This window comes from Oleiphilus sp. HI0066, from assembly GCF_001635725.1.
The window spans coordinates 1-57,671 of sequence record NZ_LWFH01000224.1; the positions used below are offsets into that span (position 1 = coordinate 1).

Here is a 57,671-nt window from a genome sequence, read left to right on the forward strand (position 1 = left end):
TTAATACCAGCATCCCGATGCTGCCAATTAATGCCGCAAAGATAAGTGCAGATGCACTATCTACTTTCCCCTGCACGATCGGGCGTTTCTTGGTACGCGACATGTGCACGTCAATGCGTTGATCAACGACATGATTGATTGCCGCAGCGGATCCCGCCATCAACGCAATCCCTAGATTACCCAATATAAGAGCTTCCCACGATGGCAAGCTATATGTCGCTAGGAGCATACCCACGACGCTAGTTAGCAGCATGAGGGCAACCACTTTAGGTTTGCAGAGTTCTAGATAGTCTTTCCAAGAAGCACTCGCTGAACTCGTGCTTACTGACACTGTTGTTTTCATTACGTCCTCCCGCCTTATTATTTTTGTAGGCGATATATCTGATAATTGAGGTTCATCATGCTTAACAACAACAAAGCACCTACAGCATTATGCGCAACTGCAATAGCCAATGGAACCAATAAGATCACATTACTTAAACCTAAACCAAACTGCACGACGAGCACTGCAGACATCAGCAATAAGGCATTACGAATGGAAGATGCGTGATTCTGGCGCCAAAGCACAAACACCATCCATATCAAATACACTGACAAGACAATCGCCCCAACACGATGTGTAACCTGTATCGCGACACGACTCTCATTGTCCATCGTTCCTCCCAAATAATTGGGGCCGACTTCTTGCGTTAAATCAAAGCCTTTCCCGAAATCCATATCCGGCCAAAAACTACCCTGACATGTCGGTAGTTCATCCCCACACGCGAGCGCGGCGTAATTCGATGCGGTCCACGCACCTAAAAATATTTGTATAACGACCAGTATTAGCCCTATAAGTGCAGCTTTCTTCCCAACAGAAGTTCCTTTTTTCTTTAGCTCAGTATCCGAGTCACCGCGCTCACGCCTCGTTCTCAACACCAATAAAAAGAGCAGTGATAGGGTCGCAAACCCTCCTAATAAATGCGCACTTACAACTTGCGGCCATAACTTTAGTGTGACCGTCCACATACCAAACATGCCCTGGCAGATGACGAGCGCTAGCAAACCAAAAATATGCCCATATGGTAAAGCCTCTTCTTTCGCCGTTCCTGAAATTTTGGCGCGCACACTAATAGCGTACACAGACAAACATAGAAGGACGAACCCCAAGAGACTCGCAAAATAACGATGAATCATTTCAGGCCAGCCTTTATCGACCTCTACTGGCGCATCAGGAAAGCGCATTTCGGCGATCGCAATTTTTTCAGGCGTCTCTGGCACAGTAAGAAAACCATAACAACCCGGCCAGTCTGGGCAACCAAGACCTGCATCAACCAGACGAGTCCAAGCGCCCAGCATAACCACAACACTAGCTAAAAACGTCGCGCCAATAGCAACTCTATTAATGACTCTGCGGTACATCATCTCTCTCCCATTAACCAATGTTTGAGAGTTTCAATAACTTCTTCAAATCGTCTTTGAGATCGTAGCCACTATTAGTTGAGTCGTAGCGAAGAATGACATTACCCAGCGGATCACTCACCCATAAGTTCCACGTTTTGCTTGTGTCTGCCTGTTTATAGAGCTCAATTAGCGCTGACTCATCAACACTCTTCACTGACAACTGTGGATAATCTGCCGCGAGTAAGTCTTGCGTTTGCTCTGCTTGGGTGGATAACAACACTCGTGCCACACGCTCTTGTTCGCGCGCCATCAATATATTCACTTGTCTTGCGGTATGCGCAAGATCCTGACACTCCAAAGTGCACTCTCCCGAGCCTGTTTGTACGATCAACCACTTACCATCTGTTTCGGGATAAAACCCTTTGGCATTTTGTTGATATCCAAAGCTATTGAGATTTAAGGTCGGGGTTAATAATTGGCCTTTATTTGTTTTGCCTGTCGGAATAGCGACACTGCCAAAATACATGAGCATTGCGAGCATGACTGGCACTCCGGCCACACAAAAAATACCAATCAATTTAAGTTGGCTTTTTCTTCTAGTTTGTTCAAACGATACCGACGATTCACTCATTCTTATACTCCCTACTTCTTGTTGTTATGTTCTTGGTATTAATTTGTATGTCGCCCATAGTGCCAGTATCACTAAAGCAAACGACATCGCGAACCACTGAAACGCATAACCAGTGTGTTTATCGGGTGTTTGCGACTGGTAATTCCAATACAAATCTGGCGCATCTATTGTCGCGCCAATGTCGGACGCGAATGGGACTCGATGTAGTAGCCTAAATTCGGAATTCTCCACTAAATCAGCGGCACTCAGTTCTCGTATTTTTTCCATGTTCAGTGACTGAACACGCCATATACTTTTCTCTCCAAACTCGGCATCTTCATTCCAAACGGGCAACGATTTTTCTGTCCAGTAGAAATATCCTGTCAAAGACTGAGGAGTTACAATACTGCTAACTTTTGGCAGCTTGTCTCTATATTTTGGTGCCGCTATCCACCCCTGATTCACCAATAAAGATCCGCCCGAATCTAAAGCGAAAACACTGGCCAGTTCATACCCCACTTTTCCTTGATATTGGCGGTTATCAAGCAAAAAGTGTTGCCCAGTAAAATGGCCCTGAATCAATCTAGGTTCGAATAATTTGATAGGATCGTTAGAGGGATAAGTTCGCAGAGGAAGTTGAGATTGTAGTGTCAGTATCTCTGCTCTTTGCTGTTTTTGATCTGCACGATCTAATTGCCAATGTCCTAAAGACAGCATAAGCGGAAGAAACACCGCTACAAACAACCAAATAAATATAAGCGGTCGCTTAGCTTTAAACTGCTGCCCCTTGGTGGTCTCTGGGAGACTCTCCGCAATCGCCATTACCTTCACCACTACCTCAGATTTATAACAGCTTTGATTCCTAATCTGAGCGCGTTAAACTCAATGCACTCATACAATAAGAAGAAACCAAATGCTTAAAATTCTTATCGGACTCATATTGCTCGGCGCCATCATTAGCTTGTTCAGCGGTCTAGTCTTTTTGATTAAAGACGATGGCAAATCAAAACGTTTAGCCAACTCCTTAACTGTTCGAGTTGGGCTTGCTGTATTACTTGTTATTGTTGTTGCTATTGCTTTATGGACGGGTGAGCTTCAGCTCAACCCATCCCCTGTTTAAGTCTCTTGCTACAGAATATAAACCAAGAAAAATAAACCTAACCACACCACGTCGACGAAGTGCCAGTACCATGCTGTCGCTTCGAAGCCAAAGTGATTTGCTTTATCGAAGTGGCCTTTACGCACTCTGAAAAACATAATGATCAACATTAGAGTCCCAAGCGTTACGTGTGCACCGTGAAAACCCGTCAATAAGAAGAAGGTCGTGCCATAAATCCCAGAAGACAAGGTCAGATCGAGGTCATTATAGGCATGCACATATTCATAACCTTGGAAGTATAAGAACACGACGCCTAGGGCAATGGTCGCACCCAACCACAAGGTTAATTTGCCACGATCCCCATCTTTTAACGCATGATGCGCAATCGTGATCGTGACACTCGAAGCCACCAATAAAGCAGTATTAAGTAACGGAATTCCCCAAGGACTAATCAATGCGCTCGGCCCTGGATATAACTCGTTATTTGGGTTCACCATTAATGGCCAAGTCGCCTCAAACTCAGGCCATAACAACTCGCCTGTTGAGGTATTCGCGCCCTCTCCGCCGATCCATGGGACAGCCAATACTCGGATATAAAACAAAGCGCCAAAAAAGGCCGCAAAAAACATCACTTCTGAGAAGATAAACCAACTCATCCCCCAGCGGAAAGATCGATCCATTTGCTCACTGTAAAGACCTTGTTGACTCTCTTGGATGACGTGCCCAAACCAACCAAAAAGCATATAGGCCATGATCAATGCGCCTATCATAAAGGTTAGCCAAGACATACCGGTCGATTCACCAGCAGAGCTCGCGTTCATCACGCTGCCAGCACCAACGACCGTTAAGAAAAGTCCTACTGTTGCAACAATAGGCCAGCGACTCTGCGCTGGAACGTAATAGCTTGTTTCTGCACTCATTCTTAGACTCCTTATCTCATAAAGACGCGCTTAACCGCTCGCGGACGTCTGATAAATTTTTATAGTGCTGCTTGTGTTGTTGTTTCTTCTAATTCTTCTGGGTCGAGCGTCTCTGTTTGATCAAATAAGGTGTAAGACAAAGTCAATGTACCTAAATGATCGGGCAAGGCCTCGTCGACGACGAAACGTAAAGGCATCAAAACTTCTTCGCCTGCTTTGAGTAATTGTCGTGTAAAACAAAAACACTCGGTTTTATGAAAATAGTCTGTTCCCTCGGACGGGGACAAGCTCGGAACAGCTTGAGCAACCATTGGATTAGATGTTGGGTTTCTTGCATAGAAATCGACTTCTATGATTTCACCTGGATGCACCTCAACTTGATAATCCACGGGCTTAAACTCCCACGGCATACTCTCGTTGTTTTGAGTAATGAACTGCACACGCACCTGACGCGATTCGTCCCTCTCTTGAGCTTGAGCTTTCGCTTCCGAATAAGGACCAGACGTTTTTCCGTTCAATCCTGTAATGTCACAGAACACGTCATACAAAGGAACCAAGGCAAAACCAAAACCAAACATCGCGACAACCGCGAATACGGACTTCACTACTGTTCTTTTTGTATTTTGATTTTGCATATGAAGGCTCCCTAATGACTTACTTCACCTCAGGTGGAGTTGAGAAAGTGTGGTATGGCGCTGGTGACGGCACTGTCCACTCTAGCCCCTCAGCCCCTTCCCATACTTGATCCGTTGCAGGTTCACCACTGCGGATGGCTTTAATCACCAAATACAAGAACAGCAACTGCGTCGCCCCGAAAATAAATGCGCCAACAGAAGAGATACTATTAAAGTCAGCAAACTGAAGTGCATAATCGGGAATACGTCGAGGCATACCAGCGAGCCCAAGGAAGTGCATCGGGAAGAACGCCAAGTTCATACCAATAAACGACAACCAAAAATGTGCTTTAGCGAGTGGCTCGCTATACATACGCCCACACCATTTAGGAAGCCAATAGTAGACTGCGGCAAATATCCCAAAGATTGCCCCGGGAACTAACACATAATGGAAATGCGCGACCACAAAGTAAGTATCGTGGTACTGGAAGTCAGACGGCGCTATCGCCAACATCAATCCCGAAAAACCACCAATGGTAAACAGCACAACAAATGCGACTGAAAATAACATCGGCGCTTCAAAGGTGAGTGAACCTCGGAACATCGTCGTGATCCAGTTAAAGACCTTCACACCCGTCGGCACTGCGATCAACATCGTTGCATACATAAAGAACAGTTCACCCGCGAGAGGCATCCCCACAGTGAACATATGGTGAGCCCATACAACGAACGACAAAATCGCAATTGAAGCGACCGCATAAACCATGGAATGATAACCAAAAAGTGGCTTACGCGAAAATGTAGGAATAATCTGACTCACGACTCCGAACGCAGGGAGAATCATGATGTATACCTCAGGATGACCGAAGAACCAGAAAATATGCTGGAACAATACGGGGTCACCACCGCCAGCCGCATCAAAGAAGCTAGTTCCGAAGTGAACATCCATCAGCATCATTGTCACAACACCTGCCAAGACCGGCATGACAGCAATCAGCAAGAATGCGGTAATCAACCATGTCCATACAAACAATGGCATTTTCATTAAGGTCATACCTGGGGCGCGCATATTCAAAATGGTCGCAATCACGTTAATCGCCCCCATAATGGATGAGATACCCATCATATGAACGCCAAAAATAAAATATGTCACGGTATCTGGAGCATAAGTCGTCGATAAGGGCGCATAGAATGTCCAACCAAAGTTTGGCGCACCGCCCTCCATGAATAACGTGCTTAACAATAAGCCAAAAGCAAAAGGTAGAATCCAGAAGCTCCAGTTGTTCATGCGAGGCAGCGCCATATCAGGCGCACCAACCATCATTGGGATCATCCAGTTCGCCAAACCTACGAAAGCAGGCATAACGGCGCCGAACACCATGATCAGACCGTGCATCGTGGTCATCTGATTGAAAAACTCGGGTTCGACTAATTGCAAACCTGGTTGAAAGAGTTCTGCTCGGATAGTGAGTGCCATACAACCGCCCACAAGAAACATCGCAAAACTGAACCACAAGTACATCGAACCAATATCTTTATGGTTGGTAGTAAATAGCCAACGCGCAATACCTTTCGTTGGACCATGGTGCTCATGATCGTCATGAGACGGATTGTCGATTACAGCGCTCATAAGCCCTCCTATTTATTTTTATAGTCAACGATGTCTTTGGCAGAAACATTGTCGCCGGTGTCATTACCCCACGCATTGCGCTCGTAAGTAATAACTGCAGCAATATCAACCTCACTCAATTGCCCACCATAAGCTTGCATAGCCGAGCCAGCAACACCATCAACAACAACCTCAATATGCTTATCCAGCAGTTTTGTAGCGATCTCTGTTCCTACAAGGCTTGGGAACGCCGGAGGAATACCCTGCCCATTCGGTTGGTGACACGCTGCGCAGTTGGTCGCGTATACTTTTTCTCCGCGTTCCATCTGTTCTTCTAAGGTGAAGGTGAGTTTGGCAAGTTCTGCTGCCGCTTTTGCTTCTTCTTGTTTTTGTGCAAGCCAATCATCGTATTCGGATTGTTCGACTGCACGCACGACAACAGGCATAAAGCCGTGATCTTTACCGCAGAGCTCTGTACATTGACCGCGATATACTCCCGGCTCATTAATACGTGTCCAGCTCTCATTAATAAAACCAGGAATGGCATCTTTTTTAACCGCAAAATCAGGAATCCACCATGAGTGAATCACGTCATTTGCCGTAATTAAGAAGCGAATTTTTTTACCAACCGGCACAACGAGCTCGTTATCTACTTCTAATAGATAATTTTCGTTTTTCTCTTGTGCGTTATAGATTTCTTCTTTGGGTGTGGACATGTTGCTGAAGAAATCGACCCCTGAGCCCAAATACTCGTAACGCCATTTCCATTGGTAGCCAGTGATTTTGATATCCACATCAGCATCACTAGTGTCGTACATTTCAACAAGTGTTTTGGTCGCTGGAATTGCCATGACAACCAGAATAATTACAGGAACGATCGTCCAAATAATTTCTATCGTGGTATTTTCATGAAAATTCGAAGCTACCGCGCCTTTACTCTTACGGTGCTTAAAGATCGAATAGAACATCACCCCAAACACTACGACACCAATTGCCACACAAATCCAAAAAATGGTCATGTGCAAGTCATAGACTGAGTGACTAATGTCCGTCACTCCGCGAGGCATATTCAATCCATACTCTGCGCTTACATCCGCTGCATAAATTGCAGACAGCAGCAGACTCAGCGCCTTTACTAGGCGTGATCGCATACGGGTCTCCACAGATTATTATTTTTGTTCCTGTGAGGCTTCCTACTACTAACTACTTAACTACTTCAAAGAAGCTCAAGTAACAGTTGGATTTATTTTTATTGCCCTTTGAGTATAGCGAGCTGCATTTTGAAATCGCAACGCCTTTTAGGCCTTTTTTGTTCTTTTTTTGAGCTTTTTTTTCGAACAGTGCTTTGCGACACGAAAGTTTTGTTTACTTTTTGATCAAATCTTGAGGGTCGAGCAATTTTACAACGCTCACTTCTTCTTGTTCGGTAGGTTCTTCAAATTGATTAACGCGTGTTTTTAATTCATCCGGCGAAACATTTGCAACGAGTGCTTCTGTAAAACCACAAGCCACACACTCGCGAACCGTTTTGCCATTTTCTTGAAAAGATACGAGGCGGTCCATTTCTCCGCAACGCGGACAAACTGCACCCGCTATAAAACGTTTTGTCATGGTTTAAGCACCCATTTGTTTGAGCAAAGCTTCAGAGCTAGGCATTCTACCTCTAAACGACTCAAACATCTCGCCTACATCACGCGAACCACCACATTCTAGTATTTCGTTTCTAAAGCGCAGGCCAGTCTGCTGATTGAACACGCCCTCTTCCTCAAAGGCTGAGAAAGCATCCGCAGACAACAGCTCTGCCCACTTATAACTGTAATAACCCGCCGCATAACCGCCTGCGAAAATATGCGTAAACGCGTTAGCAAAACGTGCGAATGATGGAACAGGCACAACGGATATATCTGCTTGCGTGCGTTCTAGTAGCCCTTGTATATCGGTTTTATCCTTTTGATATTCATGATGTAAACAGAAATCAAACAAGCCAAATTCCAATTGACGAACAGTCTGCATTCCAGCCATAAAGCTCTTGGCTTTCATCATCTTTTCAATCAATGCGTCAGGCAAGCTCTCCTTGTCATCGACATGTGACGACAAAAACTCGAGCGCTTCGGGCTGCCAGCACCAGTTTTCCAGAAATTGACTCGGCAACTCAACAGCGTCCCAAGGCACACCAGCGATCCCAGAAATCTCAGGATAAGAAATCTTAGTCAAGCAATGGTGCATTGCATGACCGCATTCATGGAATAAGGTTACGACGTCGGAATGTGTCAGCAAACTTGGCTTTCCGTCACTCGGCGCAGCAAAATTACAGACCAAATACGCAACAGGTAATAAAGGCTCTTCTTTGTCGAACTCTGTCAATTTATGACATGTACCTACCCATGCGCCGCCACGTTTTCCATCACGCGAATACAAATCCATGTAGATATACGCCAAGGCTTGACCATTTTGCAAAACTTTAAAACAGCGCGCATCGGGGACTGGCGTACTTACCCCTTCTTGCTCTTCAAGCTCAACACCGAAAACGCGCTTTAGTACTTCAAACAAGCCACTTAAAACCGTTGGCAAAGGGAAATATTGGCGTAGTAATTCCTGATCGACATCAAATCGTTCCTTACGCAAGGTCTCCGTCACAAACGGTACATCCCATGCAGCTAGCTCAGCCAATCCGAATTTCTGTTTTGCATAAGCTGTCAGCTCAACAAACTCCTTCTCCGCAAGAGGCTTAGCTTTCTCATGAAGATCGTATAAAAAATCGAGGACCTGCTGCGGCGATTCAGCCATCTTCGTTTGCACCGATAAGTCTGCATACGAAGCCAAATCTAATAATTCAGATTTACGTAAACGTGCATCCATAATGTCACGCATTAGTTCTTCATTCGCGTGAGAGAGATCATGCGGCCCTTGATTTGAAGCTCTGGTAATAAACGCTTCATACAAAACTTTTCTGAGATCTCTATCCTCGCAATACTGCATCACGGGCAAATAAAGAGTGAGATCCAAACCCAAGAGGTAACCAGTTTCATAGCCCTTATCTCTAGCTCTTTCTTCTAAACGAGAAATGACTGATGAAGGCACACCTGCTAATCGCTCTGCATCAACGATATGTAATGACCACGCTTGCGATGAATCGAGTACATTTTCAGAAAAACGATTACTAAGGCCTACAAGTTTCTGATTAAGTGCTTTGAATTCAGCTTTGGCATCATCTTCTAATGCAACACCACTCAAGCGAAAGCTACGCAACTTATTTTCTAAGACTTTTTTCTGAGAGGCATTAAGACCACTTTGTTCTGAGACAGCAAGATAACGAGAGTACAATTCTTTGTTCTGGGCAACAGCGGAATAAAAAGCACTCAATTCCTCTGACAGCGTTTTATAAACCGCACGCAATTCTTCGCTATCGGCGACCGCTTTTAGATGCGAAGCGATCGACCAAACGTGATCAATCTTGCGACTCAAATCACTGAGCGGAGCGACCGTTTCATCCCAACTAGATTCTTGTTGAGCACATACTTTCTCAAGCAGATTATTGAATTGTGACATTAACGCTTCTAATGCGGGGCGGAAATCTGAAACGGAATACGTTTCAAAAGCTGGAAGCTGTTGTTCCTGCAAAAGGGCTGTAGACATTCAGGTCGGCCTAGAACAATATTGACGGAATGATGAGAAGAGCAATTGAAACATAATCGCAACAATCTTCTCTGTAACAATTCACAAAGTATAGAAGAAAGCCATGAAATCAGTCCGTAGTTATGTAGAACACTCCCCCAAGCTTGGCAATGATGTATTTGTCGACCCTAGTGCACTTGTACTTGGAGATGTTCACCTCGGTGATGATTGCTCGGTATGGCCTATGGCTGTGATTAGAGGAGATATGCATCGTATTCGAATAGGCGCTCGAACCAGTGTGCAAGATGGCTCTGTATTACATATCACACATGCCGGCCCATTCAATCCAGATGGCTACCCCTTAACTATCGGAGAGGATGTGACTATCGGTCACAAAGCGCTTTTACATGGCTGCACCATAGGCGATCGAGTACTCGTTGGTATGGGGGCCATTATTATGGACGGCGCAACTGTCGAAGATGATGTTGTGGTGGCCGCTGGAAGCATCGTTGCACCAGGAAAGACGCTTGAATCTGGGTTTGTCTATCGAGGAAGCCCCGCCAAAAAGGTACGCGAAATTTCAGAAAAAGAGCGCAAGTTTTTTACCTACAGCGCTAATAACTACGTCAATCTCAAAAACAAACACCTAGACGACTTAAAGTCACAGAAACTCATATAAAAAAAGCGACCAATTGGTCGCTTTTTAACTTCACGGGGAGGCGCTTAGTACACGGCTCCATTTGCTTCTAGGACTGCTTTATATGGTGCAGCCTTACCATAGCTCTGGATGCGCTGAAGTAGTGATTTTTGCTCTGGATTCTTAGCATTGATATCACGGCCTGCTTCCACAAAAAACGGAACAAAGCGCGCAAAAAATTCTGGCGTCATATACTGATATGCTTCTTTCAATACATGATAGTCTGCGTTCATTTCATCTCTAGGCTCTAAGGCAAGAAACCCTTTGATACGCTCATCGTCCCACTGCTCGCCTTCAACTTTTGGTTGGCTTGGACCACCACTCATAACTTTCTCCTAAAACTACTGCTATATCCAAAGCTAGAAGTCGATACCTAACGACTGGCACTCTGGATCATAAATACTAATTTCGACACGGCGATTCTTCGCACGGTTTTCAGGTGAATCATTAGGTACTAGAGGGTTCGTTTCGGCACGACCCGCCGCAATCACTCTGTTAGCGTCAATTTTATTATTAAATATAAGCTGATGTACAACACTCACTGCACGCCCAGCTGACAGATCCCAGTTTGAACGGAAGCGATTTGATGTCACAGGTAAGTCGTCGGTATAACCAGAAACCAGAATCTGCCCTTGGCAAGCGGCCAAAACATTCTCAATTTTCTCGAGAATCGGAAACATATCGTCTTTGATTTCTTCACTACCCGAGGTAAACGTCGCTTCTTCAGAGAACCGAACAACCACCTTTTCAGAATCAAAGCTAACGTTCAGAGCATTCGAAACAATTTCTGTTTCAAGTTCTTCAACAAGTGTTTCTGTGAGTTGTTCAATATTGGGGTCAATACTGACAACCTCAGAGTCTCCTTCAGAGCGATCCAGCATCTCAAGCTCTTCCGTACCTGACTCTTCTTCGAATTCTTCAAAATCTTGTTCTATTTGGTTTAATTCCTCCACTGGAGGTGAAATCGGCGGCTCTTCAGCAAAGATAATCTCGCCCCCGGCTTTACCCGAACCATCAAGGAACGACACACCAAACGATTCAGCCATCGATTGCGCCATCATTTCATACTTATGAAGATCCATTTTGGAAAAACTGAGCAGCAAGATAAAAAAGGTGAGCAGCAATGACATGAGATCGGCAAAGGTGACTATCCAACCCCCAGAGCTCTCTTGCTTTTTCTTTTTCTGAGGTAGCGCAGCCATTGCTCGAGCTTACTCTTCCTCAGACACAGCTTCACGCTGCTTTTGAGACAAGAACGAAGATAAGACCTCTGCAATCACTTTCGGATTCTGGCCTTTCAAAATGTTTTGTACGCTCGTGACGACGAGCAACATATTGCGCTCTTCTTCGGTCGCTTTCATGCCTAATTTTTCGGCGCATGGAATAGCAATCAACTGTGCAATAAATGCCCCATAGAAGGTTGTTAACAAGGCCACAGCCATCGCAGGACCAACAGAAGACGGGTCAGACATCGCATTCAACATCTGAACGAGACCCACTAGCGTTCCAAGCATCCCCATTCCTGGCGCAGTTTCCGCCATTCCTTTAAATACTTTTTCAGCCGTCTCGTAACGCTCAGTACGCTGACTCAGATCTTGAATCAGAATCTCTTCGATAAACTCTGGTGGGTGACCGTCAATACAAAGGCTTATACCTTTCTTCAAGAATTCATCTTCGATCTCTACGTTTTCAAGACCGAGAATGCCCTCTTTACGAACAACAGTTGCTAATTCGCGCACCTGCCCAATCAAGACTACTGGGTTTTCCGTTTTATCCATAAAGACAGTCGAAAATGCGAGCTTAAAAGCATCGCCAATCGTACTTAAACGGAACTTGATCAAGGTGATAAACAGTGTGCCAACAATCACTATCCCTAGACCTGGGATATTGACGAAATCCAAAATGCTGGAGTTCAGCAAAATTGCGCCGATAATAACTGCCGCACCAGCTAGCATCCCTATCAGGGTCGCTAAATCCATACTTTACCTGCTTTCGTTTTATGCCGATCGTTATCGTAGTGCTGCAATACAATGCGCGGTATTAGGTTGAACATTTCGCCACACACGAAATGCTTCCGCCGCCTGTTCTACAAGCATACCTAAACCATCCATGGTCATTGTTGCGCCGCTGTCTTTGGCCCAACAATTGAAGACCGTCTCTTGGTCCCCGTACATCATGTCGTAAACATGCGTTTCGCTTGAAAAGATCTCAGAAGAAATTTTCGGAAGCTCTCCTGAAAGGCTAGCAGAAGTTCCATTGATCACCAGATCAAATGCACTCGATAAATCGTCAAAACTCTCTGCTGTTAACTCTGCACCGCATGCAACAATTTCAGGTCTTTGTTTGTATCGGCCGACAAGCTGTTCAGCTTTAGAAAAAGTTCTGTTGCTAACTACCAACTGACTTGGAGCTGCCTCAAGAATCGGGAGTAAAACACCCTTAGATGCCCCCCCTGCACCAATCAGTAAGACGCGCTTTCCTGCCAACGAGACCTGAAAATTCTCTTGAATATCTCGTACTAGCCCGCACCCATCGGTATTGTCGCCATAAAGTTTGCCATCTTTCATGTAGAGCGTATTTACCGCTTCGGCAATTTGAGCCCGAGGACTGAGAACGTCACACATTGCAAAGGCTTTTTCTTTGAATGGAACAGTTACGTTTAAACCTTTGTTATTAGCGTCTGAAAAGAAGTCTTTTACGTCTTCCTCAAAAGCATCGATACGGCCCAAGATTCGCTCATATACAAGCTGTTCGCCAGTTTTATTCGCAAACTGGGCATGAATAAATGGGGATTTACTGTGTTCAATTGGATTTCCAATCACCGCATAACGATCCATATTTGTACTACCCCTTCAACCAATCTCGTGGCGATAAAAATGCATTAAGTCGCGCTTCTTCTGAGCCCTCTTCTGCTTGCCAGTTGTATCCCCACTTAACAAGCGGAGGTAGTGACATCAAAATTGATTCTGTTCGTCCGCCCGACTGCAAACCAAACAATGTCCCACGATCAAACACTAAATTGAACTCAACATAGCGACCGCGGCGATATAATTGAAAGTCACGTTGGCGCTCACCATATTCATGGTCTTTTCGTTTCTGAATAATTGGGACATAAGCTTTTGTGTAGCTATCACCTACCGCTTGCATATAAGCAAAAGAACGCTCAAAGCCCCATTCGTTCAAATCATCGAAAAATAAACCGCCAACACCGCGTGTTTCCTCACGATGTTTTAAATAAAAATACTCATCACACCAGCGCTTATGTTCGTCGTATACGTTTTCGCCAAAAGGGTCAGCAGCTGCCTTTGCGGTTTCGTGCCAATGGATGCAATCTTCTTCGAATGGATAGTACGGCGTCAGATCATAGCCACCACCAAACCACCAAATAGGTTCTGCCCCTTCCTTCTCCGCAATAAAGAACCGAACATTCGCGTGAGAGGTGGGAATATAAGGGTTGTGAGGGTGAATCACTAACGAGACACCCATTGCGTGGTAAGAACAACCTGCTAGTTCGGGTCGAGAGGCCGTTGCCGCGGGAGGCAGCTGATCACCCTGTACATGAGAAAAGTTCACACCACCTTTCTCAATAACAGCGCCATCATTCATTACTCGCGTTCGACCACCGCCCCCGAGGCGACCTTCACGTGTCCATGCATCTTCAACGAAACGTGCTTGGCCATCCGCTCTCTCAAGGTCGGCACAAATGCGATCTTGTAAATCCAATAGATACGCTTTTACTTGCTCTAACATATTCATACGCGCAACACCTTTCCTGACTCAAGATCCTTGATCTGAGAAGCACTTTGTCCACCACCAAGTGACGCTTGATAACAAAACTCTAGACGACCGCGAAAGTAATTGTGAACCTCACTTAAACTCATCGCGGAAAGTTTGCTTGCTGGATTAGCTGAAGTTGACACAACTACCCCGCCAAAATGTTTCGATAAGGCAACACATGGAGGGTGCGTTGTTAACCGCATTGCTACTGATGAATGTTCGCCTTTCACCCATGGTGGAACCCGATTATGGATATCTGGCACGAGCCAAGTCGTTGGTCGGTCTTGCTGTGTAAAGAAACGTCGAACTAACTCTTCTGGCAAGCCTTCAAGATACGGAAGAAAATGCTCTGCTTGGCCTGAAATTAGAATTAAGCCTTTCTCTTGTGGTCGCTGCTTTAATGTAAGAATCCTTTTAACAGCTCGTTCTTGATATGGATCAGTACCTAAGCCCCAAACAGCCTCGGTAGGATAAGCCACAACGCCTCCCAATTGCATGACCTCGGCGGCTAGACTAGCTTTCCAATCAAATGCTCTTTGCATGAGGATCCCTCTTTAAATATCAATCATTAATGCTGTTGCATGAACGAAACAGTCGATCTAAAAACGAGGGGCATTCTACTTAAGAACCTAGCTGATAACCACCAGAAACGGAACTGATCAGCCCAGCTAACTCTAGCTCTAATAAGTGCTCGGATAAGTGTTCAAAACTCATCTCTAAACGCTCAAATAAATCATCAAAGCTGATCGTATCACTCCCTACTGCACTGAGAACCAATTGCGCTGCATCGCTCACATTTTGCGCCTCATCGTGGGCCGAATCCGCAACCCCTTTTAATGTAAGGCCACTCACGTTCAAGTCTTTATGTAAGTCAATGATCAGGTCTTCAATAGATCCAACTAATCGCGCACCTTCTCTAATCAAATAATTACAGCCTTGGCTATTTAGTGACTTAGGAGAGCCCGGTACAGCATAAACATCTCTGTTCTGCTCAATCGCATAACGCGCAGTGATCAACGAACCGCTTTTTATGCCCGCTTCGACAACTAAGACCGCACGTGATAAGCCGGACACAATACGATTTCGCCTGGGAAAGTTATGACGAAGAGGCGCACTACCCATTGGCATTTCTGAAACAAGCAATCCCTCCTGGGCAATCAACTCATATAAATCTTTATTTTTAGCGGGGTAGCAACGATCTATTCCTGTCGCTAGTACAGCAATCGTATTCCCTTGCGCCGCAAGCGCCCCAAGATGTGCTTTTGTATCTACGCCGAGAGCCAAACCACTGACGATCGACATGCCTGATTTAGCCAAATGAAACGCATATTCTTGTGCAATGTCTGCATACTGCAGACTAGGCTTCCGTGAACCGACCACCGCAATATTTTGATGATTTAGTAAGCCTATATTTCCTTTCAAATAGAGTAATGCAGGCGCTAAGTGTATCTGGCGCAATACTTCAGGGTAAGGACTATCGAAATAGCAAACAACGGAACAACCGTCTTGCTTCAACCAATCACTAACATGATTTAAAGAATGGTCAGCCTGAGCGAGACAATCTAGCACTGCGCTAGAAACCTTGGGCTTACTGATACATTGGTTCAACGCATCGAAGCTTAACTTTCGCCATGATGAAGGATTACCATACTGCTCACGCAGCAAATGAAATTGCTTCAGGCCAAAGCCTTGAATTTGAGAGAGTGCGAGACACAAGCGTGCCTCAGAAGAGATAGACATTTTTTCGATCATCCTTGATCAAAAAAGCCACCTAAGAGGTGGCTTCATCATTTATTGTATTTCCAGATACTATCTTACGGAGTACGAACTTCATCCATAATTTTCAATGGACGATTTGCGCGTAGTATCAAGCCGTAACTAAGCTTATCAAAGACTCTGAAAATCATCATCAAACCCGCTCGTTCTGAAGGCAGTTCAATGCGTTCTTGAGTGTAAGGGTCTCGTACTATACCGCCAGACTTATACACAGCGAGTACGTTGCCCTCTTTGATGCCTTCTCTTGCGCCACGGTTTACTACAACAACGTTATACTGACCGATGTTGCCCACGCCAGATTCAACAGCAATCATCTTGCCACGAATATCACCATCTGGCTTGCTCGGAGTAAATGTAGAATTGATCACGCGATCATCCGTCGGCAATACGCGATCACCAATACGTAACTCTTCGCTTGAGCGCTGAACGGTCAAAGTAATTACTTCACCTTGCACCGCATCCACTTCTGCCGTCGCAATTGACTTCGCCTCTAAACCCAAAAATTCTTTAGAGTCTGGATCAACATATTGCTCACTCTTACGAAAAACACCAACTGAGTTTTCACCTTTCACATCACCACGCGCAAACACTTGGTCACCGGCGCCAGTAATTAAGTGGTCTTCTTTACCTGACAAGATATATGGCGCCGCTTCTAGCTCTTCCGCTGTCACAATACGATTTGTCGAAAGAAAGCTCGCTATCGCATCAAGCGGAATAGTAGGGATAGCCGTTTCAATTGGCGTCGAACGAACCTGAGGGCTTAATTTTTTAACCCCATTATTAGGACCTTCTTTCAAAGTAGTTATGCGCGGCTGACCATCGATATAAATCAAGCCAATCACATCGCCAGGATAAATAAGATGTGGATTCGCTACCTGAGGATTCGCATGCCATACCTCAGGCCATAACCACGGAGACTTCAAGAATCGTTCTGATATATCCCAAAGGGTATCACCCTTCACAACGGTATAGCGTTCTGGATAGTCTTCCGTAAACTCTGGCGCCGCCGCAAGCTGGAAACTTAAAAAGAAAACCGCTGCACAGCGAACAAAAAACTTAGAAATCATGATTTGCCTATAACTATTATCATTCACAAATACGTAGAGCACGCGTTTCTACTCGCACACTATTTCACTGCCAATACAGTTACTTCGCTCTACTTCATTAAAAAACTATAGATGAGGCTTGAGCAATTTGTACTAAATTAGCTTTCTATTAGATAATACTAGCAGCGTATTCGTGATATACACCACAATTTGAGCATTCATCTTTAAGAAGCATACATAAACCTATGGCATTACTCGAAATATTAGAATATCCGGACCCTCGATTACGCAAGATCGCGGCGCCGGTTGAACAAGTGACTCCAGAGATTCAAACTCTGATCGACGATATGTTTGAAACAATGTACGACGCACCAGGAATTGGCTTAGCGGCGACTCAGGTCGATCAACACATTCAGCTTATCGTGATGGATCTTTCTGAAGATAAATCTGAGCCACATGTTTTTATTAATCCTGAAGTCACCGTATTAGAGGGTGACCCTGAAAAAATGCAGGAAGGCTGTTTGTCTGTGCCAGGATATTATGAAGATGTGGAGCGCATCGAGCATGTGCTAATCAAGGCTTTAAATCGTGAGGGCGAAGCTTTCGAACTCGAAGCAACTGGCTTACTTGCGGTTTGCATCCAACATGAAATGGATCATTTGAATGGCAAGCTATTCATTGATTACTTAAGCAAACTTAAACGCACGCGCATCAAGAAAAAGCTAGAAAAGCAGCAGAAAGCGCAAGCCTCTGCCTCGTAAATCGAACAAGCCGAGAACACCATTGAAAATTATCTTTGCGGGCACGCCCGATTTTGCGGCTAGCAGTCTCGCCGCTCTTATAAATGCAGGTCACAATATTATTGCGGTTTATACGCAACCCGATAGACCTGCGGGGCGAGGCAAGAAATTAATGCCAAGCCCAGTAAAAAAAACAGCACTCGAACACGATATAAAGGTCTTTCAACCTCTTAATTTTAAAGAGCCAGAAGCACGTCAGGAATTAGCAGAGCTTGACGCTGATTTAATGATCGTCGCGGCTTACGGCTTAATCTTGCCAAAAGAGGTTCTCGATACGCCAAAGCTCGGTTGCATTAATATTCATGCATCGCTGCTACCCCGTTGGCGCGGAGCCGCGCCTATTCAACGCGCAATCCAAGCAGGTGATTCAGAAACTGGCATCACTATCATGCAGATGGATGTAGGTTTAGATACCGGCGATATGTTGCTCAAAGAGCGCTGCGATATCTCTGACACTGTCACCGGTGGAGAGCTTCATGATGAACTTGCGGCGATGGGTGCGAAGTCTATTTTACGCTATCTAAACGAACCAGAAGATCTCATTCCAGAAAAGCAAGATGACGCGCTAGCTAACTATGCACATAAATTAAGTAAGGCCGAAGCTCATATTGACTGGTCCTTATCCTCTTTAGAAATCGAGAGAAGTGTACGTGCATTCAACCCTTGGCCTGTCTCCTACGCAGAACAAGACGGCCAACGTATTCGTGTGTTAAGCGCAAAAGCTTTGGACTCTCAGTCAAACGCGCCTGTTGGCGAGATCGTTGAGAAGTCAAAAAATGGCGTGCTCGTGCAATGCGGCAATGGAGCACTTCTAATCACTCAACTACAGTTAGCTGGTAGCAAAGCTGTTTCAGCTGCTGACTTTTTTAATGGCGGCAAAGCCATTTTAGAAGTTGGAACGACTCTCAACTAACTCGCCCGGATACTTTTATATGAACGTGCGTTTTCTTGCAGCCAAAGCAATCGATGAGGTGCGTATTCAAAAACGCTCTCTGAATACCGCTTTGCCAAAAGTCTCCCGCGAGGCGCGGCCGGTTGATAGAGCATTACTTCAAGAGCTCGTGTTTGGCAGTTGCCGTTGGTTTTTTTATCTTGATGATCTTGTGAACACCTATTTACAACGCCCTTTGTCGAGAAGAGATGAAGAAACTCGCACGCTGCTAGTAATAGGCGCGTATCAGTTATTGTTTACTCGCATTCCAGACCACGCAGCCATACATGAAACAGTCGAAGCAGCCAAAGAACTGAAGCTCTTGAAAACGCGCGGTTTGATCAATGCGGTTTTACGAAGCATTTCTCGCGACCCAAAACCTGAAATCTCAGATGATGATATTAAGGCTAGTTTCCCAGACTGGTTTTCAGCAAAAATCGAAAACAATTGGCCTAATCAAGCCATGGATACAATGCGCGCATCCAATGCTCACCCTCCTATGTTTTTGCGCGTCAATACAAGCAAAGTAAGTCGAGAAGACTACCTAAAAACGCTGCACACCAATCAAATTCTGGCTACAGAAACTAGCTTTTCAGAAAAAGGCATTCTTTTGGAAGAAGCGCAAGACGTCGACAAACTGCCTGGATTTGATGAAGGTTTAGTGAGTGTTCAAGACGAGGCTGCACAGCTTTCAACAAAGCTATTAGACTTAGCGCCAAACTTACGCGTTCTCGATGCATGCTCTGCTCCCGGCGGAAAAACATGCGCCATGCTCGAAGCTGAACCGTCATTAGACGTCACTGCCTTAGACCAAGATGCGAAACGCTTAGTGCGAGTCGAAGAAAATCTTGCTCGCTTGGGATTGAAGGCCAACACGATTGCAAGTTCTGCTGAAGATTTAACGCGTTGGTATGATAATCAACCCTTCGATCGTATTCTTCTCGATGCGCCATGTAGTGCAACAGGTGTGATTCGTAGGCACCCTGACATTAAATTACTGAGAGATCCATCAGACCTCAAGAAACTCGCAGAACTGCAGCTACACTTACTAACAAGTCTTTGGAAAACGCTCAAACCTGGTGGCAAGCTGGTCTATGCAACATGCTCAATTTTCCCGCAGGAAAATGCACGCATCATAGAACGCTTTTTAGCTTCAGAACCGAGTACGACCTTACTTCCCATTGAAAGCGATTGGGGAGAAGACACTGGATATGGCAAACAGCTATTTCCCTCAGAGCAAGGACACGATGGGTTCTTCTACGCTTTGTTAACAAAAGATACTAAGTAACGGCGTTTTACACGCAGCATACGCAATTTAGGCATGCACTGTTTATGAAAATCATTATTGTGGGCGCAGGACAAGTAGGCGGAACGCTTGCTGAAAACCTTGCGATTGAAGCCAACGATATCACCGTGATTGACCCTGACAATCAACGTTTATCTGAATTAAGCGACCGTATTGATATTAGAACAATTGAGGGCTTGGGCTCTTACCCAGAAGTACTCGAGCAAGCTGGCGCTGAAGACGCCGACATGCTAATCGCCGTCACCAACAGTGACGAAGTCAACATGCTGGCATGCCAAATCGCGTACTCCTTATTCAAGACGCCCACAAAGATAAGTCGTGTAAGAGCAAATGCATACCTCAAGCAAAAATCTTTGTTCCGAAACGATGCCGTACCGGTCGATGTACTGATCAGTCCCGAACAAGTTGTCACGAAACATATAAAACGCTTGCTCGAGTATCCAGGCGCTCTTCAAGCGCTAGATTTTGCTGAAGGCGAAGTTAGTCTGGTTGCTATTCGTGCCTGTGAAGGTGGCCCATTGATCGGTCATGAACTTGCGGCAATTCGGCAGCATATGCCTAATATCGACACGCGAGTTGCGGCCATATTTAGAGATGGAAAACCAATCATCCCAAGCGGTAACACCGTTATCAATGAAGGAGACGAAGTGTTTTTCATTGCTGCACGTGATCATATTCGAGCGGTAATGAGTGAGCTCCAACCTTTAGAAAAAAGCTACAAACGCGTGATGATTGCAGGGGGTGGCAATATTGGTCAGCGCTTGGCAGAAAAATTAGAGCGCCGCTACCGCGTGAAAATCATCGAATCGTCGGCCTCGCGTTGTAAATCACTCTCCGAACATCTAGAACGTTCCACTGTACTAAATGGGAACTGCGCCGACAAAGACATGCTTATCGATGAGAACATCGAGAATACAGACGTGTTTATCGCAGTCACTAACGATGACGAAGCGAATATCATGGCATCGATGCTGGCAAAACGAATTGGTGCACGCAAAGTCATTACGCTAATCAGCAATCCAAACTATGTGGATCTGATTCAAGGTGGAGAAATCGACATTGCTGTATCCCCACAACAAACAACGATTGGCAGTCTGTTAACGCACATTCGTCGTGGAGACGTAGTCAATGTTCACTCTCTGCGTCGCGGTGCAGCAGAGGCAATCGAAGCGATTGCGCATGGAGACCATCGCTCTTCGAAAGTAGTCGGGAAACGACTCGATGAAATCAATCTGCCGCCTGGCACAACGATCGGAGCGATTGTGCGTAAAAAAGAAGTATTGATCGCGCATGACCATATCCGTATCGAACCTGATGACCACGTCATCTTGTTCTTGATCGATAAAGGAAGGATCAGGGAAGTTGAGAAACTCTTCCAGGTCGGCCTAACGTTTTTCTAGAGTGATCGAGATCTTCTAATGCAAATTTTAACTATTGGCCGAATGCTGGGGATTTTGTTGATGCTATTCAGTGTCACGATGCTGCCCCCCATTGCCGTCTCACTCTACTACATCGATGGGCAACTCCATGCCTTCTTGGACGCATTTGCCATCACACTTGGCTTAGGTTTTCTAGTCTGGCTACCCTGTCGGCAACACAGAAAAGAATTACGTGTTCACGATGGTTTCTTAATTACTGTGATGTTCTGGGTCGTTCTTAGCTTTAGTGGGTCCATCCCACTATATCTGTCTGATATGCCTGATCTCTCCTACACAGATGCGTATTTTGAGTCGCTTTCTGGATTAACGACGACAGGGGCAACCGTTATTACAGGCCTCGACTCACTACCAAAATCAATCTTATGGTATCGCCAACAGTTACAATGGTTTGGCGGTATGGGTTTGATCGTTCTAGCCGTCGCTGTACTGCCAATGCTCGGCATCGGTGGTATGCAGCTCTACCGTGCAGAGGCACCCGGCCCTGTGAAAGACAGCAAACTCACTCCTAGAATTACCGAAACAGCAAAAGCGCTATGGTATATCTACCTAGGATTAACCGTGTTGTGCGCTCTCGCTTATTGGAGTGCAGGCATGGAAGTATTCGATGCCGTTGCCCACAGTTTCTCAACCATTGCGATTGGTGGCTACTCAACACATGACCTAAGTATCGGCTATTACAACAACGTACATATCGAACTTGTTGCGATCTTTTTCATGTTCATTTCTGGCATCAACTTCGCACTGCATTTTGCGGCGCTTCGTTCCAATAGCCCGATCATCTATTGGAAAGATGCAGAATTCAGATTTTACACCGGTGTCATTTTCTTAGTTTCCATCATCACGATTGCGACGCTCTACCACACTAGCACCTACGACCCTGGCACATCATTCGTAAAAGGTTTATTCGAGGTGGTATCCATTGCCACTACAACGGGTTTCTCAACGGCTGATTTTGCCAACTGGCCTTTTGTATTACCGTTTTTACTCTTCGTTGTCGCTTTCATCGGCGGCTGCGCAGGATCAACTGGCGGGGGCATGAAAGCCATTCGCGTGATGCTGATATTCAAACAGGGCATGCGCGAGATAAAGCGCTTGATTCACCCTAATGCGGTGATTCCTGTAAAAGTAGGCAAGAAAGCCGTACCTGATCGGGTTATCGAAGCCGTATGGGGTTTCTTCTCCCTGTACGTATTCTCATTCGTTGTGCTTTTGTTACTGCTTCTCGCAAGCGGTTTAGATCAAGTAACTGCATGGTCGGCAGTTGGTGCCTGCATCAATAACCTTGGACCAGGTCTGGGAGATGTCGCAGCACACTATGGCGATTTACCGACTTTTGCGAAATGGGTTCTTTGCGTAGCAATGCTAATGGGGCGTCTAGAAATTTTTACGCTATTGATTCTATTCACGCCAGCCTTCTGGCGCTCTTAAGCGCCAGAAATACCGAGCTTACGTAAACCTTTGAACACACCTTGCGTTATGTTGTCCAGCTCATGGCGCGCCTTGTGGCTAACACTACGTAAAGCGCTGATCTCATCACCATTTGCATAATAAGCATCACAAGTACGCATCGCTTTCGCAGCGGGGCTTTGTTTATCTAATTCATACCATTCGCATATTTTTTCAACTGACTGCTGAAAAGCTGACTCAAATCCATGTGTGCTAATTGATACCGTCGTTCGCTTGATGCTTTTTAACCAAGGCACGTTGATACGGAGCTCCAAGACCTCAACTGTCGCTCTACTACCTCGCTCAACACTAACACGCCGTAGACCTCGAATTGAGCCATCATCTCTCACATGAAATTCTGGTTGTGCAGCACGCTCTCGCTGATAAACTTCATATTCCCGCGTAAAACGTGTTTCGATCGCCTCAGCCTCTTTGCGTGCAGCGTCTTTATCTTCTCCGATTCGCACATATTCTTGAAACTCTTGTCCGCCCCAAGAACGATAAACTCGAAAATAGTCTAAACCACCATACTTATGGTCATAGATAGGCACCCTATACCTCCATTGTATAAATATGTGAATCCAAGCATGAGCGATGCTTGCATCCTCAATTCTGTTTATTAGAATCCGCTCACCTTACATACAGTTTTATCAATAAATTCTAGGGACATAAACCTAATATGAGCTACAGCATTTATCTTTCAGGTGAGATTCATACCGATTGGCGTGAGCGTATTGAAAATGGCATCAAAGAAGCCAATCTGGACATCGAGACACTAAGTCCAGTAACTAATCATGAAGCCAGTGACGAAGTTGGTGTCCGGATTCTTGGTGAAGAAGAAAACAACTTCTGGAAGGATCATAAAGCAGCAAAGATCAATTCATTGCGCGCAATGAATGCAATCGAAAAGGCTGATCTTACCGTGGTACGTTTCGGACCAAAATACAAGCAATGGAATGCTGCATTTGAAGCAGGCATTGCTATTGGCAAAGGCAAGCCAATCGTTGTGATTCATGACCCAGAATTAACGCACCCACTCAAAGAAGTTGACGGTGCCGCGATGGCTGTCGCAGAAACACCCGAGCAAGTGGTTGAAATTTTGAAATATATCAAGCAATAAGTGAGCGAGCGGCGAATAGCTTAGTGTATAATGCCGCTCCTTTTTCTCGCTTTTTTGTCAAAGCAACGAAAATATAATGAATTAACTACGGGTGCTTGAGTTGTGGCTGAACAATCCAATCCAGATGTAAAAACCTTTCAGGGGCTAATTTTAGCCTTACAAAATTTTTGGGCGAGTAAGGGCTGTGTTGTTCTTCAGCCCCTCGATATGGAAGTCGGCGCAGGCACATTTCACCCTGCTACATTCCTACGAGCGATTGGCCCTGAAACTTGGAATGCAGCCTATGTTCAACCAAGTCGTCGTCCAACTGATGGTCGCTATGGCGAAAACCCAAATCGCCTTCAGCACTACTATCAATTCCAAGTTGTGATGAAGCCATCTCCTCTCAATATTCAAGAGTTGTATCTTGAGTCATTAAAAGCCATGGGGATTGACACACTCGTTCACGACATTCGCTTTGTCGAAGATAACTGGGAATCACCAACACTAGGTGCGTGGGGTCTTGGTTGGGAAGTTTGGCTCAACGGCATGGAAGTTACTCAGTTCACCTACTTCCAACAGGTTGGCGGCATTGAATGCTATCCAGTCACCGGCGAAATCACCTACGGACTAGAACGTATTGCAATGTATTTGCAAGGCGTCGACAGCGTATACGACTTAGTATGGGCACATGGCCCTGACGGCGACGTCACATACGGTGACGTATTCCATCAAAACGAAGTAGAAATGTCGACATACAACTTTGAACAAGCTGACGTTCCATCTTTGTTCAAGAACTTCGACACTTATGAGTCTGAAAGCCAACGTTTGATTGAACTAGGCCTTCCACTTCCAGCATACGAACTTGTTTTGAAGGCGTCACACACGTTCAACATGCTAGATGCACGTCATGCTATTTCTGTGACCGAACGTCAACGCTTTATCCTTCGTGTTCGCAGTCTTGCACGCGCCGTTGCACAATCTTATTTCGATACCAGAATGAAGCTTGGTTTCCCTCTCGCGTCAGATGAGCTGCGTGATGAAGTGATCGCAAAAACCGAAGCCGCCAATGCAGACAAAGGGAGTAAGTAATCGTGTCTAGCAAAGATTTCCTGATTGAACTTGGTACGGAAGAACTCCCACCAAAAGCACTTAAAAAACTCTCAGATGCGTTCAGCCAAGGCATTTTAAGCGGTTTAGATGAAGCTGGCATTTCATACAAGGATCATAAAAGCTATGCAGCGCCTCGCCGCCTTGCCCTAGAGATTTCAGATCTAGCACTGCAACAAGCGGACAAAGAAATTGAAAAACGCGGCCCATCAAAGAAAGCCGCTTTTGACGACGCTGGCGAGCCAAGCCGAGCTCTACTTGGCTTCACAAAATCACTAGGCATTGAGCCAAGTGACTTAGAAGAGATGGAAACCCCTAAGGGCACATGGTTGATTTATCGCTCGACGGAATCAGGCAAAGCAACAAAAGATTTAATCAGCGACATTGTGGCCCAATCTCTTGCGAAACTGCCAATTCCAAAGCGTATGCGTTGGGGAGCAAAGAAAGAAGAATTCGTTCGCCCAGTACAATGGGTCGTCATGCTTCTTGGAGAAGAAGTTGTGTCTGGCGAAACTATGGGGATCACGCATGGCAACATGAGTCGTGGACACCGCTTCATGAGCACTGGTGAAATTCAAATTAATACGCCGTCTGAGTACGAAAGTAAGCTCAAAACTGAAGGCAAGGTCATGGTTAATTACGAAGAGCGTAAAGCCTTGATCAAATCTGGCGTAGAAAAAATAGCACTCACAGTAAATGGTATCGCGATTATCGATGATGATTTACTAGATGAAGTAAACTCACTGAATGAGTGGCCAACACCTTTACTTGGTAACTTCGATCACGATTTCTTAAGCGTCCCTGCAGAAGCGTTGATTTCATCGATGGCTGAGCATCAAAAATACTTCCACGTATTAGATGCTAACCAAAAAATCATGCCGCACTTCATTACGATCTCAAATATTGAGAGTAAAGATCCTGCGCAGGTTATCTCAGGTAACGAACGTGTTATTCGCCCTCGTCTTGCAGATGCTGCGTTCTTCTTTGAAACCGATAAGAAAACAAGCCTTGAGTCGAAACGTGAGTCGCTGAAAAACATCGTTTTTCAAACTAAATTGGGCACCGTATACGAAAAAACAGAACGTGTTGCCAAGTTGGCGCAACGCATTGCACAAGCAATTGGTAGCAATGAAGCTTATGCACTACGTGCTGGCGAACTAGCAAAATCAGACCTTGTTAGTGAAATGGTACTCGAGTTCACGGATCTTCAAGGTTTGATGGCATACCACTACGCACTCTTTGATGGCGAAGAAGAAGAGGTCGCTCTCGCACTGAACGAGCAATACATGCCAAAACAAGCTGGTGGTGAATTGCCAAGCACACATACGGGTTGCGCACTTGCCTTAGCAGAAAAGCTAGACTCGCTTGTTGGTTTGTTCGGTATTAACCAGCCACCAACCGGTACGAAAGATCCGTTTGCTCTGCGTCGCGCATCACTCGGCGTACTTCGTATCATTGTCGAGAAAGGACTTGATCTAGATCTGCGCGATCTAATCGCTTGGGCTGCAGAACAGCACAGCGCGCTCGAAAATAAAGAACTAGACACGCAACTTCTCGATTACTTGCTAGATCGATTCAGAGCTTGGTTCGATGACGAAGGCATTTCTGCGGAAGTATTCTTAGCGGTTAGTGCACGTAAGCCGACAAAACCAGTCGATTTCGACAACCGTATTCGCGCTGTCGCAGCATTCAGCGCGCTACCTCAAGCTGAGGCACTTGCCGCTGCCAACAAGCGTGTATCGAATATTCTTGCGAAAAACGAAGCAGAAGCGTCGTCTGAACTCAATGCATCACTCTTGAGTGAAGCGGCCGAGAAACAACTTGCGGACCAAGTAAGTGCATTAACAAGCAAGGTAGAGCCTTTGTTCAAAGCCGGTGATTATACACAGGCCTTGAAAGAACTGGCCGAGCTTCAGGCGAGCGTCGACGCTTTCTTCGACGACGTCATGGTTATGGCGGATGACATTGCGGTACGCAACAATCGAATTGCTCTGTTAAAACAACTTAGAGAGCTCTTCCTACAAGCTGCAGATATTTCATTACTCTCGCGCTAGTAAAAGCAAAACTAAAAACGGGCCTTATGGCCCGTTTTTTATTCCGAAACGCTTAATTCTAAAAACTCTTTCTTGATCGCTTTAACACCCTGATGCGGTGGTAAGCCAACATCATCACTGAACATTTGAGCGCGCCCCACATTCTTAAGAGCCGGATGCAATCGTTTGAAGCCGTTCAAATCTCGCGTAATCGAAGTGACTAAAGCTTGCACTAAGCCCGCATCAACGCGCTCAGCACTTACTAAGTGAGCCGACACGCCAAAGGTTTTAACATCTTCGTCCATGCCTCGGTAACTCCCCCGAGGTATTTCCGCGGGCGCATAAATTTCAGATTGAGCTATCGCTCTATCTAGTTTTTTTGAACGAACAGGGACTAATACGCTATCGCAATCGGTAGTTGCCGACTTAACTGAGCTATTCGGCGTGCCAGCGATATACACCATCGCATCAAACTTGTCCTGACAAAGCGCCGTGGCTTGCTCATCTGCCCCAACAAAATGCACTTCAGAAAAATCAGAGTGCCACCAAGCTAATGATTTCATCAACCATTCCATCGTAGCTCTCTGCCCAGAACCTTCGCTTCCGATATTAACGCGCTTACCCTTCAAATCTTCTAACTTTCGAATGTTTGAGTCAGCTCTCGCCACAATGGTAAAAGGTTCATCATATAGTTTGATCACATGTCTCAAACCTGTATGCGGGCCATAAAACTTAAACTCCTCTGCCCCACTCCAGTCGTGCATCATCCAATCACTTTGCACAATGGCGAGATCAATATCGCCGCTACGTAAGCGCTTTAAATTTTCAAGTGACCCTTCTGAACTCTCTACAAAACAACGGACACCTTTGTTCTGCTTTTGCGTATTGAGCATCTGACAAATCGCGCCACCTGCTGGGTAATACACTCCGGTGACTCCACCTGTTGCCATCACTAAATGGGCTTCTTCAGCACTCAACAACGAAGAAACAAACAAGAGGAATAAGGGGAAGGCTCTTTTTATCATGTAAATATCATTTATTTTTTATTGTTCAAGCATTCAAGATTTAATAGAAACTCAAACCCTCATGCAAGAATTTATTGGCATGAACTAAAAATCTCGCCTATATACAGGATTCATCTGCGCACAAAAGAATAAAGCGCACCTGCCAAGGAGGCTCGATAACATGACAATAATCCAAAACCGTTCCATTCAATTTGCGAACAGCACGCTCATGCGGCACTTTTCCCTTCCGACTTTACGCGCATGTTATGGCATCGGCTTAGCAATCATGTTCCCAATCGGATGGGTTGTTTTACAATGGATAGCAGGTCGAAACCCTTTCTCTAATGTCTCGTTCGATATTCTTTTGTATGGCTACATTACATGCATGAGCGCAATCGTTTTCGCGGGGTTTGGTTACATCATTGGAAAACGTGAACAAACAATGACAGACCTAGCATTAAGCGATGGTCTGACCGGCTTGTATAACAAACGTTATTTCCAAACTCGGCTCGATCAAGAGTTCGAGCGCTATCAACGCTACAACACACCAATGTCTTTAATTCAAATAGACTTAGATCATTTCAAACGTGTCAACGATACTTGGGGTCATCAAGCCGGCGACATGGTTCTTAAAGAAGTTTCTAAACTCATACTTGATAATTTACGAACGGGTGAGATTGCCGCACGCATTGGGGGCGAGGAAGTCTGCATTATTGTCTGTAATTCTCAGTCTAACGAAGCCTTTCAGTTAGCAGAACGTTTAAGAAAAAGGATCAAAGAACTACGTCTTCAATGGAATGGAGAGGAAATTCGAATCAGCGCCTCATTTGGTATTGCTCAAGCAAGTCCAAATGTTCTTACTAAATGGCAGCTATATGAACGCGCCGACAAAGCACTATACCAAGCTAAGAAACACGGTCGCGACCTGACCTTCATCCACAATGAAAGCACTAGCTCCAGAGCTACTGAAGTTGCGTAAGCGATAGTCCTCGTTCACGCAACAACTCAACAACACCTGCTGGCCCATCTAAGTGGCCAGCGCCCACCACAACGAAACACACACGCGTTTGCATACATGCAACAATTTTATCGGCCATCGTGCGATTTCGCTCAAAAAACAGTTTTTCAAAATAAGGTTTCAATTCGGGAAAATCACGCATTGGTTCAGCAATAACCATGTTATAAAGAGCAACTCCATCCGAGTTTTTCCATGCCGCTTCTATCGCTTGCCATTGTTCTTGGTAGTCCGCCATCGCGAGTAATGATTGCCCAAACACTGCTTCATTTATCGGCAAGTTTTCAAGCAATTCCATTTGAAAGGCAAGCCCCTCTAACTCTTCGACCGGTTTTTTATACTGCGCTCGATCAAGGAAATAACGGTCAATGCCATAACTCGCTTCATAGCCGAGCGACTGAGCTTGGAGAGCGGCTAAGCTCAGTCCAAGAAAACCAGGCCGGTATGATCCAAACAAAGCGTCAGGCTCACTGATACCCAAAGCACGAAACATCATTTCAATACGTTCAACCAAGGGTGCAGAAAGTTCATCGCGATAATGCACGCCTTCTGGATATAGAGCATATTTTGACATCAATGCATTCATATCAGCCTCTGAAACGCGACTTTCATCCGCTTCCACCAAGAGAACATCTGACTTTGTAAAACGATCAAGAATCTTCTTGTCGAATGGATAAAAGCTGCTATTTGCCATGTGAACCGCCCCTATCAAGTAAGCACTTGCATACTTGTCAGAATCTTTTTTTACATCCCAGCTCAAACCAACATAAGACTCTCGCGCCAGAACAGAGCAAGAAAAGACGAGAACAATCAAAGCCAACAAAGGCGCTTTCATAACTGGCTATTCCTCTTCCAGACTAATACCCAAATTACTAACATCGTTATCATGAGCCAAAGTTCGAATTTGTATCATCAGATCTTTTGAAAGTTTATCGGCGCTGCGCAGTATGTCGCATAACTCCTGCTGAAAAGAAAACTCTCTCGCCATCAAATCATGCTTCTCAAAAAGACGAATCAAATCATTTTCATCTAAGCCTTCGCCTTCAGAGAATTCGAGAAACTCTGTCACGCTCGTAATAGATAATTGACTGCCTTCCTCTGCTCTCTTCTTATCTCGATTCAAAGCAGAGAGAAGCGCGAGCTCCCATAGACTTAAGCCAAGATTGCAAGGAATGGCTCCGAATGCAGTTTCTGCATCTTCGACAAAGTGCGCGGCCACCGTATCAAGGCACAAGACCAAACTTTCATCATTGGGCGCCATGACTCCAGACTGCCAACTCGAATCAAGTAAAGAGGAAAAGCCCTTAGGAAAAAATTCAGGATCAACATCGAGACGATCAGTACTCTCTAAAAACAAACGAATATTTGGTAAAGAGCGCTCTACCAGAGCCAATAGAAAAGCCGTCTCTCTCCATCCAGACAAAGCCTTTACCGATTTCATTAATTTTTTAGGGTTCATAGTTGTTTGTTCCTAAACAAAACTTTACCAATACGCGGCACATGTCTATTGCAATGCTGCATAAAAAGCCATTATAAAAAGAAGTTGAAAATCGCTTCATCAAGAGAATAAAGAGAGTAACAATGAAATTAGAATCACTAGCATTACATCATGGCTACGAATCCGAAGCTACTACCAAATCTGCTGCTGTACCGATCTATCAAACCACATCATTTACCTTCGACAACACCCAACACGGCGCAGATCTGTTTGACCTGAAAGTACCCGGAAATATCTATACGCGAATCATGAACCCAACCACAGGCGTGTTAGAGCAACGAATCGCGGAAATGGAGGGTGGCATCGGTGCGTTGGCGGTTTCATCTGGCATGTCGGCCATCACATACTCTATTCAATGCTTAACTCGTGCTGGAGATAACATAGTGAGCACGAGTCAATTATATGGTGGCACTTACAATCTGTTTGCTCATACTTTTCCGCAACAAGGAATAGAAGTAAAAATGTGTGACCATCGAGATTTCGAGAAAATGGAATCCTTGATTGATGATAAAACTCGCGCACTGTTCTGTGAATCGATTGGAAATCCCGCCGGCAACATTGTTGATATCAAAAAGCTATCTGAGATAGCGCATCGTCATGGCATTCCAGTTATCGTCGACAATACCGTTGCAACACCTTACATCTGCCAGCCTTTCAAACTTGGCGCCGATATCGTTGTTCACTCTCTAACAAAATACATTGGCGGCCACGGCCTAGCGATCGGCGGCGCCATTGTTGACTCAGGGAATTTTGATTGGGCGGCAAACAAAGAGCGCTTCCCTCTATTTAATGAACCTGATCCGTCATACCATGGTGTGGTCTATACCGAGGTAATGGGTCCTGCTGCCTTTATTGGCCGCTGTCGCGTCGTTCCTCTTCGTAATACCGGTGCCGCATTATCGCCGCATAATGCCTTCTTGATTCTCCAGGGCTTGGAGACCTTAGGCCTTCGTATGGAACGTCACTGCAACAATGCCGAGCGTGTGGCTGAACATCTTGCAAGCCATCCCAAAGTAACTTGGGTTAACTATGCAGGTTTGCCGACCAGTCCTTACTATGAAAACTGTAAAACCTTATGTGGCGGACGCGCCTCAGGCATACTCAGCTTTGGCATCAAAGGAGGCAAAGAAGCCGGTACACGATTTATCGATGCCTTGCAGATGATTCTTCGCCTCGTAAATATTGGCGATGCGAAATCTCTTGCTTGTCATCCAGCTTCAACGACTCACCGTCAACTTGATGCAGAAGAACTAGCTGCGGCAGGAGTGAGTGAAGATCTAGTACGAATTTCTGTAGGGATAGAACATATTGACGATATTATCGCCGATATAGATCAGGCGCTCGAGCAAGCATAACTCGATTGCTTAATACCAAACTTTAGAAACGAAAAGGGAGCGTTATTACACTCCCTTTTTTGAATCTAAGCTCTCATTTGACTTAGGTTTTCGGCAAGGTCACCCCAGTCTGGCCTTGATACTTACCACCGCGATCACGATAGCTAGTCTCACACACTTCGTCCGACTCAAAGAACAACATTTGTGCAACGCCTTCGTTTGCATAAATTTTTGCAGGCAAATTCGTAGTGTTCGAAAACTCAAGCGTTACATGCCCTTCCCATTCTGGCTCCAAAGGCGTGACATTTACGATAATGCCACAACGTGCGTACGTTGATTTGCCAAGACAAACAGTCAGCACGCTTCTTGGAATACGAAAATATTCCACGGTACGCGCTAATGCAAAAGAGTTCGGAGGGATAATACAAACGTCACTATCGATATCAACAAAGCTCGTTTCATCGAAATTCTTCGGATCTACCGTTGCAGAATGTACGTTCGTAAAGATCTTAAATTCGCTCGAGCAACGTACATCATACCCGTAGCTAGATGTGCCATAAGAAATGATACGACCATCATTTCCTTCACGTACTTGTCTCGGCTCAAAAGGTTCAATCATGCCCTCTTGCTCAGCCATTCGACGAATCCACTTATCAGACTTAATCGCCATCGGTTTTCCCCACTATTCAAATTGCGAGCAATCATACAGCGAGAGCATGCGAGAAAAAAGACTCCCGCCGTGCACAAAACTGGAACTTGCTCAAAAAACGCGCAATAATCAGTGATACGGAACAGGATGTATTCGAGACACGTCAATGCTCATGCCAAAGGCGATATAATGGACAAAAAAGGCATCAAACTACTACGCCCTCAAAAGCTAGGTGACCGTTTAGCGTGGTACTTCATTTCCATCGGTTTAATTTTCACACTCGCCGTCTTCATTACCCTCATTGAATACGAAAACCGAATACATACCGAAAAAAGCCAAAGTAGCAGTAAAGAAGCCGTCGGCGCAATCAAAGCGCAATTAGAACGCAACTTATGGAATGTCGACGATGAAGGCGTTCAAACACTTCTTGATGGTTTATCTAGATCTCCAGCAATTACCGGAGTTCAATTAACAGACGAAAATGGTTTTGCAAAACGTTCAGGTAATTTTGAAGATACTGACGCCGACCTTGAGCAAGTCCTTTACTACGAACAACAATACCTAGGCACCCTTCAAGTACAAACAAGCAATTCCTATTTAAACCACGAGTTTGTCGACAGAATTAAACTGCTAGGCATCGCAGCCGCAATTTTTATCGGCTTATTCGCATGCTTTCTTCAAATCATCGTTCGTCGACTTGTGACCGATCACTTGGTCACAATTAGTACCGCCACACGAGATATAGAGCGAACGAAACAAAATCAATATACGCCTATTAAGCTGAATCGTTCCCCGATCAACGATGAATTAACCGATCTAGTTCAGGCATTGAATCAGGCACAGCAGCAAGCGATTGAATTCCGCCAAGCACGCGAGTCATATGAGAATCAATTGGAATATCAGGCAAGTAATGACGCTCTCACTCATTTGCCTAATCGACGTCATATCGAAAAACATCTCACCAATGAAATGGAAAAAATCTCGAAACAAACAGGAGCAAATCGCTTAGCCTTATTCTTTATTGACTTAGATGGATTCAAAGAAGTGAATGACAGTCTAGGCCACAGTGTTGGCGACCGCGTTCTTCAAGCAAGTGCGAAACGTTTAAAAGAACTTATTGCCAATAATAACAATGGCTACGTCGCGCGTTTTGGGGGCGATGAATTCATCGCTACATGCTCCTGCAATACAAAGCGCGAAGCCGAAGATATTGCGGAATCAATCATTCATTCATTTCGTGAAAACTTTGCGCATAACAATGCACAACTGCAGCTCGGGTGTAGTTTAGGTACAGTGTTTTTCCCTGATGATGGTGTAACAACAGAAGAATTGATTCGCAAAGCAGATACCGCGATGTATCACGCCAAAAACTCAGGACGTAATACTTTCGCCTTTTTTGAACCCAGCATGTTGCAAGACGTCATGCTCAAAAACACGATCAAGAACAAACTCCAAAATGCGCTACGCGACGAAAAGCTCGAAATTTATTATCAGCCACTGATTAATCTCAGAGACATGTCGATTAGTGGCTTTGAGGCATTATTGCGCTGGGAAGATGAAGACTTAGGAGAAGTGAGACCCGATCTTTTTATTCCCATTGCTGAACAAACTGGATTGATATTCCATCTCGATCGCTGGGTATTAAGGACCGCATCAAAGCAAGTCAAAATCTGGCGCGACAAATTCGATCGACCCTTCAATTTATCCGTAAACTTCAGCCCAACGAACTTCCATCATCGTGAGATGATGCCTTGGATTCATAACGATCTCGCCCAAGAAAGCGGGCTTGAGTGGGTCGAATTAGAAGTAACCGAACGTCTGGTTCTTAATTACGATGACAACGTAATACAAGGTTTGGAGGAACTACTGAAACTTGGTATCAGCTTCAGTATTGATGACTTTGGGACAGGCTACTCATCACTCGGTTACATCAAAAAGTTCAGTCATATTTTGTCGAAGATCAAAATTGATCGCTTATTCGTGCACGAAATCATCAATCACAGCTCTGACCGCGCATTAGTGCAAAGTATCGTGACGCTTGCTAAAAGCTTGAATATAGAAGTATTAGCAGAAGGGGTAGAGTCTCGTCGCCAAGAAGACGTACTTATTCAATTAGGCTGCGACTACGCCCAAGGATTTATTTATGAAAAACCCTTGGGCGTTGATGATATTCCCGAGTTTTTAGATACATGGCTGAAAACACCACGTGTCGTTCGTAGCTATTAATCGGTCGATACAATAATTTCGGGGAAGTTTCCTTTAGCATCTTGCGTTTGTTTCGAGATTTCGGCCCCAACTTTTCGCGCAATGTCTTTATATAGCAGAGCGACTTCACTATCTGGTTCTGCTGTCACTGTCGGAGCACCAGCATCCATATGTGCACGAATGGTTTGATGCAGAGGCATTTCACCCAACACAGTTGTGTCATAAGCTTCCGCAATGCGTCGACCACCACCTTCACCAAATAATGGTTCATGATGACCACACGCACTGCAAATATGCATACTCATATTTTCAATAACGCCAAAGACTGGAATGTTCACTTTGCGGAACATTTCGATTCCTTTTTTACAATCTAACAACGCTATATCTTGAGGCGTCGTTACGACAATCGATCCTGTCACGGGTACTTTTTGCGCCAAGGTCAACTGGATGTCACCCGTTCCAGGTGGCATATCAATGATCAGGTAATCTAAATCGTTCCAACGTGTTTGCGTTAATAATTGCATCAGCGCGCCACTTACCATTGGTCCTCGCCATACAACTGGAGTTTTATCTGTCACAAGGTAAGCCATGGACATCGACTGAATACCATGCGCTTCGATCGGCACAAACATTTTATCTTCGTAGGTTTCTGGGCGTGCATCTTCAGCAATGCCTAACATCATGCCAACACTCGGGCCGTAAATGTCCGCATCCAAGATGCCAACACTAGCACCTTCCTGTGCAAGCGCTAATGCTAGATTCACAGCACTAGTACTCTTACCTACCCCACCTTTACCAGAGGCAACCGCAATAATGTTTTTAACATTGCTTAAACTCGGCAAGTTATTCTGGGCCTCGTGCGCAAGCACGCGTTGTCCCACTTGGACATCTACACTCGCTACCCCATCTAAATATTCAATCTGAGTACTGAGCAGTTGCTGCACTGCGCCGTGTAACCCTAAGCTTGCATAGGGCAGTTCTATACGAACCGAGACCTTTCCGTCTATCTCCTCAACCGATTTAACTGCACCAATGTCATACAAATTTTGTTGTAAATAAGGGTCGATGTATTGCGCAATCGCATCCTTTAATTCTTCAGCGTTGACCTGACTCATAACTTATCCCCTTATACATAGCACTGACTTGAAAGTTGGCTTCACCCCTCCACTAAATCGAGGCAGATAAAAAAAATTCAAGCTTATAAAGCGAATCTAAGCATATAAGCGTAAGAAAGATGAAAAGTATCGCTTAGATCGGTATGATAGCGCCGCATTTTTCTGTGCTAGGCTCATGCAGCTTAGCAGTGCGATCACAACCTCCTTTTGAATGTTTGAGAGACTTATTCAGTGCGTAAAATTCTTGTTACTAGTGCTCTACCCTATGCGAACGGCCCGATTCACTTAGGCCATTTACTTGAGTATATTCAAACGGATATTTGGGTACGTTTTCAAAAGAGCCGCGGAGAACAATGTACTTATGTGTGTGCCGATGATGCGCATGGCACTGCCATCATGTTACGCGCCGAAAAAGAAGGCATTACACCAGAACAACTAATTGATCGCATCAACCAAGAGCACCAGCGCGACTTTGCTGGATTTTCAGTCGGTTTTGATAACTACTATTCAACGCATTCACCTGAAAACCAAACGCTCGCAGAATCAATCTACACCGCACTAGACAAAAACGGAAAGATCGCCCGTCGTAGCATTACGCAAGCATACGACCCTGAAAAAGAACTGTTCCTAGCAGACCGTTTTGTTAAAGGAACCTGCCCGAAATGTGGCGCTGAAGATCAATATGGTGATAACTGCGAGAACTGCAGTGCAACCTATTCACCAATGGAGTTGATCAACCCTGTTTCTGTAATTTCTGGTGCTACACCAATTGAAAAAGACTCTGAACACTTCTTTTTCAAACTTCCTGAATTCCAAGACTTTTTAAGCGAATGGACACGCAGTGGCACGCTGCAAGATCAAATCGCAAATAAGCTTTCTGAATGGTTAGATGCCGGACTTCAAGAGTGGGATATCTCGCGTGATGCGCCATATTTCGGTTTTGAAATTCCGGAGCAACCAGGCAAGTACTTCTACGTTTGGCTAGATGCTCCGATCGGTTACATGGCGAGTTTCAAAAATCTCTGTGATCGTCGTGACGATCTGGATTTTGACGAATATTGGAAGAAAGACTCAATCACAGAGCTATACCACTTTATTGGTAAAGACATTATCAACTTCCATGCTTTGTTCTGGCCAGCAATGCTGAGCTGCGCTGACTATAGAACGCCTACTGCCGTTCATGCGCACGGTTTTGTCACTGTTAACGGCAAAAAAATGTCGAAATCTCGTGGGACATTTATTAAAGCAAGCACCTATCTTGAACATCTAGATCCAGAGTACTTACGTTATTACTTCGCGGCAAAATTAACGTCGAATGTCGATGATCTCGACTTAAACCTCGAAGATTTTGCTCAGCGAGTTAATTCGGATTTGGTTGGCAAGGTCGTCAATATTGCGAGCCGTTGCGCAGGATTTATCACTAAAAAGTTCGATGGACAATTGGCTGCTCAAGCAAACAACGAGCTGCTGCAGCAATTCATCGAAGCCGGTGATCAAATCGCTGATTTCTATGAAGGCCGAGAGTTTGGTAAAGCCGTACGTAAAATTATGGAGCTTGCAGATATCGCAAACCAATATATCGATGAACAGGCACCATGGGTTGTTGCAAAAGATCCTGAGCAGAGCGAGCTTCTGCACGAAATCTGCTCCAACGGCATCAACATGTTCCGCCAGTTAATGACGTATCTTGGCCCAATTTTGCCTGTCATGCGTGAAAAATCAGAGGCCTTTCTTAATACAGAATTATCGTGGGATGCACGAGAAACTCTCCTGACAGCGCATGCTATTACGAAGTTCAAGCCACTTATGACACGTGTCGAAATGCCTAAAATCGATTCTATGCTTGAGGCTTCAAAAGAAGCGGCAGCTGCCGAAGCGCAATTAGGTAAGAAATACGATGCGCCGGCCAAACAAGAAAATAATGCCGAGCCGATTGCAGACGAAATTGAGTTTGATGACTTCGCCAAAGTTGATTTACGCGTAGCCCTTATCAAAAACGCTGAACACGTTGATGGTGCGAAAAAACTACTCAAGCTAACGCTTGATTTAGGCTTCACCGAAAAACAAGTGTTCTCAGGTATCAAGTCTGCCTATGCGCCTGAAGATCTCGTTGGTAAGCATACGGTGATGGTTGCCAACCTCAAACCAAGAAAAATGAAGTTCGGTATGTCTGAAGGTATGGTTCTAGCAGCTGGCCCTGGTGGCAAAGACATTTGGCTTCTTGAACCTCATGAAGGCGCTCAGCCTGGCATGCGAATTATGTAAGACGCCTGAGAAGTAAGCAGCATGACGGAATATCTACTCATATTAGTGAGCACAATTTTGGTCAACAACTTTGTGCTCGTGCAGTTCCTCGGTTTATGCCCATTCATGGGTGTATCGAATAAGCTTGAAACGGCAATGGGGATGTCCTTTGCGACAACCTTCGTGCTTACTTTGTCTTCAGTGTGTGCGTATCTCGTATACACCTATCTACTAGAACCTTTCGATCTTGCGTATTTGCAGACGATCTCTTTCATTCTAGTTATTGCAGTTGTCGTGCAATTCACAGAACTCGTTGTACGCAAAACAAGCCCTTTGTTGTACCGCGTACTGGGTATTTTCCTTCCGTTGATCACAACAAACTGCGCAGTACTTGGCGTTGCTTTACTCAACATCAAAAAGCAAAACGGATTTGTCGAATCCATTCTGTATGGCTTCGGCGCAGCGATTGGTTTTTCTCTCGTTATGATATTGTTTTCGGCGATGCGAGAACGTCTTGCGTTCGCTGATATTCCGAATGCATTTAAAGGCTCAGCTATCGGAATGATCACCGCTGGTCTTATGTCATTAGCATTTATGGGCTTTACCGGATTGGTGGCGTTCTAATGTCCATTGCAGTAACCGCAATTATCGTTTTATTAAGCTTAGCCGTAGTCTTTGGTGCGATTTTAGGATTTGCAGCGATACGTTTTCGTGTAGAAGGCAACCCTATCGTTGATCAAATTGATGATCTACTACCCCAAACTCAATGTGGACAATGTGGTCACCCAGGATGCCGCCCATATGCTGAAGCCATCTCAAATGGTGAAGACATTAATAAGTGTCCGCCTGGTGGTGAAGCAACGATCCAAGCTCTTGCAGATCTTTTAGATGTCGAGCCTTTACCACTCGATGCAGAGCATGGTGAAGAAAAAGCGAAGCAAGTCGCCGTCATTCGCGAAGACGAATGCATTGGCTGTACCAAATGCATTCAGGCGTGTCCGGTCGATGCGATATTAGGCGCAGCCAAGCACATGCATACGGTCATCGCATCAGAATGCACAGGCTGTGATCTGTGTATTGAGCCTTGCCCAGTCGACTGTATCGACATGGTTGAAGTAGACAATGGCATTGCAGGTTGGCACTGGTCAGCACCGCAGTCGTCGATCATAACGACAGATAAAGGTGCAGCATAATGGCAAAGCTTCGTATTGCGCATAATAATTCACGCACACTGCATGATTTTCACGGCGGTATACACCCTGAAGAAAACAAGACACAAAGTACCCAACTAGGTATACAAAAAGCGAGTCTACCTTCGACACTCATCGTTCCGCTTCAACAACACGTAGGGAAGTCCGCAAAGGTCCTTGTGAACGCTGGCGACCGAGTTCTGAAAGGCCAATTAATTGCAGACGCAGATGGTGTAATCAGCGCCTGTGTGCACGCACCAAGCTCTGGTGTGGTTCGAGAAATAAGCGATCAAGCCATTGCACACCCATCAGGATTAAGCGCTCCATGTGTTGTCATTGATACCGACGGCGAAGATCAATGGTGCGAACTAGAAGCACATGAAGATTATCTAAATCTTGAGCGCGAAAAAGTCCTTAAGTGTATTCGTCGTGCGGGCGTTGCTGGCATGGGCGGAGCTGGCTTTCCAAGTGAAGTAAAACTCCACCCAGCAAACCAAAAGAAACTCAAGACACTGGTCATTAATGGTGTGGAGTGCGAGCCGTATATCACCTCCGATGACATGTTAATGCGCACCTATGCCGACGAAATGCTACGCGGCATAGAGATCATGGCGCGCCTACTTGAGCCGCAACATATCGTATTAGCGATCGAAGACAACAAGGCTGAAGCTTATACCGCAATTCAAGAAGCACTTGCCGAACATCAAGGCCATACTAGTGCCAGCCAATACACGATTGAACTTGCAGTCATCCCCACTAAATACCCATCTGGTGGTGAAAAACAGCTTATCTATATTCTGACAGGTGAAGAAGTGCCTAGCGGCGGCATCCCTGCCGATATCGGCGTCGTATGCCAAAATGTCGCAACGGCTCGTGCAGTGTATCGCGCAGTTCGCTACGGAGAGCCATTGATCTCGCGCATCACAACGCTCACCGGTGATCAGTTCAAAAAATCATGCAATGTTGAATCGCTTATCGGTACACCGATGTCGCACTTGCTCCAGGAATTTCAGTTTCAAGATAGTCGCGATGCGCGCTTAATCATTGGCGGTCCAATGATGGGTTACACCATCGAACAGCTCGATACGCCGGTCGTTAAAACAACAAACTGTATTCTTGCGCCGTCTGCCAAAGAGTTGCCATTTGAAGATCAAGCTCAAGCCTGCATCCGTTGTGGCCTTTGTACAGAAGCCTGCCCAGCAGAGTTATTGCCTCAGCAACTATATTGGTTCTCTCGTTCTGCCGAGTATGAAAAAGCTGAACAGCACAATCTATTTGATTGCATCGAATGTGGCGCCTGTGCCTATGTTTGTCCTAGTTCCATTCCACTCGTTCAGCACTACCGACACGCAAAAGGTGAGATAAAAGCAAAACGCCTGGACACAGACAAATCAGAAAAAGCCCGTATTCGTTTTGAAGCACGCCAAGAACGTTTAGAACGTGAAGCGCAAGAAAAAGAAGCGAAACGAAAAGCACGCGCAGAAGCAGCAGCGAAATTACAAGCCGAGAAAAAAGCAGCGGCAGCCAATGCCGAATCTGTTGATCCAAAAAAAGCCGCTATTGAAGCAGCATTAGCGCGCAAAAACGCGAGCAAAGCAGAAACCGTTTCGGCACAAGTCTCCGTTGAAGAATTACAAGGCAACTTAGACAAAGCCCAAAGCAAGCTCGATAAGATGATCGATGCACTCGAAGATGCCAAGGCCAATGCACCGGATAATGTTGCCAAACTGCAGCGCGCGGTCGAGAAAAATCAACTACGCGTGAATCAGGCGAAACAAGCACTAGAAAAAGCGCAAACCGTTAGCGCGCCAACACCACAAGCGGTCTCAGAAGTGTCCCTTGAAACGCTGCAAAGCAATGTCGATAAAGCGCAGGCGAAACTCGATAAGATGATCGATACGCTCGAAGATGCAAAAGCTAACGCACCCGAGAATGTCGAAAAATTCCAACGCGCCGTTGATAAAAATAAAGCTCGCGTAGAACAAGCGAAGCAAGCATTGAACGATGCACAAGCGGCCTCATCAGAGAATAAACCAGAGCCGAAAACTGAAACAGTCCCTGTTGAGGTATTAGAAGCTAATCTAGAAAAAGCGCAGGCCAAACTCGATAAGATGATCGATACGCTCGAAGACGCAAAAGCTAATGCTCCCGAGAACATCGAAAAATTCCAACGCGCCGTTGATAAAAACAAAGTGCGTGTAAAAGCCGCGCAAGACGCACTAGCACAAGCGAAGAGCCAAGAGGTTGAAAATTAAATGGGACTACTTACTCGAAGCTCACCACATACTAAACAAAATCAAAGCACCTCTAGCATCATGCGCTGGGTTATCCTGTTATGTATTCCGGGCTTGATCGCGCAAACTTACTTTTTCGGCTGGGGCAACCTACATAATGTGCTCCTTTGCAGTATTACCGCAGTGCTCAGCGAAGCTGCTATTTTAGCCTTACGCAAACGTCGTATCGGTTTTTACTTAAGTGATTACAGTGCCTTGCTGACAGGGGTGCTGCTAGGAATAGCGCTACCACCATTAGCGCCATGGTGGATAAGCGTGATTGCCGCAAGTTTCTCAATTATCTTTGTGAAGCAACTCTATGGCGGTCTGGGCTACAACCCGTTCAACCCGGCTATGGCTGGCTATGCGCTCGTGCTCATCTCCTTCCCTCTTGCTATGACGAGCAACTGGGCAAGCCCGACCACACTTCAAGAAAATTTCCCTAGCGTCCAACAAACGCTCGCTAGCATTTGGGAAATAGAGAATGCTCCCGACGGATACTCTGGCGCGACACCCTTAGACGTATATAAGCATGAGGTGAAAGCGAGCACTTATGAAGCGATTACCAGCCAAGACATCTTTGGTTCGGGAATCGTTCTTGGTTGGGAATGGGTAAATGTAGCCTTCTTACTTGGCGGTCTTGGTCTTCTGGCACTAAGAATCATACCTTGGCAGACACCTGCAGGCGTATTACTCGGCTTAGCACTTCCAGCAATTTTATTTTCGTCTAACCCCGACCAAGCCGTGCCATTAAGTATTCACTTACTTGCGGGTGCGACGATGTTTGGTGCTTTCTTTATCGCAACGGACCCAGTCTCTTCATCAACAACACCACGCGGTCGTTTTATTTTTGGTCTAGGTGTTGGCTTATTTACCTACATTATTCGAACCTGGGGCTCTTACCCTGATGCAATTGCTTTCGCTGTGCTACTGATGAACTTTGCAGCCCCCCTAATCGATGTCTATACGCAACCGCGAACCTTTGGCCATAACAAAGCAAAACGCGGCCCTAAGGCGAAGGTATAAGAATTATGAGCGATATGGATCAAAACGATCAGCCAAACAAAACGCCAAGTACTTTTCAGTCAGCAGTGCGTGCTGCGATTGGTCTCGGCTTATTCGCTATATTAACGGCTGGCTTAGTCGCACTTGTACAAACCAATACGAGTGAACGAATCGCTGAACAAGAAAAGAAAGCTCGTCTAGCGGCCTTATACGCCCTTGTTCCTGAATCTCTGCGTAGCAATGACCTTCTCGCTGATAGCTATTTACTAAGCTATCAAGGCGTCGAACGAGAAGTATTCCTTGCAAAGAAAGATTCGCGTACGACAAGCTTAATTTTCCCATGGACTGCGCCCGATGGTTACACCGCTCCGATTGAGTTACTTATTGCTGTAGGTATTGACGGAGAGTTAATCGGCGTCAGAGTGCTTACTCACAAAGAAACACCAGGGCTTGGCGATAAAATTGAATTGAGCAAGTCAGATTGGATTCTAAGTTTTAACGAAAAGTCTCTATCAAACACAGATACCGAAGCATGGAATGTTAAAAAGGATGGTGGCGAATTCGATCAACTCACCGGCGCGACCATCACTCCACGTGCCATTGTTTCGGCGGTATACGACGCTCTAACTTTTTTCGAGACACACCAAGATCAGCTTTTATCTCAAGCACCAAAATCTAAGCTGAGTCTTTAAAGCCATATTAGGCAGGAATAACGATGTCGAATTTAACTGAAATCAAAACCCTAAGTAAGAATGGTCTCTGGTCTAATAATCCAGCAATCGTTCAATTACTCGGTTTGTGCCCGCTGTTAGCCGTAACAGGAACCGTCGTCAATGCGATTGGTCTTGGCTTAGCAACGATGCTGGTATTGTTGATGTCGAATATCGCGGTGTCTTTGATTCGGAACTATGTGAACGACTCTATTCGCCTTCCTGCTTTCGTAATGATTATTGCTTCGCTCGTAACTTGCGCGGAGCTACTCATGCAAGCCTTTACCTATGAGTTGTACCAGATTCTAGGCATTTTCATTCCGTTAATCGTAACTAACTGTGCGATTTTAGGACGTGCCGACGCCTATGCTAGTAAGAACAATCCACTTTTCGCCGCAGTTGATGGCTTTATGATGGGCTTAGGATTTCTCATCGTGTTGGTTCTTTTGGGCGCGGCACGCGAAGTGATTGGCCAAGGAACATTATTTAGCAACATGCACCTCATTTTCGGTGACATGGCGCATGCTTGGGAGATTACACTTGTCGATGATTACAGTAACTTCCTGTTTGCGATATTGCCTCCGGGAGCCTTCGTCGGCATGGGTCTAATCATCGCCCTGAAAAACTGGATAGACACAGAAGTTGAGCGCCGAAAAGTGTCCAATACAGAGCAAATAAAGGGCTCAAAACGCGTTCGAGTAACAGGAAATATTTCCTAAATTTCTATTTTGAGCATTCCCAAAATCTTGTACTAGACTTGCTTCCACATTAAGTCAGTAGAGATGTTTTTTGATGGGTGCACAAAAAGTCGTGTTTTTTCACGCTGCAGGACGCGATAGCTCGAGCTACGGCGAGTTAAATGAACTCGAAGGATCACTGCATCTCACACTTCCTACCGACACAGCATCATTAAGCTCAAATGACGATGTTGTGAAAGGCATTGCGCATCATCCGCACGCCATTCTTTTCGATATCGTCGAAAACGTTGACTACCACGCTCTCATTGACCATCTAGAGCAGAGCTTCCCCGAAAACACCCCAACAATGCTGGGCTTTATCGATGATTCACTAGAGCAGAAGCCCTGTAACATGTTAACCACCTTGCCTTTGGATAGTTATATCGGACACAACTGGGAAAAAAAGCGGGTGGAAAATAAGCTTCAGTCGTTTGTGAAGCTAAAAAAACATAACCAAGAACTTCAAGATCAATTAAAAACAAGCACTGATACTGCATTAACAGCAATGCGGGCAGCATCAGAAATTGGCTTACTAATGCAATTAGTCGAATGGTTGCAAGAATCGAGCAGCATCGATGATGTGGCAAACGCTCTGTTCCGACTATGCAACAGCATGGAGTTGTCGACCTATACCCTAATTCTCGACAACAACGAACGACATTATTACCCAGAGGGCGCTGTTCACGAGGCCGCTAAAAAGATTCTTGATGAAGCGATTACAACGGACATTCGTGTTCTTTCAAAGAATCGCATTTTAGTTTTCAAACTCGAATATCTTGTTATGGTTGTGACAAATGCTCCTTGGGAAGATCAAGAAAAGTACGGTCGATTACGCGACATTCTGTTGCAAGGCTCAGCTCTGGCTGAAGCAAAAGCCCGAACCATCGCCGTCAATAACTTGATTAATAGTCAGCATGACCAAGTGAATTCAATTATGGATTTAATCAAATCGGTCTCGGCAGAAACTCAGATGTATGCGCGCGATATTATGAAGAATCTATCGGACGAGTTACACATCGCCGCGATGACTTTAGATCTCACAGAAGAACAAGAAGCGAAGCTGCTGCAACTCTCAAGTGAAGCCTTTGATTCAATGGAAGTGCTCTATCAAAATAGCGATGCCTTAGAATTGCACTTTCATAGTCTAATCAGCTCGATCACAGCGGTAGAAGCATTAACAAAAAATGTCGTCACAAAATCTGAACCAGAACCACCAAGTGACGACGACGTAGAACTCTTCTAGGCTCTTTTTAACATTGTTTACAGCATTCGCTGACAACCATGTCACGTTCATCTCATTACACGCTTGCCGTGCTTTACCCCTGTTTGTAGGATAGCGCTCTCGAAAGCTAACTTATTTATAAGGGAATGTTTCTTCGATGAAGAAGTTGATCATCACCAGTCTTGTGGCCATGACTGTTTTGTTTAGTGGCTGCTCATCATTTCAAAAAGAGCGCGATCTTGAATTGTATCTAGTCGGTGCTGCACTCACTTATGCGGCGGGCAAACACATTTGTCGAACAAGTAACCACGATGAAAAGTGTGGTCTTGGCGCAGCTGCAGCTTTCGTTATCTGGTATTAAGAACCACTTTCTTGTGAAGCGCGAGGTTGAGCCAGCCAGCGCTTCAAAAGCGATTTATCTTGCAGATAAGGCTCTAGCGCTTTCGACCAAAAGTTCATTCCTGCTTCATATTGTCCTTGGCATAAGCCATCACTACTCGCCACGCGAATACCTTGAGCATCATAAGCTTGCATAATGCAAAGCACTTGGCTTAATCGGTACTCATCCGCCGCAAACTCATTTTTGAATCGCTGCGCCTCAATTGATGCGACAGCACGATCAATTAGCAAAAACTCTTCTGCAGCATCTAGTAAATAGTCTTGGCCGACACGTTCATCGTTGAGCAAAATGATGGTTGCCAAGGCATCAACTCGCTCGGCCTCCCAGCCGGTAATGCGCAATGACTGCTCAACTGAAATCGCACGAATTAGCTCCACTAAAAAATAGAACTGTAAGGTTGTATTAAAAATAGTGTTCTGTACTTCTGGCTGATGTGGAAAGCGCGCTTGTAGATCATCATTCACGCGATAGAGATTAGATAGGGGCAGATAAACACGACGCTCACTTTGCTCATAATAGGCATAGGGGCGCGCCGACACTTCTATCCTAATAGGCTCGTCTAACGACAATTGCTTAGTGACAAAAGACTCTATTGGTAAAGAGAAGTCGTCAAAAATACGCTCGTTTAGGCGGCTATAATCTAAAGCGTATGCAGGCTCGCTCCACGAGATTAATGCATTCTCATCAGCCAAAACTGGTTTGGCAAAAAGCAATACAAACAGAAGAGTGAGCCGCATAAACATCATCATGCTAACCGTTTAATAATCTAGCAGCGTCTTTTGCAAAGTACGTCAGAATGGCATCGGCACCAGCACGTTTGATACACAATAAAGATTCCAAAATCATTTTGTCGCGATCTAACCATCCGTTTTCAAATGCTGCCATATGCATCGCATATTCGCCGCTCACCTGATACACAAAAGTCGGCACACGCAACTCAGTTTTAACGGCTTGTACCACGTCTAAATACGGCATGCCTGGCTTAACCATCACCATATCGGCTCCTTCTTCCAGATCTAAGGCCACTTCATGAATCGCTTCTTGCAAGTTAGCAGGATCCATTTGATAGGACTTTTTATCCGCTTTACCAAGATTTGCTGCTGAGCCAACCGCGTCTCGGAAGGGTCCATAATAGGCCGATGCATATTTCGCCGAGTAAGCCAAAATAGAAGTATTTACATGACCCGCTTCTTCTAATGCTTCACGCACAGCAGAAATACGACCATCCATCATGTCCGACGGCGCTACAATGTCCGCACCAGCTTCTGCATGAGATAAAGCTTGTTTCACTAATGCTTCGACCGTTTGATCATTTAGCACATAGCCATCCTCGTCTATCAAACCGTCTTGGCCATGGCTAGTAAAAGGATCTAAAGCAACGTCGGTAATGACCGCAAGTTCTGGAGTGGCATTTTTCAAAGCACGGACAGCCCGTTGGGCTAAGCCATCAGCATTCCATGCTTCTTTTGCACAATCAGACTTTGCCGATGGAGGCGTCACTGGGAACAACGCGACAGCTGGTATGCCTAAAGCAACTAGCTCTTTGGCTTCTTCGACCAGAAAATCGATACTGACACGCTCAACACCTGGCATGGATGGTACAGCCTCGCGCTGTTGTTCTCCTTCAATCACAAACATCGGATAGATCAGATCAGAAGCTTGCAAAGTATTCTCTGCAACTAAACGTCGGGTTGAATCTTGAGCACGCAAACGACGCATACGAGTATTAGGAAACTGTCGTGATAGCGAAAAAGCCAAAAGTAACTCCAAAAACTAGGTAATCGGTGATAGGGCTATGCCTATTGAACTAAGCTGATTATAGTAAGTCTTATCTCGCTGAGCATCCACTAAGTAAGAGCATTTCATGTCGGTCAAAAAACTCATTCTCATTATTTCCATCGCGGCTGCTTTTGTCGTGTTTTACAGCCTTGGTTTAGATCAATACCTAAGCCTGGATTATTTTCTAGCGCAGCGCGACGCTCTACTTGATTATCAAGCTAACGAGCCTTTTAAAGCTGCCGTAATTTTCTTCCTAATCTATGTCGCGGTCACCGCGCTGTCACTCCCAGCAGCCACACTGATTACACTCGCAGCAGGTGCAATCTTTGGGCTCGTGCAAGGGCTATTGCTCGTCTCATTTGCTAGCACAATAGGCGCAAGTATCGCGTTCTTAATGGCGAGAACTCTGTTCCGCGATTCGGTACAGCAACGTTTTCAATCTAGCTTCAGTAAAATCAATGAAGGCATTGATAAAGAAGGGGCATTTTATCTATTCGGTTTGCGCCTCGTACCCATCTTTCCATTTGTCGCAGTCAACTTACTAATGGGGCTGACAAACTTTCCATTGCGCCGCTACTTTTGGGTGAGCCAGCTAGGTATGTTGCCGGGCACATTTGTCTACGTGAATGCGGGAACACAGTTAGCAGAATTAGATTCGTTATCAGGCATCGCATCTCCTGCAATTTTATTGTCCTTTGCTGCCTTAGGCATATTCCCGTTTGTCGCCAAACGCGCACTGGAACGTATTAAGGCCCAACGCGTTTACAGCGAGTACGATAAGCCAAAGAGCTTTGACTCAAACATGGTAGTAATCGGTGCAGGTGCTGCCGGTTTAGTAAGCTCTTATATTGCTGCGGCAACAAAAGCCAAAGTCGATCTTATCGAGCGCCATAAAATGGGTGGAGATTGTCTGAATACAGGATGTGTACCGAGCAAAGCATTGATTCGATCGGCGAAGATCAAGCATTACGTCGATACCGCAAACACCTACGGCGTGAATGTAGAAAACACGAGCGTTAACTTTGAAGCTGTCATGGAACGCGTGCAAGAAGTTATCAAGAAAATTGAACCTCATGATTCCATCGAGCGCTATACCGATCTGGGAGTGAACTGCATTACAGGCAGCGCCAAAATTCTTGATCCCTGGCGTGTTGAGGTAAACGGCGAAACAATTGCCGCTCAAAATATCGTCATTGCGACGGGCGCTCGTCCGACCATGCCAACTATCGAAGGGCTCAATACTGAACTGGCATACAATTCAGATACGATTTGGAATCTTCGTACACCACCAAAATCTATGGTTGTCGTTGGAACAGGCCCGATCGGCTGCGAACTCGCTCAAAGCTTCCATCGTTTAGGTGTGAACGTCACCTTGGTAGGTCGCGACATGCGCCTATTGCCAAAAGAAGATGAAGATATGTCTTCGCTCGTACTGGCGAAAATGCGCGATGAAGGCATGAATATTTTACTTGGCCATTCTGTTGTCCGCGCTAAAGACACTACTGATAGCTCGCAGCAGCTACTCGTTCTCGACGCTGGCGAACAATCCAAAGAGATCGAATTTGACTGCGTGTTGTTTGCTGTTGGTCGTACAGCGAATACCCGAGGTTTTGGTCTTGAAGAACTAGGTATCGAAAATTCAGAAAACAGCACGATTGAGGTCAACGAATATCTTCAAACTAAATATCCAAACATCTATGCCTGCGGTGATGTTGCTGGTCCTTATCAGCTTACGCATGCAGCTTCGCATCAAGCATGGTATGCATCGGTGAACGCCCTATTTGGCACACTGAAACGCTTTAAAGCAGATTATCGCGTGATTCCTTGGGCGACCTTCACCGACCCTGAAATCGCGCGAGTAGGCTTAAGCGAAGATGAAGCAAAACAAGCTAACATCGAATATGACGTGCACCGCTACGGGATTGATGACTTAGATCGCGCCATTGCCGATAGCGTCGATTATGGTCAAGTAAAAGTGCTGACAGAAAAAGGCAAAGACAAAATACTAGGCGCTTGCATTGTCGGACATCATGCTGGCGACTTGATCACCGAGTTCGTGACGGGCATGAAGCATAATCTTGGCTTAAACAAACTTCTGGGAACGATCCATATTTATCCTACCCTAGCGGAATCGAATAAATACTTAGCCGGAGAATGGAAACGCGCTAGCGTTAAACCGAGCACTCTAAAGCTGGTAGAACGATTCCACCAATGGCGTCGAGGTGCTTAGATAATACTCGGTAGAATTGCCCCTACGACAATACTGCCGGAAGCCACAAAACAACATGCACCGAAAGCTTGCGACATACGAACACGAACAGCTTGCTTTCGGTCATAGAAACTCTTACGCCATTGGTTGAAAGCCGTTGGCTCACGCAAACAATAGCGCACGTCACCGTTTTCAATATCAAGCGTTTGTAGGTTCTCTGTTTCGTCTTGCTCTCGTTTAAAACGAACGATCACAAATAAGCAAACTGCAACAACGAACGACGCAATAATAATGTGCATCAAACCGATGCCTGAATCAGGAACAAGTGCTGAAATCAACATACCGCTAACAAGCAGGCTCAACATCAAACTTAATGCGACAAAAGTACGGCAATTACGCGAGTGACTTCTGCGTGACTTAGATACGTGAAGCTTAATTTTGTCGCCAATATGGAAGCGATCAGCCGCTTCAGGGTCGATACAAGTGAAGCTTACAGGGCCGTCTTCACTTCTATATTCTAGAACAGGGTAGTAACCACTTTTGGTCGTTCCACGATGAGAGGATGGTGAAAAGACATGTTGAACGCTTTTAACAAGTGCATTCATTTTGTGCGTACTTTGAAGGAACCTTACATAGTCCCGCGTCAATAACAGCCCAGCAATTGCCATGGTCGCGGCCATTGCTATATTGTACATCTCAACCAACATCTACTACTTACAACCTCTTATAACACGCGTTTAGCAACATCCTGTCTACACGTTTGCGTTTTCGCTGCCGTCATTCTTATGCTTTCTAATCAACAGCGTCACACTAAAAAGGAGAATTGCTTCTCATTTGGGAGGGTGATTATGCGCACAAAGGCAGTGCTTTGCAAGCACGCATAAAAAAAGCGCGTATAAACGCGCTCACATGGATACTACTTCTTACCTAAAGCCGGACTGAAATCTACTTACTTCTTACTACACTACTGCTTACTACTGGCTAAGCCCTAAATTGGGGCAGAGCCATAATTCATTGTTGGTTTTTTAGGAGGATCTGCTCGTACATTGTCAGCAATCTGGCTAACTGCGCCACCTTTACTCAAAAACGCGTCTACATCTGCGCTGAGTTGCTGTCGAACATTATTACGTAAGTTGGCCGGAGACTCGCTCGAACACGCAGCGATAGGCCCATTGGCTTGCTGAGACATAGTGATACCTTTTTACCCGCACGGTAAAGCTATTTAGTTGTCATTACTGCGCCACTTTGTGTGGCTTAATTTTATAGTTTGTAGCCGATCGGTCTGTAAGGTCTGGAGCTTGGTAGAACTCGTTAATGACCTTCGCCAATTTTTAGCTTACGTAATAAATATAAAGCACATTCTAGCTTTTGCAAGGTAAATGATTGTTTTTTATAGCTTAACATTTATTTACCTATTAACAGTTGTTGTCTTATGTAACGAGATTATTGAATTTCAGGTGTTTTTCGTTACCCGCCACGCAAACGACCAAAACTAAGCTAGGGTTAAAAATATAGCGCAAGGGAAATGACGGCGCGCTAACACCTCTCCAATGTCATTTCCCAAATCCCTAGTTGTTATAAAACTTTAAGGCTTTCCTTTGGAAAGCCTCTTTTTTTTCAATAACTTATATTCCACCTCACCAAGCACTTACTTCTGGTGCTACCATGGTGCTACCTTATTGCACCTCGATATTCAGATCATCTTTATTTACAGTAGTCCCAATAAACTAGATACTTAGATCCAAATACAATAAACGACAAGGATAATAAGTTGTTGCACCGAGGCTCCGAATGGAACAAATGGGACCTACACGTCCACACGCCTGAATCTATACTAAACAATCAGTTCAATACCGATTGGGACACATATGTCCAAACACTATTCAAAAAGGCATACCAAGAACAAATTTTCGCAGTTGGAATAACTGATTACTTTTCAATCGACGGCTACACAAAGCTCAGAAAAGACTACTTGGGCAATGACGAGAAATTGCGATCTTTGTTTAGTGAAGATGAAATCAGCCATATCAAGAACATGCTGATAGTCCCCAATATTGAGTTTAGGCTTAGCAAATTTATCACCGGAAACGCTCGAGAATTAAGTAGCCTCAATAGAAAACTCAACTTTCACGTAATCTTATCTGACGAACTTTCGATTGAAGAAATTCAAACCAACTTCTTACAACAGGTAACCTTTGACAGTTATGCAGAAACTGGTTCGCCGGCACACCAAATGCCACTTACCAAGACCAACTTGGAAAATTACGGAAAGGCGTTAAAAGAGGAACATAGCGCCTTTCGAGATAGCGGACGCAGCGACCTTTATATAGGGATGATGAATGCAGGCGTGGATGAGTCTAATATATTAAAAACCCTAGGCCACCCTCTTTTTGCAGACAAATATCTACTCGGAATAAATCCAGATGAGGACTTAAGTAGAGTGTCTTGGAGTTCTTCCGGCCATGCGAGCCGGAAAAACCTAATTAAACAAGCCCACTTCATGTTCACCGCTAATCCCGGCACTGTTAGGTTCATGCAAGGAGAGTTTCACGATTCTCAAGATGAATTCATACAAGAATTTGGCACAAAAAAACCCTGCCTATGGGGTTCAGATGCGCATGATTTAGAAAAGCTCTTAGAGCCTGATGAGAATAGGCTAACGTGGATCAAGGCAGAATTATCTTTCCGCGGCCTAAAGCAAGTAGTGTACGACCCAGAATCCCGAGTGAGAATACAGCACAACTCACCTCAATCCAAAAGCGAATACCAAACCATTAAGGCAGTCAAATTCATTGACGGTCGAGAGCAACCGGAATTTAGCTTAGCCGACATCCCTATAAGCAAAGATTTAACATCAATTATTGGTGGGAAATCGTCAGGAAAATCTTTATTACTTCATCATATTGCCAAAGCAATTAACCATGAAGCCGTCAAAGATGTTTCCTCCATTTCTAACTCCTCAACATATGAGCATTTAGCGAGATCACCTAAATTTGATTTCGAAGTTACTTGGGATAATGGCGATATCAGTAAGTTAAATGAGTTAGAAAACACAAAGCCTATTACATACATTCCGCAGCTGTATATAAATCAACTCGCAGAGAACGATGGAAAAGATCATCTAAATGAACTCGTGAAATCAATACTCTGCCAAAACGATAAATTCAAAGAGTTTATTACTTCGTCCGAGACCAGAATAGCAAAATTGGAGTTAGAACTATCAAACTCCATTAGCGAATATTTCTTGTTACGTTCCGAGTATGAAAATCAAATAGCTGAAAAATCTCGAATTGGTGAGAAAAAGGCGATTGAGAAAGAATCCACTCGCCTAGAGCTTCAAATAAAAACACTACAAGAAAAGTCTGGTTTCTCAGAAACTGAAAACGAGCTCTATCAACACCTTACCAAAAGGCTAAGTACGCTAAATGAGAGAAAAGAAACCCTCCAAAAGCTTTATCATACATCTAATATAATGGCTGCACTGTTTAATGACCAAAGCTCTAGTATTTTTGACTCTCTAAAACTGAATGCCAACTCAAAATTACCATCAGAATTCAATTCAAAATTTGTCTCTAAAATATTAGATAACGCAAGAGTAGAACTAACTACTGCCCTGCATAACTCCTCTGTTTTCGCTAAAACAAGAGCAGCTAAAACACCTGAACTAATCCAAAAACTTGATAAAGAAATCCAAGCAGTAGCTAATCGACTTACGCCACTATCTAACAAAGTTAAAGATCAAGAGGCTCTTGCCGCTCTAAATAAAACACAGTCTATTGAAAAGGAGAAACTCAACCAGATATTGGGAATTGAACAGCATATACAATCTATAAATGCTCGCGGAAAAGAAGTCTACGAACAAATAGTCAATCACCACAAGCAGCTTACAGAATGCTATCTAAATATTTCAAATGAACTTACAAAAACAGACTACCAACTAGATGAAGGAATTGGGATCAAAGGCGATTTGGGCATTAACACAGATAAATTCAATGAATTTATTAAATCCTTCGATCGTCGTACAAATTTAGAAAAACTTTTCCCTGACCTTTTCGATGAAAGCGGATTTCCTATTTTCCGCAAAGATACATACAACCAATCCATTGAAAAAGCTTTTAGCACAATAAAGAGCAAAGTAGACGCACCTACTCTAAAAAAAGGAGTATCGCTAGAAATTGCTACGAAACGACTTTTTAGCAACTGCTTCGAATTCAACTACATCGTTAATTATAACGGTGATGAAATTGCGCATATGTCACCAGGCAAACGAGGGCTCGTATTACTAAACCTTCTTTTGCACCTCAGTAACGCCACCCACCCTATATTGATTGACCAGCCTGAAGACAATCTAGATAACCGAACCATTTATGACCTCTTAAAAGGCTATATTAGGCAACGCAAAAACAAAAGACAGATCATAATAGTCACTCATAATGCTAACCTTGTTGTCGCATCTGATTCAGAATGTGTGGTAGTAGCTAACCAAAGCGGGCAAGTTCCTGACAAAGAAAATAAAAAACATAAATTCGAATACTGTGCGGGAGCAATTGAACACTCGTTCATATCACCAGAAAAAGACGGAGTACTTTATAAGAAAGGAATTAGAGAGCACGTTTGCGAGATCTTAGAAGGTGGAGTAATAGCCTTCCAAGAACGCGAAATGAAGTATGGTTTTAAATTTTAATTTGTTAAATGACCCTAATTCCCTTCGCCATTAATCCTGAGAATCGCTACGTCGAGGTAAGCCAAGTACCTAGCGGTAGGAAGTGCAATTGTGTTTGCCCCAGCTGTAAGCAACCCGTGCTAGCACGAAAAGGAGCGAAGAAAGAATGGCACTTTTCTCATGACCCCAATCCTGAGACCCCACCAGAGAAAGAGTGCGAACTTTCTTTCGAGGTTTGCTGTAGACAATATCTTGAGCAAATAATGCTAGAAGGCACCGTAAACGCACTTTGTACTCCGGCTTATTACGTTGCTCATACTTGCGAGGAAACATGGCAAACAACCGCACGGGCGGAGGTGACTCAAAGTAGAACCCTTTCATCCCTATCATTTAAAAAGTCGGATCACACTGACCTAGTTAGCCAAATTGGCGACTACGAAATCTTAGTGTTCATTTCGTACCCTGAAAGAGTAAGACCGGAAAATCCAAAGTCTAAATCAAGCGCACTTTTAGAAATTGATATCACATGGGTTAGGCATAAGTACTATTCACAAGATAATGATCTAACTCTGACTGAACTACTTTTACACTTTATGCATGAAAGCTCTGAGAATAAATATTGGCTATATCACCCAAATGAAGGACACGTTAAAGCTCAATTGAAATACGATTACGAGATGGATAAGTGGAAACAAGCTGAGGAAGAACGCCAGTTTATGGTACACATTGAACAACGCTTTGCATTAACACATATCCCTAGCAACAAAAATCACTTACAGAATGAAAGTCAATATCACACAACAAGTCTTAGCCCTACTAACAAAAAACCTAATCGGCATTGCTTGAAGTGTGACCAATACTATACTGGCGATTCAACATGCCCTCACTGCGGCAACTCACACTCGGTGCCGGTTCTATACCAATAAAAAGTAGACTCTACAGGTTGTTGCACGGTTGCGCACCTATAGGGTGCAACCGTGCAACAACCTAAAACGAAGCAGAACTCTCGGTTATCACAACCGATACTTTCTCTGTTCACTTCGGTTCGCGTTAGCCTCTGTTTTGGTTCTAAGCACGGTTGTACTTTCGGTTCTAGCTCGGTTCGTTTTCGGTTGGAGAACCGAGTAGATAACCTATAGCACCCCATTATCTTTAGCCGTTTTGATATGGCGGCATACTGTGGACTTGTTCACCCCCACCTCTTTGGCAATATCCGCCTGACTAAGGCCTGACTCCCGAACCAGCTTAATAACCTTATGATAAGTAGAATCGTCTAAGCTTTTTTGCTCCCAGCTATAGCTTCCTCCCTCCTCCTTCAAACTAAGCTCGAACGGTTCCGATTCTGCACCCGAAAATCCTCTGGCCTTCTCAAAATGTACTTCAAACCTTGCCCCTTCTTTAGCCTCGTAATCCGATGGACGCTTTAAATTAATAACGGAGTCCAGCACATCTTCACGCTTACTAGTGCCACGCTGCCCTCCACCTTTGCCAGCATGGTGAATGAACAACACCGAGCGACCCTGCGCTTTCAACCCCAAAGCCCAGTTCTGGACGATATCCCAGCTTTCAGCGTCATTTTCATTACCGCCTCGGCAGAGAGTCGAGATGTTATCTACGATAATTAGCTTCGCCTCCTCCACCATTGGCTGCAAAAGAATATGAGAAGCCGGATTTGACAGGTTAGGCATCCCTTTTGGCTGCCTATCTGGCGTAAGCACATGGAAATAATCTTTGGGTATTGGCGGCTTGCCTTGCGATATCCCCTTAAAGCGTTCCTGCAAGTCTGCTTGCGCCATCTCCCCATCGATGTACAAGACTGGGGTAGGCTGCTTTACCTCCCACCCTAAAAAGCTTGTTCCCGTAGCGACTGCATGCGCTATGTTCAATGAAAAGAATGTCTTACCTATGCCTCTCGGCGCATAAATCATTGCGAGACCTTGCTCTGGTAGCCAAGGCGCTAGAATGCACTGTCTAGGCGGAATATTCTCCGCCATAAAGTCATTCACACATACCGACCTAAACGGATTCTCATAGCGCACTTGCTGATCAAGTTCAGGATAGCCTTCATAACTAGGGATAGGTTCGTGGTTGCCATCATACATACAATCCCCCCCTACGCTTCAAAGGTGTTATCGGCTAAGAAAGACGAAACATCATCTTGTCGATAGCGTACATAACGCCCCACCTTCACATACGCTAATGGATAGCGTTTTTGACAGCGCCATATAGCCAAGGTCTGCTCACTCACACCCAATATTTCAGATACCTGTTTAGGGGTTAATAGTTTCTCGTTACTCATAAAATTTACTCCACGTTGTTTTCAGTTGATGAACATTTCGGGAGCAAAGGTATAAATTTTTCTTCGTGGATGTAATGGGGTGAAGAGGCCGAGAACCTATAGGTTCAAAATAACAAAAAGTTAATCTAAATTGAGCAAATATATAAACCCTAAACAACAAATTTTCATTTCCTATATATCCTCAACTTAATCAGTTTATATAATCCTCTCTTAAATAATGAATGATAAGGAAAATCATAAATGCCTCTAAGCTGGAATGAAATTCGATCTCGCGCTACACAATTTTCCAAAGATTGGGAGACTGAGTCCTCAGAAAGCGCAGAAGCAAAATCTTTCTGGGATGATTTTTTTAATGTTTTTGGCGTAACTCGAAGAAGAGTCGCTAGTTTTGAAAAACACGTAAAAAAGATCGACGGCAAAGATGGTTTTATTGATCTTCTATGGAAAGGCACTCTTCTGATTGAACATAAATCTAAAGGTAAAGACTTAGATAGAGCCCACAAGCAAGCCCTAGATTATTTTGAAGGAATAGAAGAAAAAGACTTGCCCCAATACGTCATTGTCTCAGATTTCGAGCGCTTCCGATTATACGATCTGGATAACGGCTCCCAGTTCGAATTCAATCTCAGTGAGCTACATCAAAATATTAACCTATTTGGCTTTATTGCCGGCTATGAAACGGGAGTCATACAAAACCAAGACCCTGTAAACATTAAAGCAGCTGAGCTGATGGGCGAGTTACATGACCAAATGAAAGCCGTAGGCTATGACGGTCACGAACTGGAAGTATATTTAGTCAGATTACTATTC

General features: G+C 44.8%; 56 protein-coding genes (1 of these 56 running past the window's edge). 26 read left to right on the plus strand and 30 right to left on the minus strand.

What is annotated here, in order from left to right; all coding sequences use genetic code 11:
* From A3738_RS03370 to A3738_RS03385, 4 genes are all read right to left on the minus strand, one after another.
* On the minus strand, nucleotides 1-343 hold a 343-nt coding region (locus tag A3738_RS03370; RefSeq protein ID WP_197473553.1), incomplete at its 3' end, for a UbiA family prenyltransferase.
* 17 nt (nucleotides 344-360) lie between these two features.
* Nucleotides 361-1,404, minus strand: coding sequence for a heme A synthase (locus A3738_RS03375; RefSeq protein WP_156493078.1), 1,044 nt, complete (start codon nucleotides 1,402-1,404; stop codon nucleotides 361-363).
* A gap of 10 nt (nucleotides 1,405-1,414) precedes the next feature.
* Nucleotides 1,415-2,014: a hypothetical protein gene (locus A3738_RS03380; RefSeq protein WP_068483353.1), complete on the minus strand. Its 600-nt coding sequence runs from the start codon at nucleotides 2,012-2,014 to the stop codon at nucleotides 1,415-1,417.
* A 24-nt stretch (nucleotides 2,015-2,038) separates the two neighbouring features.
* Nucleotides 2,039-2,815 (minus strand): SURF1 family protein, encoded by a 777-nt coding sequence (locus A3738_RS03385; protein WP_156493079.1) that lies wholly within the window; start codon nucleotides 2,813-2,815, stop codon nucleotides 2,039-2,041.
* A gap of 91 nt (nucleotides 2,816-2,906) precedes the next feature.
* Here A3738_RS03385 and A3738_RS03390 point away from each other — a divergent pair, with 91 nt between their 5' ends.
* Nucleotides 2,907-3,113: a twin transmembrane helix small protein gene (locus A3738_RS03390; RefSeq protein WP_068483347.1), complete on the plus strand. Its 207-nt coding sequence runs from the start codon at nucleotides 2,907-2,909 to the stop codon at nucleotides 3,111-3,113.
* An 8-nt stretch (nucleotides 3,114-3,121) separates the two neighbouring features.
* Here A3738_RS03390 and A3738_RS03395 read toward each other — a convergent pair whose 3' ends face one another.
* The 6 genes from A3738_RS03395 to A3738_RS03420 form a co-directional block, all read right to left on the minus strand.
* Nucleotides 3,122-4,012, minus strand: a complete 891-nt coding sequence (locus tag A3738_RS03395) for a cytochrome c oxidase subunit 3 (RefSeq protein WP_068483344.1) — start codon at nucleotides 4,010-4,012, stop codon at nucleotides 3,122-3,124.
* A gap of 59 nt (nucleotides 4,013-4,071) precedes the next feature.
* The gene (locus A3738_RS03400; RefSeq protein ID WP_068483340.1) at nucleotides 4,072-4,647 is read right to left on the minus strand and encodes a cytochrome c oxidase assembly protein; all 576 of its coding nucleotides are present in this window, start codon (nucleotides 4,645-4,647) and stop codon (nucleotides 4,072-4,074) included.
* Between the two features lie 19 nt (nucleotides 4,648-4,666).
* Nucleotides 4,667-6,256, minus strand: coding sequence for a cytochrome c oxidase subunit I (ctaD, locus tag A3738_RS03405; RefSeq protein WP_068483337.1), 1,590 nt, complete (start codon nucleotides 6,254-6,256; stop codon nucleotides 4,667-4,669).
* 8 nt (nucleotides 6,257-6,264) lie between these two features.
* Nucleotides 6,265-7,386, minus strand: coding sequence for a cytochrome c oxidase subunit II (gene coxB, locus A3738_RS03410; RefSeq protein WP_068483416.1), 1,122 nt, complete (start codon nucleotides 7,384-7,386; stop codon nucleotides 6,265-6,267).
* Nucleotides 7,387-7,600: 214 nt separating this feature from the next.
* Nucleotides 7,601-7,846 carry a YheV family putative zinc ribbon protein gene (locus A3738_RS03415; RefSeq protein WP_068475886.1) on the minus strand — a complete coding sequence of 82 codons (246 nt, stop codon included), beginning with the start codon at nucleotides 7,844-7,846 and terminating at the stop codon, nucleotides 7,601-7,603.
* A 3-nt stretch (nucleotides 7,847-7,849) separates the two neighbouring features.
* Nucleotides 7,850-9,871, minus strand: coding sequence for a M3 family metallopeptidase (locus A3738_RS03420; RefSeq protein WP_068483334.1), 2,022 nt, complete (start codon nucleotides 9,869-9,871; stop codon nucleotides 7,850-7,852).
* Nucleotides 9,872-9,974: 103 nt separating this feature from the next.
* On the opposite strand from A3738_RS03420, the gene A3738_RS03425 reads away from it, so the two are divergent.
* Entirely contained in the window at nucleotides 9,975-10,529 is a 555-nt protein-coding gene (locus A3738_RS03425; protein WP_068483331.1) for a gamma carbonic anhydrase family protein, read from the plus strand.
* 44 nt (nucleotides 10,530-10,573) lie between these two features.
* Here the strand turns inward: A3738_RS03425 and A3738_RS03430 are convergent, their stop codons facing one another.
* The 8 genes from A3738_RS03430 to A3738_RS03465 form a co-directional block, all read right to left on the minus strand.
* Nucleotides 10,574-10,873: a PA4642 family protein gene (locus A3738_RS03430; protein WP_068483328.1), complete on the minus strand. Its 300-nt coding sequence runs from the start codon at nucleotides 10,871-10,873 to the stop codon at nucleotides 10,574-10,576.
* Between the two features lie 33 nt (nucleotides 10,874-10,906).
* Nucleotides 10,907-11,749: a flagellar motor protein MotB gene (locus tag A3738_RS03435; protein ID WP_068483324.1), complete on the minus strand. Its 843-nt coding sequence runs from the start codon at nucleotides 11,747-11,749 to the stop codon at nucleotides 10,907-10,909.
* A 9-nt stretch (nucleotides 11,750-11,758) separates the two neighbouring features.
* Entirely contained in the window at nucleotides 11,759-12,526 is a 768-nt protein-coding gene (locus tag A3738_RS03440; RefSeq protein ID WP_068483321.1) for a MotA/TolQ/ExbB proton channel family protein, read from the minus strand.
* Between the two features lie 30 nt (nucleotides 12,527-12,556).
* On the minus strand, nucleotides 12,557-13,384 hold the full coding sequence (gene aroE, locus A3738_RS03445) for a shikimate dehydrogenase (RefSeq protein WP_068483317.1): 828 nt from the start codon (nucleotides 13,382-13,384) through the stop codon (nucleotides 12,557-12,559).
* A gap of 7 nt (nucleotides 13,385-13,391) precedes the next feature.
* Entirely contained in the window at nucleotides 13,392-14,303 is a 912-nt protein-coding gene (gene hemF / locus A3738_RS03450; protein ID WP_068483314.1) for an oxygen-dependent coproporphyrinogen oxidase, read from the minus strand.
* Nucleotides 14,300-14,866, minus strand: coding sequence for an L-threonylcarbamoyladenylate synthase (locus A3738_RS03455; protein ID WP_068476815.1), 567 nt, complete (start codon nucleotides 14,864-14,866; stop codon nucleotides 14,300-14,302). Before A3738_RS03455 ends, hemF begins: the two co-directional genes overlap by 4 nt.
* A 79-nt stretch (nucleotides 14,867-14,945) precedes the next feature.
* Nucleotides 14,946-16,064 carry a DNA-processing protein DprA gene (gene dprA, locus A3738_RS03460; protein ID WP_197472291.1) on the minus strand — a complete coding sequence of 373 codons (1,119 nt, stop codon included), beginning with the start codon at nucleotides 16,062-16,064 and terminating at the stop codon, nucleotides 14,946-14,948.
* Nucleotides 16,065-16,138: 74 nt separating this feature from the next.
* Entirely contained in the window at nucleotides 16,139-17,167 is a 1,029-nt protein-coding gene (locus A3738_RS03465; protein WP_068483308.1) for a LysM peptidoglycan-binding domain-containing protein, read from the minus strand.
* Between the two features lie 224 nt (nucleotides 17,168-17,391).
* On the opposite strand from A3738_RS03465, the gene def reads away from it, so the two are divergent.
* From def to A3738_RS03490, 5 genes are read left to right on the plus strand one after another with little or no spacing between them, the layout of a single operon-like run.
* Entirely contained in the window at nucleotides 17,392-17,907 is a 516-nt protein-coding gene (def, locus tag A3738_RS03470; RefSeq protein ID WP_068483225.1) for a peptide deformylase, read from the plus strand.
* A gap of 22 nt (nucleotides 17,908-17,929) precedes the next feature.
* A complete protein-coding gene (fmt, locus tag A3738_RS03475; protein ID WP_068483305.1) occupies nucleotides 17,930-18,859 on the plus strand; it encodes a methionyl-tRNA formyltransferase in 930 nt (309 codons plus the stop codon).
* Between the two features lie 19 nt (nucleotides 18,860-18,878).
* Nucleotides 18,879-20,165 carry a 16S rRNA (cytosine(967)-C(5))-methyltransferase RsmB gene (gene rsmB / locus A3738_RS03480; protein ID WP_068483302.1) on the plus strand — a complete coding sequence of 429 codons (1,287 nt, stop codon included), beginning with the start codon at nucleotides 18,879-18,881 and terminating at the stop codon, nucleotides 20,163-20,165.
* A 44-nt stretch (nucleotides 20,166-20,209) separates the two neighbouring features.
* On the plus strand, nucleotides 20,210-21,583 hold the full coding sequence (trkA, locus tag A3738_RS03485; RefSeq protein WP_068483299.1) for a Trk system potassium transporter TrkA: 1,374 nt from the start codon (nucleotides 20,210-20,212) through the stop codon (nucleotides 21,581-21,583).
* Between the two features lie 18 nt (nucleotides 21,584-21,601).
* Nucleotides 21,602-23,050 (plus strand): TrkH family potassium uptake protein, encoded by a 1,449-nt coding sequence (locus tag A3738_RS03490; RefSeq protein ID WP_068483295.1) that lies wholly within the window; start codon nucleotides 21,602-21,604, stop codon nucleotides 23,048-23,050.
* Here A3738_RS03490 and A3738_RS03495 read toward each other — a convergent pair.
* Nucleotides 23,047-23,619 carry a hypothetical protein gene (locus A3738_RS03495; RefSeq protein ID WP_068483291.1) on the minus strand — a complete coding sequence of 191 codons (573 nt, stop codon included), beginning with the start codon at nucleotides 23,617-23,619 and terminating at the stop codon, nucleotides 23,047-23,049. The genes A3738_RS03490 and A3738_RS03495 overlap by 4 nt on opposite strands.
* A 128-nt stretch (nucleotides 23,620-23,747) precedes the next feature.
* Between A3738_RS03495 and A3738_RS03500 the strand changes: the two genes are divergently transcribed.
* The 3 genes from A3738_RS03500 (at nucleotide 23,748) to glyS (ending at nucleotide 27,331) form a co-directional block, all read left to right on the plus strand.
* Nucleotides 23,748-24,188, plus strand: coding sequence for a YtoQ family protein (locus tag A3738_RS03500; protein ID WP_068483288.1), 441 nt, complete (start codon nucleotides 23,748-23,750; stop codon nucleotides 24,186-24,188).
* A gap of 102 nt (nucleotides 24,189-24,290) precedes the next feature.
* Nucleotides 24,291-25,259: a glycine--tRNA ligase subunit alpha gene (glyQ, locus tag A3738_RS03505; protein WP_068475658.1), complete on the plus strand. Its 969-nt coding sequence runs from the start codon at nucleotides 24,291-24,293 to the stop codon at nucleotides 25,257-25,259.
* 2 nt (nucleotides 25,260-25,261) lie between these two features.
* Nucleotides 25,262-27,331 carry a glycine--tRNA ligase subunit beta gene (glyS, locus tag A3738_RS03510; protein WP_068483285.1) on the plus strand — a complete coding sequence of 690 codons (2,070 nt, stop codon included), beginning with the start codon at nucleotides 25,262-25,264 and terminating at the stop codon, nucleotides 27,329-27,331.
* A gap of 38 nt (nucleotides 27,332-27,369) precedes the next feature.
* Here the strand turns inward: glyS and A3738_RS03515 are convergent, their stop codons facing one another.
* Nucleotides 27,370-28,335 (minus strand): TAXI family TRAP transporter solute-binding subunit, encoded by a 966-nt coding sequence (locus tag A3738_RS03515; RefSeq protein WP_068483281.1) that lies wholly within the window; start codon nucleotides 28,333-28,335, stop codon nucleotides 27,370-27,372.
* Nucleotides 28,336-28,495: 160 nt separating this feature from the next.
* Here A3738_RS03515 and A3738_RS03520 point away from each other — a divergent pair, with 160 nt between their 5' ends.
* Nucleotides 28,496-29,293 (plus strand): GGDEF domain-containing protein, encoded by a 798-nt coding sequence (locus tag A3738_RS03520; protein ID WP_068483278.1) that lies wholly within the window; start codon nucleotides 28,496-28,498, stop codon nucleotides 29,291-29,293.
* Here A3738_RS03520 and A3738_RS03525 read toward each other — a convergent pair.
* Both A3738_RS03525 and A3738_RS03530 read right to left on the minus strand, forming a co-directional pair.
* Nucleotides 29,277-30,164, minus strand: a complete 888-nt coding sequence (locus tag A3738_RS03525; protein ID WP_068483274.1) for a TraB/GumN family protein — start codon at nucleotides 30,162-30,164, stop codon at nucleotides 29,277-29,279. The genes A3738_RS03520 and A3738_RS03525 overlap by 17 nt on opposite strands.
* Before the next feature lie 6 nt (nucleotides 30,165-30,170).
* Complete coding sequence (locus tag A3738_RS03530; RefSeq protein ID WP_068483271.1) at nucleotides 30,171-30,788, minus strand: DUF416 family protein; 618 nt, start codon at nucleotides 30,786-30,788, stop codon at nucleotides 30,171-30,173.
* A gap of 122 nt (nucleotides 30,789-30,910) precedes the next feature.
* On the opposite strand from A3738_RS03530, the gene A3738_RS03535 reads away from it, so the two are divergent.
* Nucleotides 30,911-32,182, plus strand: a complete 1,272-nt coding sequence (locus A3738_RS03535; protein ID WP_068483269.1) for an O-acetylhomoserine aminocarboxypropyltransferase/cysteine synthase family protein — start codon at nucleotides 30,911-30,913, stop codon at nucleotides 32,180-32,182.
* A gap of 82 nt (nucleotides 32,183-32,264) precedes the next feature.
* Here the strand turns inward: A3738_RS03535 and dcd are convergent, their stop codons facing one another.
* Entirely contained in the window at nucleotides 32,265-32,831 is a 567-nt protein-coding gene (dcd, locus tag A3738_RS03540) for a dCTP deaminase (RefSeq protein WP_068479760.1), read from the minus strand.
* 168 nt (nucleotides 32,832-32,999) lie between these two features.
* On the opposite strand from dcd, the gene A3738_RS03545 reads away from it, so the two are divergent.
* Nucleotides 33,000-35,036, plus strand: a complete 2,037-nt coding sequence (locus A3738_RS03545; RefSeq protein ID WP_068483266.1) for a bifunctional diguanylate cyclase/phosphodiesterase — start codon at nucleotides 33,000-33,002, stop codon at nucleotides 35,034-35,036.
* Here the strand turns inward: A3738_RS03545 and apbC are convergent.
* Nucleotides 35,033-36,130 carry an iron-sulfur cluster carrier protein ApbC gene (gene apbC, locus A3738_RS03550; RefSeq protein ID WP_068501543.1) on the minus strand — a complete coding sequence of 366 codons (1,098 nt, stop codon included), beginning with the start codon at nucleotides 36,128-36,130 and terminating at the stop codon, nucleotides 35,033-35,035. The two genes, A3738_RS03545 and apbC, sit on opposite strands and share 4 nt — an antisense overlap.
* Before the next feature lie 231 nt (nucleotides 36,131-36,361).
* On the opposite strand from apbC, the gene metG reads away from it, so the two are divergent.
* From metG to A3738_RS03595, 9 genes are all read left to right on the plus strand, one after another.
* Nucleotides 36,362-38,395, plus strand: coding sequence for a methionine--tRNA ligase (gene metG, locus A3738_RS03555; protein WP_068482867.1), 2,034 nt, complete (start codon nucleotides 36,362-36,364; stop codon nucleotides 38,393-38,395).
* A gap of 21 nt (nucleotides 38,396-38,416) precedes the next feature.
* Nucleotides 38,417-38,998 carry an electron transport complex subunit RsxA gene (gene rsxA, locus A3738_RS03560; protein WP_068476022.1) on the plus strand — a complete coding sequence of 194 codons (582 nt, stop codon included), beginning with the start codon at nucleotides 38,417-38,419 and terminating at the stop codon, nucleotides 38,996-38,998.
* Nucleotides 38,998-39,567 carry an electron transport complex subunit RsxB gene (gene rsxB, locus A3738_RS03565; protein WP_068482863.1) on the plus strand — a complete coding sequence of 190 codons (570 nt, stop codon included), beginning with the start codon at nucleotides 38,998-39,000 and terminating at the stop codon, nucleotides 39,565-39,567. The genes rsxA and rsxB overlap by 1 nt, the downstream gene beginning before the upstream one ends.
* On the plus strand, nucleotides 39,567-41,819 hold the full coding sequence (gene rsxC / locus A3738_RS03570; RefSeq protein WP_068482859.1) for an electron transport complex subunit RsxC: 2,253 nt from the start codon (nucleotides 39,567-39,569) through the stop codon (nucleotides 41,817-41,819). Before rsxB ends, rsxC begins: the two co-directional genes overlap by 1 nt.
* On the plus strand, nucleotides 41,820-42,863 hold the full coding sequence (gene rsxD, locus A3738_RS03575) for an electron transport complex subunit RsxD (protein ID WP_068482856.1): 1,044 nt from the start codon (nucleotides 41,820-41,822) through the stop codon (nucleotides 42,861-42,863).
* Between the two features lie 5 nt (nucleotides 42,864-42,868).
* Nucleotides 42,869-43,534 carry an electron transport complex subunit RsxG gene (gene rsxG, locus A3738_RS03580; RefSeq protein WP_082878604.1) on the plus strand — a complete coding sequence of 222 codons (666 nt, stop codon included), beginning with the start codon at nucleotides 42,869-42,871 and terminating at the stop codon, nucleotides 43,532-43,534.
* 23 nt (nucleotides 43,535-43,557) lie between these two features.
* On the plus strand, nucleotides 43,558-44,271 hold the full coding sequence (locus A3738_RS03585) for an electron transport complex subunit E (RefSeq protein ID WP_068482853.1): 714 nt from the start codon (nucleotides 43,558-43,560) through the stop codon (nucleotides 44,269-44,271).
* 73 nt (nucleotides 44,272-44,344) lie between these two features.
* On the plus strand, nucleotides 44,345-45,532 hold the full coding sequence (locus A3738_RS03590) for a hypothetical protein (protein ID WP_068503191.1): 1,188 nt from the start codon (nucleotides 44,345-44,347) through the stop codon (nucleotides 45,530-45,532).
* Nucleotides 45,533-45,668: 136 nt separating this feature from the next.
* Nucleotides 45,669-45,872, plus strand: a complete 204-nt coding sequence (locus A3738_RS03595; protein ID WP_068482850.1) for a hypothetical protein — start codon at nucleotides 45,669-45,671, stop codon at nucleotides 45,870-45,872.
* Here A3738_RS03595 and A3738_RS03600 read toward each other — a convergent pair.
* Together A3738_RS03600 and hemB are read right to left on the minus strand one after the other, a co-directional pair.
* Complete coding sequence (locus tag A3738_RS03600; RefSeq protein ID WP_197469163.1) at nucleotides 45,869-46,648, minus strand: DUF4344 domain-containing metallopeptidase; 780 nt, start codon at nucleotides 46,646-46,648, stop codon at nucleotides 45,869-45,871. The genes A3738_RS03595 and A3738_RS03600 overlap by 4 nt on opposite strands.
* A 13-nt stretch (nucleotides 46,649-46,661) precedes the next feature.
* The gene (gene hemB / locus A3738_RS03605; protein ID WP_197472560.1) at nucleotides 46,662-47,669 is read right to left on the minus strand and encodes a porphobilinogen synthase; all 1,008 of its coding nucleotides are present in this window, start codon (nucleotides 47,667-47,669) and stop codon (nucleotides 46,662-46,664) included.
* A gap of 106 nt (nucleotides 47,670-47,775) precedes the next feature.
* Here hemB and A3738_RS03610 point away from each other — a divergent pair, with 106 nt between their 5' ends.
* Nucleotides 47,776-49,920 carry an FAD-dependent oxidoreductase gene (locus tag A3738_RS03610; RefSeq protein WP_068482844.1) on the plus strand — a complete coding sequence of 715 codons (2,145 nt, stop codon included), beginning with the start codon at nucleotides 47,776-47,778 and terminating at the stop codon, nucleotides 49,918-49,920.
* Here the strand turns inward: A3738_RS03610 and A3738_RS03615 are convergent.
* Together A3738_RS03615 and A3738_RS03620 are read right to left on the minus strand one after the other, a co-directional pair.
* Nucleotides 49,917-50,594 carry a DUF3592 domain-containing protein gene (locus A3738_RS03615; RefSeq protein ID WP_156502820.1) on the minus strand — a complete coding sequence of 226 codons (678 nt, stop codon included), beginning with the start codon at nucleotides 50,592-50,594 and terminating at the stop codon, nucleotides 49,917-49,919. The genes A3738_RS03610 and A3738_RS03615 overlap by 4 nt on opposite strands.
* A 293-nt stretch (nucleotides 50,595-50,887) precedes the next feature.
* Nucleotides 50,888-51,088 carry a hypothetical protein gene (locus A3738_RS03620; RefSeq protein ID WP_068479576.1) on the minus strand — a complete coding sequence of 67 codons (201 nt, stop codon included), beginning with the start codon at nucleotides 51,086-51,088 and terminating at the stop codon, nucleotides 50,888-50,890.
* A gap of 585 nt (nucleotides 51,089-51,673) precedes the next feature.
* Between A3738_RS03620 and A3738_RS03625 the strand changes: the two genes are divergently transcribed.
* Together A3738_RS03625 and A3738_RS03630 are read left to right on the plus strand one after the other, a co-directional pair.
* A complete protein-coding gene (locus tag A3738_RS03625) occupies nucleotides 51,674-54,583 on the plus strand; it encodes a TrlF family AAA-like ATPase (RefSeq protein ID WP_369819761.1) in 2,910 nt (969 codons plus the stop codon).
* A gap of 8 nt (nucleotides 54,584-54,591) precedes the next feature.
* Complete coding sequence (locus A3738_RS03630; RefSeq protein ID WP_156502818.1) at nucleotides 54,592-55,488, plus strand: competence protein CoiA family protein; 897 nt, start codon at nucleotides 54,592-54,594, stop codon at nucleotides 55,486-55,488.
* A 207-nt stretch (nucleotides 55,489-55,695) separates the two neighbouring features.
* On the opposite strand, the gene A3738_RS03635 is transcribed toward A3738_RS03630, so the two are convergent.
* A complete protein-coding gene (locus A3738_RS03635) occupies nucleotides 55,696-56,664 on the minus strand; it encodes an AAA family ATPase (protein ID WP_082878603.1) in 969 nt (322 codons plus the stop codon).
* A gap of 11 nt (nucleotides 56,665-56,675) precedes the next feature.
* Entirely contained in the window at nucleotides 56,676-56,861 is a 186-nt protein-coding gene (locus tag A3738_RS03640; protein ID WP_068474161.1) for a helix-turn-helix domain-containing protein, read from the minus strand.
* Between the two features lie 240 nt (nucleotides 56,862-57,101).
* On the opposite strand from A3738_RS03640, the gene A3738_RS03645 reads away from it, so the two are divergent.
* On the plus strand, nucleotides 57,102-57,671 hold the 5' end (the start) of the coding sequence (locus A3738_RS03645) for a DNA methyltransferase (RefSeq protein WP_068474159.1). It continues 2,148 nt past the right edge of the window; the window shows 570 of its 2,718 coding nt (coding positions 1-570); the start codon lies at nucleotides 57,102-57,104; its stop codon lies off the right edge, out of view.

Excerpts from the sequence above, each read along its gene's own strand:
- A3738_RS03600 (WP_197469163.1), bottom strand. The coding sequence starts at position 46,648 with ATGCGGCTCACTCTTCTGTTTGTATTGCTTTTTGCCAAACCAGTTTTG.
- A3738_RS03610 (WP_068482844.1), top strand. The coding sequence starts at position 47,776 with ATGTCGGTCAAAAAACTCATTCTCATTATTTCCATCGCGGCTGCTTTT.
- A3738_RS03525 (WP_068483274.1), bottom strand. The coding sequence starts at position 30,164 with ATGAAAGCGCCTTTGTTGGCTTTGATTGTTCTCGTCTTTTCTTGCTCT.
- A3738_RS03425 (WP_068483331.1), top strand. The coding sequence starts at position 9,975 with ATGAAATCAGTCCGTAGTTATGTAGAACACTCCCCCAAGCTTGGCAAT.
- A3738_RS03385 (WP_156493079.1), bottom strand. The coding sequence starts at position 2,815 with ATGGCGATTGCGGAGAGTCTCCCAGAGACCACCAAGGGGCAGCAGTTT.
- A3738_RS03430 (WP_068483328.1), bottom strand. The coding sequence starts at position 10,873 with ATGAGTGGTGGTCCAAGCCAACCAAAAGTTGAAGGCGAGCAGTGGGAC.
- A3738_RS03615 (WP_156502820.1), bottom strand. The coding sequence starts at position 50,594 with ATGTACAATATAGCAATGGCCGCGACCATGGCAATTGCTGGGCTGTTA.
- A3738_RS03545 (WP_068483266.1), top strand. The coding sequence starts at position 33,000 with ATGGACAAAAAAGGCATCAAACTACTACGCCCTCAAAAGCTAGGTGAC.
- A3738_RS03420 (WP_068483334.1), bottom strand. The coding sequence starts at position 9,871 with ATGTCTACAGCCCTTTTGCAGGAACAACAGCTTCCAGCTTTTGAAACG.
- A3738_RS03455 (WP_068476815.1), bottom strand. The coding sequence starts at position 14,866 with ATGCAAAGAGCATTTGATTGGAAAGCTAGTCTAGCCGCCGAGGTCATG.
- A3738_RS03465 (WP_068483308.1), bottom strand. The coding sequence starts at position 17,167 with ATGATTTCTAAGTTTTTTGTTCGCTGTGCAGCGGTTTTCTTTTTAAGT.
- rsxG (WP_082878604.1), top strand. The coding sequence starts at position 42,869 with ATGAGCGATATGGATCAAAACGATCAGCCAAACAAAACGCCAAGTACT.
- A3738_RS03520 (WP_068483278.1), top strand. The coding sequence starts at position 28,496 with ATGACAATAATCCAAAACCGTTCCATTCAATTTGCGAACAGCACGCTC.
- def (WP_068483225.1), top strand. The coding sequence starts at position 17,392 with ATGGCATTACTCGAAATATTAGAATATCCGGACCCTCGATTACGCAAG.
- A3738_RS03620 (WP_068479576.1), bottom strand. The coding sequence starts at position 51,088 with ATGTCTCAGCAAGCCAATGGGCCTATCGCTGCGTGTTCGAGCGAGTCT.
- dcd (WP_068479760.1), bottom strand. The coding sequence starts at position 32,831 with ATGGCGATTAAGTCTGATAAGTGGATTCGTCGAATGGCTGAGCAAGAG.
- hemF (WP_068483314.1), bottom strand. The coding sequence starts at position 14,303 with ATGAATATGTTAGAGCAAGTAAAAGCGTATCTATTGGATTTACAAGAT.
- rsxD (WP_068482856.1), top strand. The coding sequence starts at position 41,820 with ATGGGACTACTTACTCGAAGCTCACCACATACTAAACAAAATCAAAGC.
- trkA (WP_068483299.1), top strand. The coding sequence starts at position 20,210 with ATGAAAATCATTATTGTGGGCGCAGGACAAGTAGGCGGAACGCTTGCT.
- ctaD (WP_068483337.1), bottom strand. The coding sequence starts at position 6,256 with ATGAGCGCTGTAATCGACAATCCGTCTCATGACGATCATGAGCACCAT.
- A3738_RS03500 (WP_068483288.1), top strand. The coding sequence starts at position 23,748 with ATGAGCTACAGCATTTATCTTTCAGGTGAGATTCATACCGATTGGCGT.
- A3738_RS03595 (WP_068482850.1), top strand. The coding sequence starts at position 45,669 with ATGAAGAAGTTGATCATCACCAGTCTTGTGGCCATGACTGTTTTGTTT.
- A3738_RS03585 (WP_068482853.1), top strand. The coding sequence starts at position 43,558 with ATGTCGAATTTAACTGAAATCAAAACCCTAAGTAAGAATGGTCTCTGG.
- rsmB (WP_068483302.1), top strand. The coding sequence starts at position 18,879 with ATGAACGTGCGTTTTCTTGCAGCCAAAGCAATCGATGAGGTGCGTATT.
- rsxB (WP_068482863.1), top strand. The coding sequence starts at position 38,998 with ATGTCCATTGCAGTAACCGCAATTATCGTTTTATTAAGCTTAGCCGTA.
- A3738_RS03440 (WP_068483321.1), bottom strand. The coding sequence starts at position 12,526 with ATGGATTTAGCGACCCTGATAGGGATGCTAGCTGGTGCGGCAGTTATT.
- A3738_RS03635 (WP_082878603.1), bottom strand. The coding sequence starts at position 56,664 with ATGTATGATGGCAACCACGAACCTATCCCTAGTTATGAAGGCTATCCT.
- A3738_RS03530 (WP_068483271.1), bottom strand. The coding sequence starts at position 30,788 with ATGAACCCTAAAAAATTAATGAAATCGGTAAAGGCTTTGTCTGGATGG.
- rsxC (WP_068482859.1), top strand. The coding sequence starts at position 39,567 with ATGGCAAAGCTTCGTATTGCGCATAATAATTCACGCACACTGCATGAT.
- A3738_RS03535 (WP_068483269.1), top strand. The coding sequence starts at position 30,911 with ATGAAATTAGAATCACTAGCATTACATCATGGCTACGAATCCGAAGCT.
- apbC (WP_068501543.1), bottom strand. The coding sequence starts at position 36,130 with ATGAGTCAGGTCAACGCTGAAGAATTAAAGGATGCGATTGCGCAATAC.
- A3738_RS03400 (WP_068483340.1), bottom strand. The coding sequence starts at position 4,647 with ATGCAAAATCAAAATACAAAAAGAACAGTAGTGAAGTCCGTATTCGCG.
- dprA (WP_197472291.1), bottom strand. The coding sequence starts at position 16,064 with ATGTCTATCTCTTCTGAGGCACGCTTGTGTCTCGCACTCTCTCAAATT.
- A3738_RS03395 (WP_068483344.1), bottom strand. The coding sequence starts at position 4,012 with ATGAGTGCAGAAACAAGCTATTACGTTCCAGCGCAGAGTCGCTGGCCT.
- A3738_RS03435 (WP_068483324.1), bottom strand. The coding sequence starts at position 11,749 with ATGGCTGCGCTACCTCAGAAAAAGAAAAAGCAAGAGAGCTCTGGGGGT.
- A3738_RS03640 (WP_068474161.1), bottom strand. The coding sequence starts at position 56,861 with ATGAGTAACGAGAAACTATTAACCCCTAAACAGGTATCTGAAATATTG.
- coxB (WP_068483416.1), bottom strand. The coding sequence starts at position 7,386 with ATGCGATCACGCCTAGTAAAGGCGCTGAGTCTGCTGCTGTCTGCAATT.
- A3738_RS03390 (WP_068483347.1), top strand. The coding sequence starts at position 2,907 with ATGCTTAAAATTCTTATCGGACTCATATTGCTCGGCGCCATCATTAGC.
- A3738_RS03590 (WP_068503191.1), top strand. The coding sequence starts at position 44,345 with ATGGGTGCACAAAAAGTCGTGTTTTTTCACGCTGCAGGACGCGATAGC.
- aroE (WP_068483317.1), bottom strand. The coding sequence starts at position 13,384 with ATGGATCGTTATGCGGTGATTGGAAATCCAATTGAACACAGTAAATCC.
- A3738_RS03630 (WP_156502818.1), top strand. The coding sequence starts at position 54,592 with ATGACCCTAATTCCCTTCGCCATTAATCCTGAGAATCGCTACGTCGAG.
- A3738_RS03375 (WP_156493078.1), bottom strand. The coding sequence starts at position 1,404 with ATGATGTACCGCAGAGTCATTAATAGAGTTGCTATTGGCGCGACGTTT.
- A3738_RS03515 (WP_068483281.1), bottom strand. The coding sequence starts at position 28,335 with ATGATAAAAAGAGCCTTCCCCTTATTCCTCTTGTTTGTTTCTTCGTTG.
- rsxA (WP_068476022.1), top strand. The coding sequence starts at position 38,417 with ATGACGGAATATCTACTCATATTAGTGAGCACAATTTTGGTCAACAAC.
- A3738_RS03380 (WP_068483353.1), bottom strand. The coding sequence starts at position 2,014 with ATGAGTGAATCGTCGGTATCGTTTGAACAAACTAGAAGAAAAAGCCAA.
- A3738_RS03415 (WP_068475886.1), bottom strand. The coding sequence starts at position 7,846 with ATGACAAAACGTTTTATAGCGGGTGCAGTTTGTCCGCGTTGCGGAGAA.
- A3738_RS03490 (WP_068483295.1), top strand. The coding sequence starts at position 21,602 with ATGCAAATTTTAACTATTGGCCGAATGCTGGGGATTTTGTTGATGCTA.